The organism is Paenibacillus sp. J5 (assembly GCF_054955055.1).
The window spans coordinates 1-51,897 of record NZ_JBUEDD010000021.1 but is presented as its reverse complement, the minus strand read 5'-3'; the positions used below and the strand labels follow the sequence as shown (position 1 = coordinate 51,897).

25 protein-coding genes are annotated in these 51,897 nt (G+C 56.4%); 4 read left to right on the top strand and 21 right to left on the bottom strand.

All coding sequences use genetic code 11. From position 1 onward, the window contains the following. The 15 genes from ACY1JZ_RS25690 to pdhA form a co-directional block, all read right to left on the bottom strand. Window positions 1-1,413: condensation domain-containing protein (locus ACY1JZ_RS25690; RefSeq protein ID WP_462631593.1), on the bottom strand; the 1,413-nt coding region annotated here is incomplete at its 3' end. Between the two features lie 51 nt (window positions 1,414-1,464). Continuing rightward, a complete protein-coding gene (locus ACY1JZ_RS25685) occupies window positions 1,465-14,019 on the bottom strand; it encodes a non-ribosomal peptide synthetase (protein WP_462631592.1) in 12,555 nt (4,184 codons plus the stop codon). Next, window positions 14,019-28,823, bottom strand: coding sequence for a non-ribosomal peptide synthase/polyketide synthase (locus ACY1JZ_RS25680; protein ID WP_462631591.1), 14,805 nt, complete (start codon window positions 28,821-28,823; stop codon window positions 14,019-14,021). Before ACY1JZ_RS25680 ends, ACY1JZ_RS25685 begins: the two co-directional genes overlap by 1 nt. Window positions 28,824-28,842: 19 nt before the next feature. Next, a complete protein-coding gene (locus tag ACY1JZ_RS25675; RefSeq protein WP_270172496.1) occupies window positions 28,843-30,357 on the bottom strand; it encodes an SDR family NAD(P)-dependent oxidoreductase in 1,515 nt (504 codons plus the stop codon). 2 nt (window positions 30,358-30,359) lie between these two features. Beyond that, window positions 30,360-32,093, bottom strand: a complete 1,734-nt coding sequence (locus ACY1JZ_RS25670; RefSeq protein ID WP_462631589.1) for an HAD-IIIC family phosphatase — start codon at window positions 32,091-32,093, stop codon at window positions 30,360-30,362. Window positions 32,094-32,108: 15 nt separating this feature from the next. Continuing rightward, window positions 32,109-32,351 carry an acyl carrier protein gene (locus tag ACY1JZ_RS25665; protein ID WP_462631588.1) on the bottom strand — a complete coding sequence of 81 codons (243 nt, stop codon included), beginning with the start codon at window positions 32,349-32,351 and terminating at the stop codon, window positions 32,109-32,111. Window positions 32,352-32,375: 24 nt separating this feature from the next. Beyond that, window positions 32,376-34,274, bottom strand: coding sequence for a hypothetical protein (locus tag ACY1JZ_RS25660; RefSeq protein ID WP_462631587.1), 1,899 nt, complete (start codon window positions 34,272-34,274; stop codon window positions 32,376-32,378). A gap of 884 nt (window positions 34,275-35,158) precedes the next feature. Continuing rightward, window positions 35,159-36,646 (bottom strand): glutamate synthase subunit beta, encoded by a 1,488-nt coding sequence (locus tag ACY1JZ_RS25655; protein ID WP_462631595.1) that lies wholly within the window; start codon window positions 36,644-36,646, stop codon window positions 35,159-35,161. Window positions 36,647-36,913: 267 nt separating this feature from the next. Continuing rightward, window positions 36,914-37,402 carry a dihydrofolate reductase gene (locus ACY1JZ_RS25650; RefSeq protein ID WP_462631586.1) on the bottom strand — a complete coding sequence of 163 codons (489 nt, stop codon included), beginning with the start codon at window positions 37,400-37,402 and terminating at the stop codon, window positions 36,914-36,916. A 28-nt stretch (window positions 37,403-37,430) separates the two neighbouring features. After that, the gene (locus ACY1JZ_RS25645; RefSeq protein WP_462631585.1) at window positions 37,431-38,225 is read right to left on the bottom strand and encodes a thymidylate synthase; all 795 of its coding nucleotides are present in this window, start codon (window positions 38,223-38,225) and stop codon (window positions 37,431-37,433) included. Between the two features lie 211 nt (window positions 38,226-38,436). Continuing rightward, window positions 38,437-38,925, bottom strand: a complete 489-nt coding sequence (locus ACY1JZ_RS25640; protein WP_270171327.1) for an acyl-CoA thioesterase — start codon at window positions 38,923-38,925, stop codon at window positions 38,437-38,439. 88 nt (window positions 38,926-39,013) lie between these two features. Next, on the bottom strand, window positions 39,014-40,429 hold the full coding sequence (gene lpdA / locus ACY1JZ_RS25635; protein WP_462631583.1) for a dihydrolipoyl dehydrogenase: 1,416 nt from the start codon (window positions 40,427-40,429) through the stop codon (window positions 39,014-39,016). 4 nt (window positions 40,430-40,433) lie between these two features. Then, window positions 40,434-41,747 carry a dihydrolipoamide acetyltransferase family protein gene (locus tag ACY1JZ_RS25630; RefSeq protein WP_270171331.1) on the bottom strand — a complete coding sequence of 438 codons (1,314 nt, stop codon included), beginning with the start codon at window positions 41,745-41,747 and terminating at the stop codon, window positions 40,434-40,436. Window positions 41,748-41,772: 25 nt separating this feature from the next. After that, complete coding sequence (locus ACY1JZ_RS25625) at window positions 41,773-42,750, bottom strand: alpha-ketoacid dehydrogenase subunit beta (protein ID WP_270171332.1); 978 nt, start codon at window positions 42,748-42,750, stop codon at window positions 41,773-41,775. Window positions 42,751-42,765: 15 nt separating this feature from the next. Then, on the bottom strand, window positions 42,766-43,833 hold the full coding sequence (gene pdhA, locus ACY1JZ_RS25620; protein WP_270171333.1) for a pyruvate dehydrogenase (acetyl-transferring) E1 component subunit alpha: 1,068 nt from the start codon (window positions 43,831-43,833) through the stop codon (window positions 42,766-42,768). Between the two features lie 277 nt (window positions 43,834-44,110). Between pdhA and ACY1JZ_RS25615 the strand changes: the two genes are divergently transcribed. After that, entirely contained in the window at window positions 44,111-44,860 is a 750-nt protein-coding gene (locus tag ACY1JZ_RS25615) for an alpha/beta hydrolase (protein ID WP_462631581.1), read from the top strand. Here the strand turns inward: ACY1JZ_RS25615 and ACY1JZ_RS25610 are convergent. Then, on the bottom strand, window positions 44,841-45,263 hold the full coding sequence (locus ACY1JZ_RS25610) for a low molecular weight protein-tyrosine-phosphatase (protein WP_500862389.1): 423 nt from the start codon (window positions 45,261-45,263) through the stop codon (window positions 44,841-44,843). The genes ACY1JZ_RS25615 and ACY1JZ_RS25610 overlap by 20 nt on opposite strands. 77 nt (window positions 45,264-45,340) lie before the next feature. Next, a complete protein-coding gene (locus tag ACY1JZ_RS25605; RefSeq protein WP_270172498.1) occupies window positions 45,341-45,997 on the bottom strand; it encodes a trimeric intracellular cation channel family protein in 657 nt (218 codons plus the stop codon). Window positions 45,998-46,225: 228 nt separating this feature from the next. Between ACY1JZ_RS25605 and ACY1JZ_RS25600 the strand changes: the two genes are divergently transcribed. Together ACY1JZ_RS25600 and ACY1JZ_RS25595 are read left to right on the top strand one after the other, a co-directional pair. Then, window positions 46,226-47,101 (top strand): metal-dependent hydrolase, encoded by an 876-nt coding sequence (locus tag ACY1JZ_RS25600; protein WP_462631578.1) that lies wholly within the window; start codon window positions 46,226-46,228, stop codon window positions 47,099-47,101. After that, complete coding sequence (locus tag ACY1JZ_RS25595) at window positions 47,101-47,748, top strand: thiamine diphosphokinase (RefSeq protein ID WP_462631576.1); 648 nt, start codon at window positions 47,101-47,103, stop codon at window positions 47,746-47,748. Before ACY1JZ_RS25600 ends, ACY1JZ_RS25595 begins: the two co-directional genes overlap by 1 nt. 193 nt (window positions 47,749-47,941) lie before the next feature. On the opposite strand, the gene ACY1JZ_RS25590 is transcribed toward ACY1JZ_RS25595, so the two are convergent. The 4 genes from ACY1JZ_RS25590 to ACY1JZ_RS25575 all read right to left on the bottom strand — a co-directional run bounded on the left by ACY1JZ_RS25590 (window position 47,942) and on the right by ACY1JZ_RS25575 (window position 51,024). Continuing rightward, window positions 47,942-48,718, bottom strand: coding sequence for an MBL fold metallo-hydrolase (locus ACY1JZ_RS25590; protein WP_462631574.1), 777 nt, complete (start codon window positions 48,716-48,718; stop codon window positions 47,942-47,944). Between the two features lie 16 nt (window positions 48,719-48,734). Further along, window positions 48,735-49,403 carry a GNAT family N-acetyltransferase gene (locus tag ACY1JZ_RS25585; RefSeq protein ID WP_462631572.1) on the bottom strand — a complete coding sequence of 223 codons (669 nt, stop codon included), beginning with the start codon at window positions 49,401-49,403 and terminating at the stop codon, window positions 48,735-48,737. A 75-nt stretch (window positions 49,404-49,478) separates the two neighbouring features. Next, the gene (locus ACY1JZ_RS25580) at window positions 49,479-50,141 is read right to left on the bottom strand and encodes a GNAT family N-acetyltransferase (protein ID WP_462631571.1); all 663 of its coding nucleotides are present in this window, start codon (window positions 50,139-50,141) and stop codon (window positions 49,479-49,481) included. 28 nt (window positions 50,142-50,169) lie between these two features. Continuing rightward, entirely contained in the window at window positions 50,170-51,024 is an 855-nt protein-coding gene (locus ACY1JZ_RS25575) for a carbon-nitrogen hydrolase family protein (protein ID WP_462631569.1), read from the bottom strand. Between the two features lie 176 nt (window positions 51,025-51,200). Here ACY1JZ_RS25575 and ACY1JZ_RS25570 point away from each other — a divergent pair, with 176 nt between their 5' ends. Then, window positions 51,201-51,707: a C40 family peptidase gene (locus ACY1JZ_RS25570; protein WP_270171343.1), complete on the top strand. Its 507-nt coding sequence runs from the start codon at window positions 51,201-51,203 to the stop codon at window positions 51,705-51,707. Window positions 51,708-51,897: the final 190 nt, after the last annotated feature.

Here is a 51,897-nt window from a genome sequence, read left to right as displayed (position 1 = left end):
CCGCCGAATCGCATGGTGGATGCACTCCGGCGTGCCGGACACTGCCGCCTGTTCATTCCATCCCACCGTCAATTGCTCATGCTCCCATTCCGGCAGAATCGTGTAGTCGGCTAGCTTCTTGTCCACCTCGTCCGCTATTTGAAGCAGTAGCGTCTGCATGTGCTCCAGAAGTCTTCGCACCGCTTGCTCTCCGAATCGACCGCCATCATATTGAAGCTTGACGCCCAGCCTCGTGCCCGGCAGCACCGTCACTGTCAGCGGGAAGCTGGTCTGCTCTGTCGCCTGCACCTCGTCCACCGTCACCGTCGTTACGCCACTTGCCAGCGAAGCATCAAACGGATAGCTCTCAAAGGCAACGATACTGTCGAACAGACGGCTGCCTCGCGGCAGCTCACTCCAGTTCTGAATGTGAGAGAGCGGGACGAATTCGTACTCGCGCAGCTCCACCAATCGCGTCTGCAGCTTCTGCAGCCATTGAAGCATGCTGTCGCCAGGCTGCATGCGCACACGAACCGGCAGCGTATTAATAAACATGCCCACTGTCTCCTCCACACCCGTCAGCTCCGGGGGGCGTCCCGAGACGACCGAGCCGAACACCACATCCTCCTCGCCACTGTAACGGCTTAACAGGAACGCCCACGCCCCCTGTACGATGGTGCTGACCGTTAGCCGGTTTCGCTTGGCCTGCTGCGTGAGTGCCGCTGTCTGCTCCGCAGAGAGCGTGAGCTGCTGCTCTGCCTGCTCTCCGCTCTCTTCGCCCCCGGTAGTTTCCAGTCCAAGTACGGTTGGGATTGTGAAGCCCTCCAGCGCACCGCGCCAGAATCGCTCCGCCTGCTGCATGTCCTGCCTGTTCAGCCACACCACATAGTCCTTATAGGAGAAGCATGGTTGAAGCTGAGGGCGCACGCCCTGTGAGCGGGCCTCGTATAGGGCGAAGACATCCTTCAGCACCAGTCCGAGGCTCCATCCGTCAAGCAGCAGGTGATGCGCGGTAAAGACAAGATGCCAGCGATCCTCGCTATGCCGAATCAATGTCACCCGCATGAGCGGAGCCTTATGAAGCACGAAGCCGCGCTGCCTGTCCTCGGCAAGAAATTGCTGAAGACGCTCTGCCTGATTCTGAGAATCGTCAGCCTGCCAATCAAGCTGTGTCAGCGGCAGCTCCACTTGCCGGTGAATGACTTGCAGCGGCTGCTTGAGCTTGGCTGTAGCAAATGAAGCGCGTAGCGCTACATGCCGTTCTACAGCATCGTTCCACGCCTGCTCCATCGCTGCAGCATCAAGCATGCCGCTCAGTCCAAACGCTAGCTGCAGCACGTACACTCCTGATTCCGGCGCATATAAACTATGGAACAACATCCCTTGCTGAGCAGGGGACAAAGGGTAAAAGTCCTCCACATTTTTCACGCTCATATTTACCTTCACCTTTCTGTTGCGGCAGCCTGATGTCTCGCCCAGGCCGGCTTACGCATCCTCGTCCATCTCGTCTAGATCTTCCTCAGCTAGTTCGTCCATATCTTCAAGCGCATCCATAATATGCTCGAGCTCGTCAGCATTCCAGCCAAATTCAGAGACGGCAGCCGCTGCCTCATGCAAGGCCTCACTTCCACGGCACGCATCCAGAATGGAACGCAGTATCGTCATGTAAGCTTCCGCCAGCCGCATAACCGTTGCCGCGTGATGGATGGACGGACAATAGCGCCAATCCATATGCAACTGTCCATCCGTAATGACGCCGCTCACTTCAAGCCACACATTCCGAACATTGTCAGGGGCACTGAGGGAGCCTACCTGTTCCGGCGCGGAGCCGAAGTACGCGGCGGCTGTCCCTTCAAGCTTCAGTTGACCCAGATAGTTAAAGCTGATCTGCGGCTCGGCCTTGAGAGCGGCCCACGAGCCGGAAGACGAATATCGCAGCAAGCCATAACCGATCCCACGCTGCGGAACTTGTCCAAGCTGCTCTCCGATCTGACCCATCACCTGCAGTGGGTCACGGCTGCCGGCAAGGCCGAGACGAACGGGATACATACTGGTAAACCAGCCCACCGTGCGGGAGAGATCAACGTCCGGGAATAGCTCCTCTCTTCCATGCCCCTCCAGAAGCAAGGAGACCTCGGCCTTGCCTGTCCATTGTTCTAGCGCAAGCAGGAGCGGGGATAGCAGAATATCATTCATATGCGCCCCAGTCACGGCAGGCACTTGCTGGATCAGCTCCCGGGTCTCTGTCTCGTCCAGCGCGAGACGAATGGATCGGGCGGCTCCGTTCGTGTTGACCCCATCCAGCAGCTTCGAGTCCGTTGGCTCGTCTACTGGCAGGCTGTCGACCGAAGAACGGCATACCTGTTGCCAATACTCACGCTCGGCATCGAGCGCCCCAGAGGCAGCAAGCTGCTGCAGCCGCTCCGCCCACTCCTTGTAAGAAGTCGTCTTCATCGGCAACTGAAGCGGCTGGCCTGCCATCAGTTGTGAATATGCTGATTGCAGATCATCCAGCAGGATACGCCAGGACACGCCATCCACAACCAGATGGTGAATCGTAATGAGCAGGCGTGCAGGCTCCTCTGCTCCCAGATCGAATAGTCCGGCGCGAAGCAGCGGCCCCTCCTGCAGATCGAGGCTGGCATGCATCTGGTCGATGCAGGCTGCCATTCGCCGCTGCTGCTCCTCTGGAAGCAAGTCAGACCAATCATAGCTGGCGAGCGACGGACCCGCAGAAGGCTCCACGCCCCGTTGCCGCCAGCCCGTCCCATCCTGGCCATATCTCAGGCGCAATGCATCATGATGACGGATCAGCCGATCAATCGCTGCCTCAAGCAGTTCCTTGCGCACAGGCTGGCGTACCGTAAGCAGCACAGCCTGATTCCAGTGATGACGCGCATGCATAGGCTGCTGCAGAAACCATCTCTGGATCGGTGTCAGCGGAACCTCGCCTGTGACGATGCCCTGCTCCGCCCTTACAGGAGCCGTATGCTCCACCCAGTCTGCCAGCTCTTCAATCGTCTGATGCTGGAACATCAGCTTGGCTGTCAGCTTGTAGCCGGACTGCCCCGCCCTAGCTACAACCTGAATGCTCATGATGGAGTCTCCGCCCAGCTCGAAGAAATTGTCGCGGATGCCGACCTGCCGCACGCCCAGCACCTGCTCCCAGATCGCACATAGCGCCTGCTCCAGCTCATTGCGCGGTGACGCATACGTGGCGCCTCCCCCCGGCTGCTCCGGCTCCGGCAGCGCCCTCCGGTCAAGCTTCCCGTTCGCCGTCATCGGCAACTGCTCTAGCTGCATCACCACGCCCGGGATCATGTACTCCGGCAGCCAGGACTTCATGTGACGGCGCAGCCCTTCCTCCAGCTCCTGCCACGGTCTTCCCTCTATCGCTACGATGTACCCTGTCAGACGCGTCTGGCCCGAGTCCTCCGTTCGCGCCGACACACACGCTTCCTTCACTCCGTCATAGCGGGCCATCACCGTCTCGATCTCGCCCAGCTCTACCCGGAAGCCACGGACACTCACCTGGTCATCGATCCGACCCAGATAGTCGATTTCTCCATCCGCCCGGTAGCGGCACAGATCCCCTGTCCGGTACATCCGCTCGTTCCCTGCTCCGCCATACGGATTCGCTACGAATCGCTCCTCCGTCAGCTCGGGACGGCCCCAGTAGCCTCGCGCCAGATTGCTGCCTCCGATGTACAGCTCGCCCGGCACCCCTACAGGCACCAGCTCCATCGCCTCATCCAGAATGTAGCATGTCGTATTGGCGATCGGTCGGCCGATGCTTGGCGCCTCCGCTTGGCCTGCTGCGGGCGGCACCACCGCACAGGTCGCCACCACCGTATTCTCGGTCGGGCCGTAATGGTTCACCAGCGCAAACGGCAGCGCCTGGGCGGGATGGCGATGCAGACGATCGCCTCCTGTCAGCAGCGCACGCAGCGCCACCTTCTCCGGCCACTCCAGCTCCACCATCCGCTCCGCCAGCGGCGTCGGCATGAAGCTCAGCGTGACGCCCGTAGCTGCCAGCCAATCTCTCAGCTCCTCCGGCGATAGCCGCAGCTCCTCCTCCACGATATGCACGCTCGCTCCCGCCGTCACATACGGCCAGATCTCCCATACCGAGGCGTCGAAGGCCGGTCCTGCCAGCAGCGTCGCACGGTCAGACGCGCTCACCTCGTAGGCGGATTGATGCCACCCGATCAGGTTCAGCAGCGAGTGGTGCGACACCTCCACGCCCTTCGGCTGACCCGTCGAGCCTGAGGTATAGATTATATAGGCCAGACTCTCAGGCGTGCCCGCTTGCATCGGCGCGTACTCATTATCGGAGGTGCGGCTGTCATCCCGTCCTTCCTCCAGCCCTTCCTTCAGTCTTTCCTCCAGCCCTTGCATCGCCCGTCCGCCGAGCTCTGCATACTCCTTCGCATCCGCTGTGTCCAGCGACCAGATGGCCGCCCCGGTCAGCTCGCCCAAGCGCCCAGCCAGCTTCGCTTGCGTCAGCACGACCGCGGTCTGCGTATCCAACAGCATATACCGGATGCGCTCCGGCGGGTACGCCGGATCGATCGGCACATACGGGCTGCCCGACTTCAGCACACCCAGCTCGGCAATGATCAGCTCGGCGCTGCGCTCCATGCACACCGCCACCGGCGTCCCCAGCTTCACCCCTGCCCTGCGCAAGCGCTGCGCAAGCTCATTCGCCTGCTCATCCAGCTCCCGGTATGTCACCGTCCGCTCGCCCTGCACGATAGCCGCTGCCTCCGGCGTCTGCTTCGCCTGGCGCTCCACCAGCTCCTGCACGCTCTCTGCTCCTTCGTAGCTGCTCGCCGTCCGGTTCCACTCCTCCACCTGCTGCACCCGCTCTGCTTCGCTCAGCAGTTGCAGATGGCATAGCTGCTGCTCGGAGTGCTCTGTCATCTGCTCCAGCAATACGAGCAGATGCTCCAGCATCCGCTCCATTCTGTCCGAATAGAACAGATCGGTGTTATAGATGAAGGAGGCCAACATGCCCTCGTCCGTCTCCACCATCGTTAAGCTGAGATCGAACTTCGCATGCTCCCATTCAACCTGTACAGGTGAGGTCTGCAGACCCGCCAGTTCAAAGTCGCTCATCTGTCGATTGACAAGGTCAAAGACAACTTGAAATAACGGGGTATGCGACAAGCTGCGCACCGGCTGAACATGATCCACCAATTGCTCAAATGGCAGGTCCTGATGATCGAAGGCGTCCAGCACCGTCTCTCGCGTCTGCTGCAGCATCATTCGCACCGTCATATCCGCTTGAGCATCCGCACGAATGGGCAGCATATTGACGAAGAAGCCGATCAGCTTATCAATCTCAGGATAGCTCCGATTGGCGACAGGCGTGCCGATGCAGAAGCTGTTCTGCCCGGTATACCGGAACAATAATAGCTGAAAGCCCGTCAGCAGTGTCATATACAAGGTGCTGCCTTCCTGACGGCTAAGCTGCTCCAGCTTGTGCAGCAGTGTGGCAGGCAGCGGCTTATAGATTTGTCTGCCAGAGAAGGATTGCACCGCAGGCCGCTGCCGATCTGCAGGCAACTCCAGCACAGGCGGGAGGTTATGGAGCTTGTCTGTCCAGTAGGACAACTGCGCTTCCCGCACACCGTCATTGAGCCAGTTGCGCTGCCACAGCGCATAGTCTGCATATTGAATGGCGAGTTCAGGCAGTTGTACCGGGTCGCCCTTGCAGATGCCCTCATACAAAGCACTCCATTCCTTGACAAGCACACCGATCGACCAGCCATCGGAAATGATGTGGTGCATCGTCAGCAGCAACACATGGTCTTGCGGCGCAAGCCGCAGCAATATAGCCTGCAGCAGCGGCCCGCGGGTCAGATCGAACACCTGCCCTGCCGCCCGCTGTGCGTGCAGTTGTACGGCATCCTGCTGTTCCTGTTCGCCAAGTGAAGCCAGATCAATAATCTGGACGCCTGGCAGTTGTTCGACGTCAATCCGCTGCTCCGGTCGTCCGTCCTGTGCGATGAAGGTCGTTCGCAACGTCTCATGACGCTTCACCAGCTCATCCAGTGCCTGCTCGAATGCATCGGTATCCAGGGAACCCTGCAGACGTACAGCCGTATGAATGTTGTACTGCTCCTTGGCTGTTCCAAGCTGATCGAGGAACCATAACCGCTGCTGGGCGTAGGACAACGGCAAACTCTCGGGACGCTGGCCTGCACCGATTGCAACCGTCTGTCCCTTGTCATGTCTGCGCAGTGCCTCGACTTGTGCGGCGAATGAACCGAAGACCGGTGCTTCAAACAGCAAGCGCAAAGAGAGTTCAATCCGGAATTGCTCCCGCACACGCGAGATCAACTGAATGGCTGACAGCGAATGACCTCCCAGCTCGAAGAAATGATCCTGGGCACCTATGCGCTGAACGCCCAGCACGTCTGCCCATAACAGAGCGAGAAGCTGTTGCAGCGGTGTCGCAAGCTCTGTGTTCTCGGGTGCAGCCGCTTCCTCCGGCTCAGGCAGTGCCTTGCGGTTGACCTTCCCGTTCGCCAGCAGCGGAAGCTGCTCCAATACCACTAGCCCGCTCGGAACCATGTAGTCCGGTAGCAGCCCCTGCGCATACTCGCGCAGTTGCTCCGCCGTGACCTGCCCGGTCGCACTCCCAACCGCGCAGTAGCCGATCAGCCGCTTCTCTCCATTGTCCCCCTGCTCCACCTTCACGAAGGTCTCCTCGACCTGCGCATGGCTCGTCAGCACACGCTCGATCTCGCCCGGCTCGATCCGGTAGCCACGGATTTTCACCTGCTCGTCAAGTCGGCATAGAAACTCCAGCGTGCCGTCCTCCCGATAACGCACCAGATCGCCTGTCCGGTAGCACCGCTCTCCCGGCACGAATGGGCTCGGCACGAATTTCTCCGCTGTCAGCTCCTCCCGGTTCAGATACCCTCTGGCGACACCCGCGCCTCCGACCAGCAGTTCCCCCGCCGCTCCCGGCGGCACCAGCCTCAGTCTGCGGTCCACCACATAGACTGTCGTATTCGCGATCGGACGACCGATCGGCACATTTCCCTCCTGCTCCTCCGTAATCGGATATACTAGCGAGAATGTCGTGTTCTCTGTCGGGCCATAGGCATTCTTCAGCTTCAGCCTCGGGTAACGGCGATACGCCTCGTTCACATGCTGCACCGACAGCGCATCGCCACCAACGAGGAGTGTCTGCAATCCCTCGTATACCCCGTCCTCCTGGCGCAGTAGCTGGTTGAATAACGGAGCTGTCAGAAACATCGTATTGATGCCTTGCTCTTGAATGACTTGTCTGAACTTGCGGCCATCCAGGATCGTCTCCTCATCCGGCATATACAGGCTGCCGCCGTTCAGCAGCGCCCCCCAGATTTCAAAGGTTGAGGCATCAAAGGCGACCGCACCTGCCTGCAAAATACAGGTCTGTTCATCAAATGCGACATAGTCGGTATTTTTCACCAGACGTACAATCTGGCGATGCTCCACCATGACCCCCTTCGGGCGTCCCGTGGAACCGGAGGTATACATGACATACGCCATGTGCTCGGATCGCTCCTCTCGCTGGCTGCCCTGATCTGCAATCGGATGAGGCAGCTCCAGACTGGCAGCGTCCTTTCCTTTCTGCCAACGAGCCTGCGCTTCTGTCGCGCCGACAATTGCGACCGCATCCTCCAGCTCCTCAGCGATCAATAGCGTTCGAGTGGCGCTATTCAGCTCCAGCCTCCGCGCCAGCTCCGCATGTTGAATGAGCAGCAAGCTCGCTCCAGCATCCTCCAGCATCCATTCCATCCGCTCTGCCGGATATTTCGGATCGATCGGCACATAGGCTCCGCCCGCCTTGAGGATCGCCAGTTGGCCAATGACCAGCTCTGGCGAACGCTCGGCGATGATCGGCACCAGCCCTTCCGCGCTTAGCCCCTCCTCGCGCAGACGCCAGGCCAGCCGCTCTGCCGCCTCGTCCAGTTGCCGGTAGGTCCAGCTTCTTCCGTCCGCTCCTCGCAGCGCCGTCGCATCCGGCCTCGCCTCCACTTGCTCTTCGAACAGCTCCGGGATCGTCCGCTCCTGCGGATACGGCACAGAGGTCTGGTTGAGCTGGCGGATCAGCAAATCCCGTTCTTCCTCCGCCAACCACTCCAGATCTGCAACCTTCTTCTCCAGACTGACAGCCATGTCCTCAAGTATCCGGGCCAGCGAGCCGCACATCCGCTGTACCTGATCCGGGTGAAGCTGATCTGGATTATACAGCGCATGAAGATCAAGCTGAGAATGAAGGACAGCAGCAATAGTTAAGGGCAGATTCGGGTTTTCATAAGCACGCACTCCTTCCACAATCAGATTCGCTACACCGCGTTGGGCAGCCGTCTGCGTCGGATAGTTCTCGAACACAATCAAGCTGTCTATTAGTGGCGTTCCTCTTGGCACCTCACTCCAGCCTTGTATTTCCGTTAAGGATGAATGCTCATATTGACGAACCTCATACCACTGACGCTGCAGCTCTGCCAGCCAATCTGCCAGCCTTGCATCCGGCTCTAGCTTGGCTTTGATGGGCAATGTATTGATGAACAGGCCAACCATGGCCTCAGCCCCGTCAACCTCTGCCGGCCTTCCGGCAACCGTAGCTCCGAACAGCACCTCGTCATTACCGCTGTACAAGCTCAGAACCAGTGCCCAGGCGGCCTGCACGATCGTGCCCAGTGTGAGCTGCCCCGCTTGAGCAGCCTGCTGCAGACGACTTGCCGTGCCTGAGGGCAATGATACTGTCCATTCTCCCGTCCGTTGCGACTGCCGATTTGCGCTTGACCGCTCCAGATGGAGGCGTGTCGGCGGAATGTCCTGGAGATATTCTCTCCAGAAGCGCTCAGCCTCCTGCTTGCTCTGTCTTCGCGTCCAGCGGATAAACTCCCGATATGGCCGTGTCTTGCGTCCCATGTAAGGGCGCTGCTGTACCAGCGACTCATATCGCTCCAGCACCTCGCCCCATACAAGCTGCAGGCTCCAGCCATCCAGTAACAAATGATGAAAGCTCCATACCATCCTGAAGCTGGATGGCCCGAATTGGATCATTTTTATCCGCATCAACGGCGGTTTCAGCCAATCGAAGCCTTGTGCCCGATCGCCTGCAAGCATCGCCGCAAGCCGTTCCTCCTGAACAGCCTCCGCAGCGTCGCTCCAGTCCTCCCAGCTTAGCGGCAGCTCGGCTCCACTTATGACGGCCTGATGAGGCTCATCCAGACCCTCCCATACAAACAGCGTGCGGAAAATGTCGTAAGCGTCGATGACCTCCCGCCAGGCCCGCTCATATAGCTGCGGCTGGATGTTCCCACGAAGCGAGAATACAGACTGCTGAAAATAAGCATGTGACTTAGCCTCAAGCAGTGACTCAAACAGCATGCCTGATTGCAAGGAGGATAGCGGGTACAGGTCAATCAGGGCATGACCAGCGAGCGACCCGCCTGGACGGAGCAGCTTATCCAGATGCCGCGGTGCGAGCTGAGCCAGCGGGAAGTCGGAAGGCGTATAGCATATCGTCGGCGTCTGTATTGCCAGGCGAAGCATCGTCTGCAGTTCTTGCTCCAGATGATGAGCGAGTCCAGCTATGGTCTTCTCGCCAAGCAGTTTGTGGCAGTACGTGATATAGATATGCAGTTGCCCGCCAAGCACCATTGCATTGATGTCGAGCAGATGCGGGCGGCGTCCCTCGGCGCTAAGCATCGCTCCGACGGGGCCATCTATCGGCTCGAACAGTTGCGATCCGCCGACGGACTGGTAGATCTGTCCGAGATAGTTAAAGCTGACCTGCGGCTGCGTGCGTTCTGCCAGTGTAGCGTCCCCCATGCCGGAGTTGCTCAGATACCGCAGTACGCCGTAGCCCAGTCCCTTGCCGGGAAGGCTTCGCAACTGCTCCTTCACAGCACGTATGGACTCCAGCGGCGAAGCGGACGCCGTACATGCCAGCCGCACCGGATACATCGTCGTGAACCAGCCTACTGTCCGGGACAGATCGATCTCTTCGCCAAGCTCCTCGCGACCATGGCCTTCAAGATGAAGCAATAGCTCTGAATGTCCTGTCCACTGTCCCATGGCTCGCAGCAGTGCAGCCAGTAATGCCTCCTGCGCCTGAGTTTTCGTTACGGCAGGCAGCTCTGTCAACAATGCCGTAGTATCTGCCGCGGACAGCACCGACTTAAAGACAGAGGAGTGAGCGACTGTATTCCATGTCTCTTCCCCCATTTCTTCGTTGCTCTCGAACCGGGGCTCGAGAGGAAGCTCGATATGTCGACCATCAAGCTGCTTCAGCCAAGCCTCCGCTTCCTCATGGAGCGCATCAGAGTCGGCATATTGCTCCAGCCGCTCCCCCCAGCGTTTATATGAGGTCGTCTTGGATGGGAGCGCGGATGTCCGCTCTTCCTCGGAAGCATTGCACAACATCTCCAGGTCTTCTAACAAAATGTTCCACGAGATACTATCGACAGCCAGATGATGGATCACCATGAATAGCAATGGATCAACAGATGCCCCTCTGTCAATGTAAGCTGCCCGCAGCAATGGCCCCTCCTGCAGATTCAAGCTCGCTTGCAGATCGGCGGTCAATTCCAATGTGGCCTGTTCCTGTCTTGATCCGTGCAGCTCAGATAGGTCGGCATGAACGAGCTGCAGCGGTTCAGGTGGAGCAATATAGGCTTGCGCCTTGACCTCGCTGCTTGCAAACCGCAGCCGCAGCGCATCATGATGGGTCAGCAGAATGCTCAGCGCCTGCTCGATAACAGCGGGGGACAGCCTGCGCTTCATCGACAGCAGCATCGCCTGGTTCCAATGATGCGCCTTGGCAAACTGCTGCTCGAAGAACCAATGCTGGATCGGTGTCAACGGCGTCTCTCCGGTAATGACCGTCTGCTCGGCCTCCACCTGACGCGCGCCTCCAACCTTGCCTGCCAGCTCGCTAATGGTACGATGCTCGAATATAAGTCTCGGCGTCAAGCGCAGACCCTGCTTCGCCGCCTGGGTGGCCACTTGAATGCTGATGATCGAGTCTCCGCCTAGCTCGAAGAAATTGTCGTCAATGCCCACCTGTCCTACGCCAAGCACAGAGCTCCATATGGCGCACAACTTTTCTTCGATTTCATTGCGCGGTGCGGCATAAGCTCCCCGCTCCACCAGCGACCAATCCGGCGCTGGAAGTGCGCGTCTGTCTACCTTCCCGCTAATGGTCAGGGGCAGCATGTCCAGCGCAATGAACAAGGAAGGAATCATATGCTCAGGCAATTCAGCCTTCAGCTCGTCACGCAGTCTGTGCAGCAGCTCCGGGTCACCGGTCTGCTCCGGCACAACGTAGGCTACCAGCCGTTTATCGCCCGAATCGGCGTTTGCAGCCAATACGATGGCCTCGCTGACATCGGGTCGTGCCACCATGACGGCCTCAATCTCACCGGGCTCTATGCGATAGCCGCGAATTTTCACCTGCGCATCCGCACGGCCGACAAACTCGATGATGCCATCCTCCCGCCAGCGAGCCAGATCGCCAGTACGATAACAGCGTTCATCCGCGCGGAACGGACTATCGATGAATCTGTCCGCTGTCAGGTCGTCCCGATTCCAGTAGCCTCTAGCAACGCCATCGCCCCCTACCAGCAGTTCTCCCTTCATGCCCGGAGGCAGCAGCCGCAGCTTCGAATCAACGATATAAGCTGTCGAGTTCGCTATAGGTCGACCAATTGGAATCGCCGATGATTGCTCGTCCGTGAATGTGTACGTTGTAGAGATCGTGGTGTTCTCTGTAGGTCCGTAAGCATTAACAATCGTCAGACCCCGATTCGCTCGCAGCAGCTCGTTCATCAGTGGCACAGACAGCACATCGCCACCCGTCATGAGTGTCTGCAGTTGACCGAAGATCGAGCTGTCCTGCAATACAAGCTGATGGAGCAATGGCGTCGTCACAAACATCGTATTAATGTCATGCTGCGCCATCGTCTGCCTAATTTTCTCACTGTCCAGCAAGGCGTCCTGCTCAAGCAGCACCAGCAGCGAACCATTCAGCAGCGAACCCCACACCTCCAGTGTCGCCGCATCAAATACGGCGGCTCCCGTCTGAAGCAGGCGCGTCTGTTCGTTGAAATTAAAGTAGCCGTTATCCTTAACGAGACGCACAATATTGCGGTGCTCAATCATGACTCCCTTCGGTCGTCCTGTGGAGCCTGATGTATACATCACATAAGCCAAATCCGACGGCTGCCCGGAAGCGGTCGGTGCGGGCACATGTTCAGGCACCATGGACAGCTCGATCAGTTCGTCCATTACGAGCAAGTCCTTGCCCTCTGCAAGCTGGTTTAACCCGGAACGGCTAGCCGCCAGCAGCAGGCTTGCACCACTCTCTTCTACAATCGTAGCGATTCGTTCGGTTGGGTAGCCCGGATCGATTGGAACATAGGCTCCCCCTGCCTTGAGAATAGCCAGCATTCCGATCACCATATACGGAGATCGTTCGACAAGCATCGGCACAGGCTGCTCTCGCGTGACCCCGGCTGCCTGCAGACGGACAGCGACGGTATTCGCCAGACGGTCCAGCTCTCCATACGTCCACTCATGGGCCTGGTTAGCCAGCGCTGGCTTGTCCGGCCCAAGCGATACCTGCTCTGCGAACAGCTCTGGAATGGTGCGCTCGCATGGATAGATCGTCGCTGTATCATTCCAGTTGTCAATGACCCGCCGTTCGTCCTCGTTAATTAACGGCAGCTCTCTGAGTGTCGTTCCCTCTCCTGCCGTGAGCATCGCCTCCAGCATCCTGTGCAGCCGCTCCAGTATCCACCGAATGCGTCCACTGCTGAAGCGACCCGCATCATAGACCGCTCGCAGTTGAACCGTGTTGCCCGGCAGTACAACAAGGGTAAGCGGAAGGTCAGGCTGCTCTACCGCGTCCTGATCCACAGCCTTCAACTGTTCATTAATGGTCCACAGCGCTTTGCCAGGCTGTATATTTTCATAGACGAACAGGCTATCGAATAGCGATGTGCCACGCGGTATCTCGCTCCAGCCCTGAATTGCTGGCAGCGGGCTATATTCGTATTGCCGCAGCTCGGCCTGTTGAGCCTGAAGTCTACGCAGCCATGGCCCTAGAGCCGAATCAGCAGCAACCTGAATCCGCACAGGAAGCGTATTAATGAACAGACCCACCATATGTTCTACGCCCGGCAGGCCGGACGGACGTCCCGATACAGTCGTGCCGAACAGAACGTCCTCCTCCCCGCAGCTCGTGCTGAGCCATATTGCCCAGGCTCCTTGAAACAGTGTGCTCGGTGTGACCCTGCATTTGCGGGCAAACCGGTTAAGCCGCTCCGTCAACTCCGAGGTGAGCTGCAGCGACTGCTGATCGAAGTAGGCCTTGTACGGCTGATCCTTATCCTCCGGTAGCTCGGTCGGTGCGGTGAACTGCTGCAGGTTGTGTCGCCAGAACGTCTCCGCTTGCCCCATATCCTGCTCATCCAACCATTGGCAGTAATCTCCATATGGGCGAACAGCAGGCAAGGAGGGCTGCACTCCTAGCCGATTAGCGTTGTACAGATGGAATAAATCCTGAAGGACGAGCGGAATCGACCAGCCATCCAGAAGCAGATGATGAAACGTCCAGAGGACGCGGCAATTCTGCTCACTCAGGTAGACGAGCGCAACACGCATAAGCGGGGCCGCCTTCAGATCAAACGGGTCATTGCGATCGGCCTCAAGCAGCTCGGCAAATCGTTCTTCCTGCACTGAAGCTTCCACGCTACGCCAATCCAGCTCCGTGATCGGAAGCTGTGAATGAGCATGGACAATCTGATATGGCTCCTCCATGTCCTCCCAGACGAGGGAGGTGCGCAGCACGGGATGGCGCTCCAGCACCTGCTGCCATGCTTCGAGCAACGCTGGCGCATTCAGCTCACCCTGCAAGGTGAAACGGGTCTGTGTAATATAGGCCCGTGATCCTTCATCATACAGACTATGAAAAAACATGCCCTGCTGCATCGGAGACAAGCGATAGATGTCTTCAATGATGACCTCCATTATTTTTGAGACCTCCTGTTATGTTGAGTGACCTGCGACATGATCTTGTCCAGCGTACTCTGACTTAATCGGGTTCGCGCAAAATCCTCAGGGGTATACTCCGAACGTTCCGTATCCTTAGACCCTAAGAGCAATTGCTGCAACGCCTGAATATAGGCGGCGGCAAGCTGCTCGATCGTCGTCCGGTGATGATAGCTGCTGCTGTATGCCCAGGTCAGCCCAAGACGCCCTTCCTTCACAACACCAACAATGTCCAGCAGATGCTGCCGGTCTCCGGCCCCGTAGACAACACCCGGCGATTCACCAGCCGCTTCAAACCATGAAGAGGCAGATAGCATAGGATCGAATTGCCCCAAGTAGTTAAAGCTGACCTCCGGCTCTACCTGATTGCGAAGCCGAGCAATCGTCCGCTCATCATTAGACAGCCAGCGCAGCAGGCCATAACCAATTCCACGCTGTGGAAGCTTGGCCAACTGCTGCCTGATGTGCTTGACCTGATCATGCGCCTGAGCCGATTCAGACCGCAGCAGTGTGACGGGATACATGGAGGTGAACCATCCAACCGTCCGGCTCAGATCAATCACCGCATGCTTGATAATATCTTCGCGCCCATGTCCCTCCAGTGTCACCCGCAATCCGCGCCCGCCTGTCCAATCACAGCATGCGCTCACTAACGCGCACAGCAGCAGATCCATCAGATCGCAGCGGTAAGCGATCGGGGCTTCCCGAAGCAGGCGCGAGGTTTCCTCCTCCGTCAAGAACACGGTGAGCTCCTCCATCGAAGCCAGCGTATTGCCTCCCGCGTCCTGATCAATTGGCAGCGGCACGGCTGCCTGCTCGTCCACATGGAGCCAATAGGTGAGTTCTTCTGAGAGCGCATCGGTCTGCGCGTATGTGACCAGTTGTTCCGACCATGACTTGTAAGAGGTCGTCTTAGGCGGAAGCTGAATGGGCTCTCCTGAGCTAAGCTGCTCCAGCAGCATCTCCAGATCGTCCAGTAATATCCGCCAGGACACGCCGTCTACAGCCAAATGATGAACCGCAAGCAGCAGTCTCCTTCCGCGCTCGGCTCCCAGGTCGAACAGCACCGCAATGCATATCGGGCCTTGCTGCAGATTCAGTGATGCCTGCGCTCTCGTCGCCTCCTGCTCCAGCCATTCCCGTTGATCTGCTGGGCTAAGAGCTGACAGATCGACGCATGATAGCGGAAGGTCCGCCCCGGTTACAGGCGCGAGCTGCTGTATCCAGCCCTCCTCGCCCTCCGTATATCGCAGACGCAACGCATCATGATGACGGGTCAACTGCTGCAGCGCCTGCTCCAGCAGCCCCGTGTCCAGCGACCGCTTCAGATGAAGCAGCATCGCCTGATTCCAGTGATGGCGATCCGCAATATCCTGTTCAAAAAACCAACGTTGGATCGGTGTCAGCGGAACCTCGCCGGTGATGACACCCTGCTCGGTCAACGGGGACAAGCCGCTCCCCGCCGCCTCAGCCAGCTCAGCGATGACAGGATAGTCGAAGATCATCTTGGGCTGGAGATGCACTCCGGCCTGACGCGCCTTAGCTACAACCTGAATGCTCATGATGGAGTCTCCGCCGAGCTCGAAGAAATTGTCGCGGATGCCGACCTGCCGCACGCCCAGCACCTGCTCCCAGATCGCACATAGCGCCTGCTCCAGCTCATTGCGCGGTGGCGCATACGTGGCGCCTCCCCCCGGCTGCTCCGGCTCCGGCAGCGCCCTCCGGTCAAGCTTCCCGTTCGCCGTCATCGGCAACTGCTCTAGCTGCATCACCACGCCCGGGATCATGTACTCCGGCAGCCAGGACTTCATGTGACGGCGCAGCCCTTCCTCCAGCTCCTGCCACGGTTTTCCCTCTATCGCTACGATGTACCCTGTCAGACGCGTCTGGCCCGAGTCCTCCGTTCGCGCCGACACACACGCTTCCTTCACTCCGTCATAGCGGGCCATCACCGTCTCGATCTCGCCCAGCTCTACCCGGAAGCCACGGACACTCACCTGGTCATCGATCCGACCCAGATAGTCGATTTCTCCGTCCGCCCGGTAGCGGCACAGATCCCCTGTCCGGTACATCCGCTCGTTCCCTGCTCCGCCATACGGATTCGCTACGAATCGCTCCTCCGTCAGCTCGGGACGGCCCCAGTAGCCTCGCGCCAGATTGCTGCCTCCGATGTACAGCTCGCCCGGCACCCCTACAGGCACCAGCTCCATCGCCTCATCCAGAATGTAGCATGTCGTATTGGCGATCGGTCGGCCGATGCTTGGCGCCTCCGCTTGGCCTGCTGCGGGCGGCACCACCGCACAGGTCGCCACCACCGTATTCTCGGTCGGGCCGTAATGGTTCACCAGCGCAAACGGCAGCGCCTGGGCGGGATGGCGATGCAGACGATCGCCTCCTGTCAGCAGCGCACGCAGCGCCACCTTCTCCGGCCACTCCAGCTCCACCATCCGCTCCGCCAGCGGCGTCGGCATGAAGCTCAGCGTGACGCCCGTAGCTGCCAGCCAATCTCTCAGCTCCTCCGGCGATAGCCGCAGCTCCTCCTCCACGATATGCACGCTCGCTCCCGCCGTCACATACGGCCAGATCTCCCATACCGAGGCGTCGAAGGCCGGTCCTGCCAGCAGCGTCGCACGGTCAGACGCGCTCACCTCGTAGGCGGATTGATGCCACCCGATCAGGTTCAGCAGCGAGCGGTGCGACACCTCCACGCCCTTCGGCTGACCCGTCGAGCCTGAGGTATAGATTATATAGGCCAGACTCTCAGGCGTGCCCGCTTGCATCGGCGCGTACTCATTATCGGAGGTGCGGCTGTCATCCCGCCCTTCCTCCAGCCCTTCCTTCAGTCTTTCCTCCAGCCCTTGCATCGCCCGTCCGCCGAGCTCTGCATACTCCTTCGCATCCGCTGTGTCCAGCGACCAGATGGCCGCCCCGGTCAGCTCGCCCAAGCGCCCGGCCAGCTTCGCTTGCGTCAGCACGACCGCGGTCTGCGTATCCGACAGCATATACCGGATGCGCTCCGGCGGGTACGCCGGATCGATCGGCACATACGGGCTGCCCGACTTCAGCACACCCAGCTCGGCAATGATCAGCTCGGCGCTGCGCTCCATGCACACCGCCACCGGCGTCCCCGGCTTCACCCCTGCCCTGCGCAGGCGCTGCGCAAGCTCATTCGCCTGCTCATCCAGCTCCCGATACGTCACTGTCCGCTCGCCCTGCACGATAGCCGCTGCCTCCGGCGTCCGCTTCGCCTGGCGCTCCACCAGCTCCTGCACGCTCTCTGCTCCTTCGTAGCTGCTCGCCGTCCGGTTCCACTCCTCCACCTGCTGCACCCGCTCTGCTTCGCTCAGCAGTTGCAGCTCCTTCAGCAGCGTCTCGTCGCTGCTAGTGGCTACATGCTGGAGCAGCGTGCGCACATGTCCCAGCAGCCGCTCCACGGACTGTGAGTCGAACTGATTGCTGGCATACAGCATCCGCAACGATAGCTCATCACCCGGTACGACAGCCAATGTCAGCGGATAGTTCGTCTGCTCGCTCGTCTCCATCGCCTGCAGCCGCAGTCTATCCATCCCTGTCTCCGCTGTGTCGACAGGGTAATTCTCAAAGACAATAATACTGTCAAACAATGGAATTCCATTCGGGAACTCGCTGAGGTTCTGAATTCGTGACAATGGCGTAGATTCGAACATTCGCTGCTCCGCCTGTCCGTCTTGTAGCTGCCATAGCCAGGCAAACAGCCGCTCCTCGCGGTTCACCCGAACACGGACAGGCAATGTATTAATGAACAAGCCGATCATCGATTCAATATCTGGCACATCGGCTGTCCGACCGGATACCGTAGCACCAAACAGCACATCATCCTTCCCGCTGTAACGGTGAAGCACAAGCGACCATATGCCTTGAATGAGCGTATTCAGCGTAAGCTGTCTGCTTCGAGTCGTCTGCAGCAGACGAGCCGTAAGCTCGGCAGCAAGCTCAATTCGCTGTTCGCTATAGCCCTCCTCACCCTCCGGCTGCCTGCGGCTGATCGCTAGTGACGTCGGTGAACGGAAGCCAGTGAGCTGCCGCTGCCAATACGCATCGGCTTGGCTCCTATCTTGCTGCTGCAGCCACTCCACATAATCTCCATAGGCGTGAAGCGGAGCAGCCGGCAAGCTCGATCCCGTATCCAAGCACTCGATCAGCTCGAATAGCTCCTTGAGCAGCAGCGACACACTCCAGCCATCCAGCAGCAAATGGTGAAAGCTCCACACGATTCTGTGCTTCCGCTCACCCGTTGCCAGGAGTGCCACCCGCATGAGCGGAGCCTGCTCCAGCTCGAAGCCCCCCCGCTTATCCTGCTCTACATATTGCCGTAGCCGCTGTTCTTGCTCAGCAGATGGCAGCTTGCGCCAGTCCTCGTAATGGAACGGCAGCTCAGCCTTCCTGTAGACCACCTGATGCGGATGGTCTACGCCCCGCCAAATAAAGGCAGTGCGCAGGATCGCATGACGGGCAACGAGTTGCCTCCACGCCTGCTCGAACAGCGAAGGTACCAGCTCTCCTTCAAGAGAGGCGGTCATATTCTCGAAGTATACGCCCGATTCCGGTGCATGCAGGACATGAAACAGCATGCCATGCTGGGTCGGAGCAAGCGGGTATATATCCTCAATACTCCGGCCATCCGTACCGGCTGCCAGACGATCCAGCTCCTCCTGTGTCATCGCTGCCAGCGGGAAGTCCGAAGGCGTAATGCCGCCCGCCTCGCTCGATAGGCAATGCGCGATCAAGGAGCGCAGCGCCGACATGAATCGCTCAGCCAATTGCTCCATCGTCTCGCGCAGATGCAGATGGCTGCTATACTCCCATACCATCTGCAGCTTGCCCGCCCGCACCATGCCATAGATGTCCAGCACATGACGACGCATACCACCAATGCTCTGATTCAGCTCCACCGAGTCGAACAGATCAGACCCTTCAATCAACTGGTCAAATTGTCCCAAATAGTTGAAGACAATCTCCGCTTCCGGTCGATCCCATGCCATTCCATTCATCTCCGGGTCAGCCGAGAGATAGCGCAAAATGCCATACCCGATCCCGTGCTTGGGCACAGAACGAAGCTGCTCCTTGACGCTTTTAAGTATCGCTCCCGTTTCTGTCGCTTCACCCAGCTCCAGAAATACCGGATAGATCGACGTAAACCACCCGACTGTTCGAGCCAGCTCCAGACCATCCACAAGCTCTTCGCGCCCATGCCCCTCCAGATTCAACAGCAAGGAGCGTTGCCCTGTCCAGCCGGCAACCGATTGTACCAGCGCTGTCAGCAGCACATCATTGATATGCGTCCGGTAAGCCGACGGAACCTCATGCAGCAGCATGCGTGTCTCCTCCGCTGTCAGAGAGCGGCTCACCCGTTCCATTGAGGCATGGCTGTTCTCGCCCAGATCATGATCTGCCGGCAGCGGAGCAGAGGCATAACGCTTCGGATCAAGCCAGTATCCTCTCTCCCTGGCTGCCTCCTCGGTGAGTGCATATGCCGCGAGCCGCTTCGCCCACTCCTGATAGGAGGTCTGCTTCGGCGGCAGGCTGATCGCCTCTTGCCGTTCGATCTGCCTGCATGCCGCCTCCAGATCCTCCAGCAGTACTCGGAGCGAGATGCCATCCGACACCAGATGATGCGCGATGAACGTTAGCGTATCGGCTTGTCCGCTGTCACCATTGCGGAAATAAATGCACCAGACAAGCGGACCATTCGCCAGATCCAGATTGTCCTGCCCTTGTGCTATAGCTGTCTGTCTGGCAGCCGATTGCTCGACAGCGGACAACAGCGACAGATCGATCACCGAGAGCGGAATGATGCTATCGGGCTCGGCATGATGCTGCCGCCAGCCTGTCTCGTCAGACGAGAAACGCAGCCGCAGTCCGTCATGATGAACTAATAGCGCCGACAACGCTTGCCGCAATGTCTCCGGTTCGATCCGCTGTCTGACCTTCAGATGCACCAGTTGGCACCAATCCTTCCAGGCCGTCAGATCGGATTCAAAGAACCATTGTTGAATCGGCGTGAGCGGCACTTCACCCGTGACGATGCCTTGATCACGCTGGGATACACCGCCTGTCTTCTCGGCCACCTTCGCCAGCTCTGCTACCGTCTGATAGCGGAACATCTGCTTAGGCGTCAGCCTCAGACCTGCCAGGCCGGCACGGGACATGATCTGTATACTCAGGATGGAATCTCCACCAAGACCGAAGAATCCGTCATGGATGCCCACTCGCTCCACACCGAGCACCTGCTCCCAGATCGCACATAGAATGCGCTCCTCTTCACTGCTTGGCGCTGTATAATCGCTACGCTGTATGGCCGCAGCTTCCGGCAATGGCAATGCTTTGCGGTCTACCTTGCCGTTCGGGGTCAACGGAAGGTGATCCAGCCTCATATAGATGGACGGAATCATATACTCCGGCAACTGCCCCTGCAGATATACCCGCAATTCATCGGTTAATTGTTCCTTGATACCTTCTACTGCTACATAATATGCAACAAGCTGCTTCGTACCGGTATGATTCTCATGCACCGCAACAACCGCTTCCTGAATATCGTCATGCAAGGATAGCACCGTATCAATCTCCTGTAGCTCGATCCGGTAACCCCGCAGCTTGACCTGATGATCGATCCGCCCCATATATTCGATGACGCCATCCTCGCGATACCTGCACAGATCACCAGTGCGGTACATGCGCTCCTTGCGCTCCCTCGCATACGGGTTAGCGACAAATCGCTCTGCCGTCAGCTCAGGTCGCTCCAGATAGCAGCGAGCGAGCCCTTCGCCAGCAATGTACAGCTCTCCCGGCACGCCGACCGGTACAGGGCGCATCCATTGATCCAATATATAACAGCTTGTACCGGCAATCGGCCTGCCGATCGGGGGGGCCGCCTCGCCCTCGCGCTCAACGAGCCAGCAGGTGGAATAGGTGGTGTCCTCCGAAGGACCGTACAAATTGTACAGGCGCTGAATCGAGCCGGTGGCATAGACCTGACGGGCCAGTGTCAACGGCAACTGCTCACCAGCCAGATTGACGGTCAAGACGGATGCAGGCACGCCGTTCATTCGAATCAGCTCTGCCATGGCTGTAGGCACCGTATTGACGAGCGTCACCTCATTGGCTGCTGGCAGAGTCGGCAGATAGAGCGCATTTTCCGCCATAATGACCGTCCCTCCACAGATCAAAGGCACAAACATCTCGAACACCGACAGATCGAAGCTGATCGAGGTCGAGGCCAGCACGCCTGCCAGCTCCTCGCGGGAGAACTGGCTTCCGCACCATTGCAGGAAGGCCGCTGTATTGCGATGCTCAAGCGCTACGCCCTTGGGTCTTCCAGTCGAGCCCGAGGTGTAGATTATATAGGCGAGATGATGACCGTGCACTTCGCTCTCGACCGGATCATCGATATGCTCCTCAATCAAGGGCCAATCCGCATCTAGCAGCACCAGTTGAGCCGTATTGTCCGGCAGGCGCTCCAGCACAGGCTGCTCGGTCACCAGCACCTGAACGCCGGTATCCTCGATAATGAAAGCCAGCCGTTCTTGCGGATAGGCAGGATCAAGCGGCACATAGGCGCCTCCTGCCTTGAGAATGCCGAGCACACCCACTAGCAGCTCCGTACTGCGCTGGACGCATAAGCCAACGAGCGTCTCCGGCGCTACACCTAGTCCCTGGAGATGGCGGGCAAGCCGGTTAGCCCGGCTATGCAGCTCGCTGTAGCTCAACCGCTCATGGCCATCGATGAGCGCCACAGCGTGCGGCGTGCTTGCCGCCTGGCGATCCATCATCTCGAGGAGCGTCTCGCCGGTTGCCAGTGGGCTGCAAGCAGCTACATTGAAGTCTGTCAGCAGTAGTTGCTCCTCTTGCTGCGTCAACATGGGCAACTGTTGGAGCCGATGCTGCGGCTCGGCGATGGCTATAGCAGACAGCAATTGCTGCAGATGCGCGAGCAGCCGATCCACCGCTACGGTGGTATAACGCCGCTGGTCGTAGACAGCTCGCAGCTCCATCCGCTCTCCTGGAATAATAATGATGGTCAACGGATAAGTCGTCCGCTCCAGGATGTCCGGCTTGCCAGCTTGCAGTCCTGCTGCTTCCAGCGGATCGGATGTCGTGTCAACCGGATAGTTCTCGAATACGAGCAGCGTCTCGAACAACGGCTGCCCGCCTGGCACCTCGCTGCAATCCATCACCATCGGCAACGGGCTGTGAGCATAGGTGAGCCATTCCGCCTGCCGTTCCCGAATTCCCTCCAGCCAGCCTCCAAGCTCGTCCTGCTGCGGGACTCGCATGCGGACAGGCAGCGAATTAATGAACAGGCCAGCCATCGTCTCGACACCTGCCAGCTCTGGCGGACGTACCGATACGGTAGCTCCGAAGAGCACATCCTCCTCACCGCTATAACGGTGCAGGAGCAGCGCCCATGCGGCCTGAATGAGCATATTCATCGTCATCCGGCGGTCGCGTGCCCGATGCTGAAGCCCGCTCGTCAGCTCATCGGAGAGACAGATACGCACCTCGTCATGCTGCTCCTCTGTCATCCGGGAGGGGCCGCCAATATGCAGTGCTGTCGGAGCGGCAAATCCCTGCAAATACTGCCGCCAATAGCCTCTGGCGCTCTCCTCGTCCTGCCCCTGAGTCCACTGAATATAATGGCGATAGGTTCCGCTACCGGAGAGCTCCGGGAGCTTCATTCCGCGCACCAGCGCACCGTAGATGCTGCATAGCTCACGTAGGATCGCAAATACGCTCCAGCCGTCCAGCAACAGATGATGAAAGCTCCATATGAGCTGCCAGCGTTCCTCTTCTCGCTGCACAAGCATCCACCTCATAGGCGGGCGGGTCAGATCAAAACCCCTGCTCCTGTCCGATGAGAGCAGCTCCTCAAGCCGATGTGGCTGCTGCTCCTGAGGCAATTCACGCTGATCGAGCAGTTCCATCGCAAGCTGAACCCGTCGGTGCACAATCTGGTGCGGCTCGCGCAGACCCTCCCAGGCAAAGGAGGTTCGCAGAACGGCATGTCTTGATACGACATGCTCCCAAGCCTGCTGCCAGGCTGAAAGCTGGAGCTTGCCTGTCAGCTCCATAACTGCCTGCTCAAAGTACACCGGAGATTCCGGGGAATACAGCGCATGGAACAGCATGCCCTGTTGCAGCGGAGCGAGCAGGTAGATATCCTCGATCGCTGCATACCCACCAAATCGTTCACTTGCGCTGTTGCTGCATAGGGCATCCAGCTCCTGCTGACGCAGACGCGCTGCGGGGAAATCCGACGGCGTATAGCCGCCCGCCTCTATGGACAGACAATGCGAAATGTACTGCTGAAGATGCATCATGTAGCGATGTGCCAGCCCTTCGATGGCCTGACGGTCATGCAGCGCTTCGCTATACTCCCATGTCAGCTCTAGCTGTCCGCCGAATACCATGCCGTACACATCCAGTTCATAGCGTCTGGTTCCACGTGGACTGCGCGTCTCGCCCGTCCCTCCTTGCATAAGCTGCATATAGGAGGAGTCGGTAAGGATCGCGTCGTATTGCCCCAGATAGTTGAAGCTGATGCGTGGCTCACACTGGCTAGCCAGCGCTTGCTTCCACTTGGCATCCTCTGTCAGGTAACGCAGCAGCCCATAGCCAATCCCACGCTGCGGAATGCCTCGAAGCTGCTCCTTGACTCGCTTGAGCTCGTCACCGGGCTGTCCCTCGTCTCCAAGCTCGAGTCGCACAGGATAGATGGACGTGAACCAGCCAACGGTGCGGGAAATATCCAGCTCCTCGCCCACCTCTTCCCGTCCATGTCCTTCCAGCGCAACATACAGGCTGTCTTCGCCCGTCCAATCGTTCATCGCCTTGGCTAACGCTGTCAGCAGCAGATCATTGATCTGAGTCCGATATGCCTTGGGCGCCTCCTGAAGCAGCTGCCGAGTCTGCTCGGTATCCAGCTTGACGGTGACTCGTCCGACGGAGGCTACCGTGTTCCTCTTGGACGCTGACATCGCCGCCATGGACGAGCCTGCCGCCACCTCCTGCTGAGGCTTCTGCTGTGGCTCGCCAACAGCGAGCCAATAGGCCTGCTCGTGTTCCAATGCCCCAGTGCGCGCCCAGTGCTCCAGATTGAACGCCCAGCTACGGAACGAAGCGCTCTTGGGCGCAAGCTGGATCGGCTGTCCATTCGCCAGTTGATGATAGACCTGCTCCAGATCCTCCAGTAAAATACGCCATGACACGCCATCCACGACCAGATGGTGAATGATCAGCAGCAATTCCTCCCGAGCTTCGTCCAGGCGGAACAGCACAGCCTGCATAAGTCTGCCTTGCGCAAGACTCAAGCTCTCTTGCGCTTGCTCGGTCAGCTGCTGCACAGCACTCTCTTGCCCTGCAGCGTCCAGGGAGCGCAGATCGGCAAGCTGCAAGAGCTGCCCGCAGGCTTCTGAGCTTGCCGGGGCATTGGCCTGCTGCCACCCTGCTTCATCGCGTGTGAAGCACATGCGAAGCGCATCATGATGAGACAGCAAGGCGAGTAGTGCCTGCTCCAGCAGATACGGGTCCATGTGCTGCTTCAAGGACAGCTTCATCGCCATATTCCAGTGATCCAGCTCATGCAGCTCCTGCTCCAGCAGCCAATGCTGCACTGGCGTTAACGGCACCTCACCAGTTATGACACCCTGCTCGGCGATAACTGCCTTGGACGTCTGTGCCACAGTTGCTAGCTCGGCTATGGTCTGATGCTGGAACATGTGCTTCGTCGTCATCATCAGTCCTGCCCCTCTGGCACGCGAGACAATCTGTATGCTCAATATCGAATCTCCGCCCAGCGCAAAGAAATTGTCATGAACGCCTACCGCGCTCACACCCAGGACCTGCTTCCAGATCTCGCTCAGCAGTACCTCCGTCTCCGTCTGTGGAAGAGCCCCTGCTGTGCTGCCAGCAGAGAAGTCGGGGGTGGGGAGCGCGCGATGGTCGATCTTGCCATTAGGCGTCAACGGCAGCTCCTCCAGAGTAATCAGGATCGCTGGAATCATGTAGCCAGGGAGACGATCCTTGAGCCCTTCTCTTACCTGTTGCAGCTCAAGCCCCGAATCAACTGCCACATAACCGACCAGCCGCCGATTCCCTTCGCCATCCTCATGTACGAGAACGATACAGCCCCTGACGCCAGGAGACGATGACAGCGCAGCTTCAATCTCGCCCAGCTCGATTCGGTAGCCTCTAATTTTCACCTGATGGTCCGTTCGTCCTACGAATTCAAGGGATCCGTCTGCCAACTGGCGGCATATATCGCCGGTGCGATACAGTCGCTCTCCCGGACGATACGGGTGCGCCACGAAGCGCTCCTCTGTCAACTGCGTGCGATTCCGATAGCCGCGAGCAAGACCTTTGCCGCCTATGTATAGCTCGCCCCGCACACCGATCGGCACCCGCTGCATCCAGTCATCCAGCACATACACTTCCGTATTATCGATCGGACGACCGATCGTGATCGCCGCTTCCATACCCGGCTGCACCACTCCGCTAGTTGCCACCACCGTCGATTCGGTCGGGCCATAGTGGTTCACGAGTTGAAAAGGAAGCGCTGCGGAAGGTGCAACCCGCAGTCGATCACCGCCTGTCAGCATATAACGCAACGCGGTTCCCGCCGGCCACTCTTCCGCGAGCAGCGCTTCGGCCAGAGGCGTCGGCACAAACGTATGGGTGATCTGGGCGGAAACCAGCCAATTGCACAGGCGCAGGCTGTCCAGCCTCGTCTCCTCATCCACAACATGGAGAGAGGCTCCTGCTGTAAGGTAAGGCCATGTCTCCCATACCGAGGCATCGAATGCAGTTCCGGCAAGCAGCGTGGCCCGGCTGTCATATCCGACTTCATAGGTGCGGCGATGCCAGGATACCAGGTTCAGCAGGCTGCCATGGCGAATTTCTACCCCCTTGGGCTGTCCGGTCGAGCCTGAGGTGTAGATGACATATGCGACATCAGACAGACTGCTCGCTACAGACGGGCTGGTGACCGGATAGGAATCAATTGCAGCTTGGCTGTCCAGGCAGACAGCCTGAGCTTGTCCATCCTGTGGAAGCTGCTCCGCAAGCTGCTCAATCGTTACAACCGTGTGCGCTTCCGCATCCTGCAGCATATAGCTTACCCGCTGGGATGGATAGGCCGGGTCAATCGGCATGTAGGCAGCTCCAGTCTTCAACACGGCAAGCTGGGCAACTGCCAGATCAAGCGAACGGTTCAGATAAATGGCCACAATAGAACTCGAATCCACGCCTCGTGCAAGCAGATAATGGGCTAGTGCATTCGCTCGTTCATTAAGCATCCGGTATGTCATATGCTCTGCCCCACAGGCGACCGCAAGCCCCTCGGGTCTAAGCTGGGCCTCCTCGGAGACAAGCTCATGAACACACCGTCCTAAGACCTCATTCACCCCCGTTCGATTCCATAATGGATACTGCTGCTTCTCCTCTTGGGACAACAATGGCAAATGGCTGATCCGCTCCATACAATCTTGAACCACACCCTGCAGCAGCTCCGCATAATGAGCCTGCATCCGTTCAATCGTGGCTGGATCGTACAGATCCGTATTGTAATCTATATCGACCTGAAGCCCTTGCTCACTCTCGTCAACTGCCATACTCAGGTCAAACTTGGATGTCCCGTTAGACAGCTCCTGGAAGGTCATCTGCAGGCCGCCGACCGTCGGACGGGTGGCAGGCTGCTGCTGGAGCGCGAAGGTAACCTGGAATATTGGCGAAGCAGCCAATGTCCGCTCCGGATTCAAGGCTTCTACCAGTTGTTCAAAGGGCAGGTCCTGGTTAGAGAACGCTTCAACTGCGACCGTTCTCGTCTGCTGGAGTGCCTCCCGGAATGACATCGGAACGCTATAGTCTGCGCGCAAGGCCAGCATGTTGACGAAGTAGCCGATGACTCCTTCCAGCTCCGTCCGCTTCCGATTCGCAACCGGCGAACCCACCACTATGGTTTCCTGTCCCGTATACCGATGCAGCAACACCTGGAAGGCCGTCAGCAACAGCATATACAACGTCACGCCTTCTCTTTGGCACAGCTCATACAATGCTCGGGACAATTCGGCGGGCAGTGCTTGCCGGCTCGAAGCACCGGCAAAGGTCTGTACCGCAGGCCTTGGGCGGTCTGTCGGCAACAGAAGCAACGGCGGTATCCCGTCCAATCGCTTGCGCCAGTATTCCAACTGGGTCGATTGCAGGTGGCTGCCCTCAAGTCTGGAGCGCTGCCATCTCACATAATCTGCGTAACGAATCGGAAGCTCGCTTGACGTTGTCGCCTCCTGGAGGATGTAGGCTCGGTAATGATCTTGCAGCTCCTGCTGGATCACCCGCAATGACCAGCCGTCAGAGATCATATGATGCATCACCAGCAACAAATGGTGCTCCTGCTCATGCAACTGTATAAGCGCTGCCTTGATCGGCGGCTCCGCCTCTAGCCGGAAGGGCCGACGGGACAGCTCCAGCACCATAGAGCGGGCATGCTCTCGCTTCTCCGTGTCCAAGCCTTGAGCCTGATACAGCTCCAGTGGAATCTCCGCTAGCTCAGCGATCCTGGCGACGGCATGCCCCCCATCCAGGTGAAAGGTCGTCCGCAAGCTATCATGACGGCTCGCTATGACATGCAGGCAGTGAACTAAGCCATTAACGGACAGCGGGCCCTCCAGCCTCACAAACAACGTCATATTATAGTTCGGGCTGTCTGGCTCCAACTGCTGGAGAAACCATAGACTCTGCTGTGCATAGGACAGCGGGCCCTCTAGCTGCTCGCCTCTTTGCAGGCTCTCCTCCTTGCGCCCTTCATGAGCAGCGGCCGCTTCTTGCACAACCTCCAGAAAGCTCTGCAGGATCGGCTGCTGAAATAAGGCTTGCAGGCTCAGCTCCGCTCCAAACGCCTCGCGAACTCTGGATAGCAACTGTGTGCCCAGCAGGGAGTTGCCGCCCAGCTCAAAAAAATGACTCCGGATGTCGATTGGCTTGACGGACAGCACCTCCTCCCAGATCAGCGCCATTCGTTCCTCATGCGGCGTGCGAGGCGCCACATAGCTGTCCTCCTGCCTTCTTGCCTGCTGCTTGTGGCGGCGAATCCCCTCCACGATCTGCTGACTCGTGCAGTAGTTCGAGCGAATATCCTCCCAGACTGCGAGCAGATTCGTTCGACTGCGATCAGGGGCGTATAGCCGGTGCAGGTTCACGGGCTGCTGGAGCCTGAGTGTACGCTCATCGCCTGCTCCCGTCACTGCCAGCGTCTGCTCCAGTTCATCGACAGTCAGAACAGCTCCGAAGCCGCCCTCCTCTGGTTTCATTCGCTCGCCGCCTATCTTACGAACAAAGTCAGCAGAAACCCCGTTGCGCTGCGTCTTCCGATAGTGAAGATGAAGCTGCCGGCAGCCGCGTTCTTTGGCAATGGCGATCATTTGCTGCATGACACGAAACTCAACATTTTTGCCAAGCACCTTGCAGCTAATCATATAGGCCTGCACATCCAACACGCCGCCCTGACAGGCGAACAGCAGCGCTCCGGTAATCCCATAATCTCCAAAGCGGTCGCTCACCTCGATCACCCAGCATTCATGGTTGGGCCGATGACGCCATTCCTGCAGTGCCGACTGGTCAAATGTTAGCGCTGTCAGATGAAAATCCGCCGTCCAATTGGCCAGATGCACCACCTTGTCTATTTCCTTATCCGTAACCGCCGGACGAAAATCAACATGCAATTCCATCCGGCTCATAAATTCCAGCAACTGCAAGCCTATTCCTCCTCCCGTATCAGAAGACGCCTTCTAACACCTCATAATCACCTGGGATGGCGGTATCCGCCATCCGCTTGATCAGCGCAGCCGCCATCCGCTCAGGCAGAAGCGATTGGTGGCGCGCCAATGGCAGATTGCTCAATTCAGTCCGCATTCGCGGGGGACGCACGATGAGCAGTCTGGACCTGCACTGCTTCGCTGCCGAGCGAGCCAGGCCTTCAATGGCCGCCTTGGCCGCCGTATAATGCGGATATTCCTGTGCAGCCTCAACCGCGCACGGAGCCGACATCACGGCGCAGCAGCCTCCAGCATCTGCGACCTGCCTCAGCCAGACGGAGAGTGGCGTACCCGCCAGTCGGCAACTGGCGGCAATATAGTTCTCCATCGCGTCCCATTGCTGACTGTGCAGCCCATGAGGCAGTAGACGCAAACCTGCATTGATCACCAGCATGTCCAGCGCCCCGTACTCTACGCGCCATTGCTCCTGCAATTGCTCGCACCAGGCGCGATCCGCGACATCTCCCTTGAACGGGCGGATCGCACCCGCACCAGCAGGGACTTGTTCGACCAGCCTTGCCATCTGCTCATCGCTCTTGCGATAGAGCGCCAGCACAGTTGCGCCTTGCAATGCCAGACCCAGCGCTATAGCCGCGCCTGCTCCACGGCTTGCGCCGGCTACGACCGCCACCTTTCCTGCCAACGTCCTGGAGCGGGGCAGCGCCTGCTCCATACGTTCAACAGTAATCTCCTGTGCAGGCTCACGCACAAACACATACAGTTGTGACTCCGCGATCTGTATGCCTTGCGCACAGAGTACCGCACTTGCCCTCATCCGGTCGAAGCGCGAATCATAGCCGATAACCTCCGTCTCATATTCCAGGGCAGCCTCCTCCACATGGGCGCTATCAGCAAACTGTATCGAAAGCTTGCTGCACAGCGAATGCCTCCCAGGAAGTACCATCCCTGCTGTATAGGTCTGCCACATCAGCGCAGCCACCTGCACAGCGCCTACTCCCTTGGATCGCAAATTCAGTCGCCTCATCCACTTCTCCAGAGCTGAGGGTACGGGCCAGTATGTGCCGCCAGCCCTCATCCCTGCATGCAGATCGGCAGCGCCGAATTCCCTTCCTGTACGCTCCACATCCGGCGGCACAGCAGATGCTCGCTTCGGCTCTAACGGTTCGCCGGGACGGAAGACGGCTGTACCTCGAACAAGCACCTGACTGCCCCATACGATGCGGAATTGGCTCTCCTCCGAGTTATGCCTGAGCATCTGCACTTCGTACTCCACATCTGGAAACAGCGGGTGAATGAATTCGCTCGTCATACTAGACAACGTATAGCCAGGACGGTCTGGCAGTGCAGAGAGTGCAGTCAACTGCTCCATTACACCGTAGGCGATACGCTCTCCATAAGGTGTACGGTGAGCGTAGGACTCATCAGCATGCAATGGACTCCAATCATGACTCGCCAGTGCGAAATCATCCAGGTCGGCGAGGCTATAGCTGAAGAACGCCTGCATCCTATCCACGGTCAAGATACCATCACTTCAGTCATGCGGGCAATATAGGCAGGCCAGCACACTCCTTCAATAACGCCCGCTTCGCCTGCTACTGGACAGCCCATTGTTGCAAAGAAAGCTCTTGCCGGTTCATTCCGCGGATGCTCCTCTACGATGGCCTTCAGACGCATAACACCTTGCTCCGCAGCGCGCTCCAGCAATCCGACGAGCATGGCCTCCTCCACGCCACGTCCCAATGCTCTGCAGCTCAGTACAAAGGTATCCAGCTCGCCCTTGCCGCCCTCCAACTTGGCGATCATAGCGCCCACTGTTCCATAATCTCCATAACGATCGCTGCATTCTGCGAGCAAGACGATATAGCTTGGGTCTTTGACCAGAGCAGCCAGCTCGGCCTCAGTTCTTCTCCTGCAATTGAGATTGAATTGATTGGTTTTGTTTACCAGTTGGGTTAGTCTGGCCATATCGGCCGCTAGCGGGGCGAACGTTCGTACCGCAATATTCAGCCCCGCCCGATACGCCTCCGGCGATACAGGAAGTGCAGACGCAGCCATCTTGCGCTCCTGCTCTTGCTTGTAATAGTCGGCTCGGCCGAGATCCTCTATGGTTGGCGGCAAGCGATCCAGCGCACCTGACGCTTGCACGATGCGAATAGCTGTCGCCGGGTCGGCAGGCATCTGAATGCAGGCCACTTCCGGCAGCGATTGCTGCACCTCGGCAATCTCCATCGGGTTGTCGTCGATGAAGACGATGCTATCGAGTCCTAGGCCAAGCTCCTCAGCGATCTGCCGGATATTCTCTGATTTCGGTTGCCAGTTGATGCGCCAGGCCGCGAGATGCTCTTTTTTCAACCGCATCTCACGTCGCTGTTCAAACACAGCCCATACATCCTGCTCGTTATTTTTGGAGCAGACCGCCAGCAAAACCCCGGAACGGCGTATCTCCAGCAGATAGGATTGGAAAGCTTTGAAGGCTTCACCCTTCCCATTGTCTGCCAGATCCAGACCTTCTACGCCATCCTCTCCAACGACACCGCCCCAGAGCGTATGGTCAGCATCGAGCACCAGCAGCTTGCGGGGAGCGGTGCGGCTCATCAGGACCAGCCGAGCGATCTTGCTGCCGATAGCATGAAAGGCCTCCTCCGTATAGGGAATCCGTGCCAGATATTGCATCCTTTCATTATAGGAATGCGCATAGCCCAGATCACGAATCACTTCCTCCGAGTCGACCACTAGGACACCAAGCTTTCTGGCAAGGCGCCTTCTTAGCGCTTCCCTGACTGCTGTAGATACGGAGAACACGCCGGCAACATTGCTCGCATCTCCAGCGCCTAGCGGGCGCTGCTCCGACACTGCCGGGAGGACGAAGACCAACTGCGCTCCCCATCTTCTGGAAGCCTCCAGTGTCGCATCGGCCAGCTCCAGCGCTTCCTCGATCAAGCCTTCTCCGGATTCGACGGTCAACGGACGAGGCTTGCCGGTCCACAGATCATCCAGGGTAGGCCACACCACGAGTACATCCGGCTGGAAACGGGAGGTGAGGCTATCATCTGTCAAGCATTCCTGGACAATCTGGTTGTACGGGCTGATCAATCCGTCGCTCATGTGTCCTTCCTGCGCCAAAGCAACGCCGAGATACGGCTCTAGCGGATGAATGGTGAACGTAGACAAGTACGCAATCTTCATGCTGGCCGGCTTCTCCGACCGCTTCAAATGCTGCCATTGCATTCGCAATTGAAACAGACTCACATCGTTCCTCCTCCTTTATACCTTCGTTGCCAAATGAACATCCTTGTGCTTCAGAACCGCCTTCAGATCGCCGATCGTCTGAATATGTTGAATTTCCTCGATGGTAAAAGTAACACGATAGGTTTCCTCCACAGCCGCAATCAGATTGATATGAGCAAGGCTGTCCCACTCCATCATATTATCTCTTCCGGAGCTATCGTTCAGTTGCGCAGCATCCACACCGACCGCTGCACCCACTATTTCCTCGCAATTCATCATCTCATCCCCCGTTCATTGATTGATCTACTGTCGTTCAACTGCTACAAAATGTCGACTGTCAAGCGCCCATGCATGGTGTACAAATGACTCCAGTTCAGTCGGATCAGCGGGTATATATACAACCTCCACATCTGCACACGAGAGACGAACCTCCTCACAGAAGGCGGCATTGCTGCCGATATAGACGACTTCATCCAGACGCATCCCTTGCTCATTAGCCATCTGGCGAACAGCAGAAGCAGCAGAGGTTACGCCAGCACGCCATGTTGTGAGATGTTGCAGTCGCAGTAGCATGCTGTCAGCAAGCACTGTGAACGATTGAATCATATCTGTCTCCAAGCATGGGTCGTACAAACCAAGCGCCACACCCTGGTCATGAAGGTCAAGCGCGAGACGCTGCAACTGCTGACGGCCCGCCTCGGCTTGCAGCACATCTCCATCACTGCAGCTTCCTGTCCAGAGCACGTTGTCACATTCCATAACCAGCAGGCGCGAAGGACGCTTGAGCAGCGGGTACAGATACCGCGCCGTCCATGTCCCCAGCACTGCATAATACTCCGATGTATAAGGAACATGCCCCAGTGCATCAGCATACGCATCATTAACTTGACCTACCGGGTATACGGCAGAAATATCTGAATATCGTTGCATATATATCCCTTTAAGCCTATTTATATACTCGGTAATATGGAATTCGAGCATCTCATACCAACCTATGGAATCCCTATCCTGATGTATCTGATCAGACGGAGGCGTTATAAACAGTATGCATGGGGCTAGATTAGACGCCTGATAGGTCGCAAGCGACTGCCATAGTTCCTCCGCATGACTGTGCGCGAGCATCTCCTGCTGCTGGGGGGCTTCGCTCGCCGGATATGGGAATAAATCCTCAAGCCGAAGGTAGATCAGATTGATGCCCTCCTGGTTAAGTGCCAACAAGCTCTGGTCATCAAGCAGTTGCTGGAACACTTGATTATAAGGTGCGAAGCTAATCCTTGATCGGACGCCTAGCTGCTCCATCCAAAAGGATATGGAATCCTCCAGCAAACCGGATGTGAACGTCGAGGCAACTGCAAGCTGCAACTCGTATGGCGCCGCTACCTCAGCCAACTGCACCAAGGGTCGATCCGGCTCTTCTACGTATCGTTCGAGCAAATTGACAAGCTGTGCGGCAATATGCTCGACACGCTCTTGCTCCAGCGAAGCTGCATGAGAGAAGCCAATCTCCATCTCACAGTCGGATAGGATGTAGCCAATATCCAGAAGATGCGGCTCCATGCCGCTAATCGATTCATATAGCTCCCATCGAAGGTGCTCCGTCTGCCAGAAGGCATCAGGGCCTCCTGCCTGCGCGCGGATGCGCATCAGCCGTTGATCTGGCTTGGTATCAGCCGCTGCAATAAGCTCCTTCAATTGCCGCTTGGACTTCTGCCAATCTCTGGCCGCCATTCGCTCCGCTCGCTGACGAAGAGCCATACTACCCAGCGTATCCGTTCCATCGACAGTGGATTGGACATAAGTTGTGCCGAATACTCCGTCCGTCCAGCCAAAATGGTATTGCTGTTGACCGCTATGTCTGTGCAGCACTGCGCTTAGTGCTGCCGTCATCAGTTCATCCATAGCTAACTCGACGGCTTCTGCACGCTTTTGCAGCTTGCGATACAGGAGCGGCTGCAGCATACAGGAGACTCGCCTCGCCTGCTCATCTAAGCCGGATGGCTCCGCCCCAATCTTGGTAGACGGTCGGCTCAACCGAAGAGGCAGCGTATCGGGAATATCTGGCGCGCCGATAACTGGCGAGAATTCCACCGCGCCTGCCTCTTCTTCCTCAATCCATGGAGCAATATCTCCCCAATCGCCGCCAGCGATAGCCTGGATGCCAGTCATTGCGGCAGAGTAATGCAAAATAAGCTCAGAAATCATGCTGTACAGCAATGGGTAGTACGTTATTCTGTCGAGTTGCCATAGGAGTCTATGTTCATGATCTGCGAAATGCAGTAATAGAGGAGTTGTGAGGTCATGGGTAGAAATATTCTTATTGTATTCCTCCAGCTTGCGAAGAATAGGCCATGTTGTGCTTACTGATAGCAATGAGCTCAGCTCGCTCGGAACCTGCCAAATAGCAAGGCGGCCTTCAGGAGGAGCTAGGCCATTCAACCCATAGGTTTGAGCAAGCTTTAGCAGGCCTGACTCCAGCTCTCGTAGCTGAAGCTTGCCGTGCAAGCGAATCTCAATGAGCGAATGTGAAGACTGTATTCCTTGGGGGCCACGGAAAGACTGCCACTGTGTACCCGATGGATTCGATTGTACGTGCCCGTCTTTCCCTTCACGATCCGCTGCAGGTCTGAGGGAGGGAAACGGCGTGTCTTTACTCAGCATAAATTCACTCCTTCATCGTATTACGGGCCATCCATTGATATCGTCCTATCTCCCCTCCGATACAATAAATTTTTGATTTTGAACCCTCTTTTTCAATCTAAATCTTTTTATTCAATAAAATCTATTTTATTACAAATTTCTCAAATTAAGATTACATCAAATTACACAAAATATCAATCTCTATTTCTATTAAATTTTGAAGATTCAATACATTACTTTGTAAATGGCTGGGCCTCCGCACCCATCATAATCTTCCAACACTTCATTCATGTGACATTAGTCACCTATGTCATTCGTTTCCTGTGAAGAATGTCACAGCCTGTCAGATGCACAAAAAAGGCCTTCCCAATGATCAGCAGCCAGATGCTTTACTGGATCATGGGAAAGCCTTATATGTTCTGTTCATCCGTGAGAGAGAAAGGGGCTTATTATGGCAGCACAGTCGAGCCCATCAAGTATTTGTCAACCTCGCGCGCAGCCTCACGGCCTTCGTTGATCGCCCATACGACGAGACTTTGGCCGCGGCGCATATCGCCGGCTGCAAATACTTTATCTACGTTCGTAACATATTTGCCATATCTTGCTCTAACGTTCGACCAGCGATCCTGCTCCAGGCCCAACTGATCGATCAATGTCCGCTCTGGACCTTCAAAGCCGACAGCAATCAATACAAGATCCGCCTGCCATACTTGCTCCGTACCAGGAATGTCCTTGTAGATTTTCCGTCCCGTCTCATCCACAGAGCGTTCGATCTGCACGGTGTGCAATTCCGTGACATTGCCATTATTATCACCGACAAATTTCTTGGTCAAGACAGAGAATGCACGCGGATCAGAACCAAAGAGCGCCTTCGCTTCCTCATGCGCATAGTCGAGCGTGTATACGTTCGGGAACTGCGGCCACGGGTTCTTCGCCATATCGCGCTCCAGCGGCGCCTTCGCATGTGTACCGAACTGAGTAACCGATTTGCAGCCATGACGCAGCGCAGTCGCTACGCAATCCGAGCCGGTGTCGCCGCCGCCAATGACGATGACATGCTTATCCTTCGCAGAGATATAATTGCCATCCTCCAGATTGGAGTCCAGATAGCTCTTGATCGTTCCGTTCAAAAATTCCATCGCCGGATAGATGCCAGACAACTCGCGGCCTTCAATGTGCACCTCGCGAGCTTTGGTCGCGCCGCCGCACAGCACAACAGCATCATAGTCGCTCACCAACTGCTCGGCTGCCACATCCTTGCCAATCTCGGTATTGGTCACGAAGTCAATGCCTTCCGCCTCCATGATGTCAACGCGGCGCTGCACGACATGCTTCTCCAGCTTCATCGTAGGAATGCCGTACACCAACAGTCCGCCGATACGATCCGCCCGCTCGAATACGGTCACTTGATGACCAGCCTTGTTCAACTGCGCCGCACATGCCAGACCAGCGGGGCCAGAGCCAACGACAGCTACTCTCTTGCCTGTGCGCATCTTAGGCGGCTGAGGAACCACCCAGCCCTCTTCAAAGCCCTTCTCGATGATCGCATGCTCTATCGTCTTGATCGTAACCGCATCGCCGATCAGTCCTACTGTACAGGAGCCCTCACATGGTGCCGGACAGACACGACCGGTAAATTCAGGGAAGTTATTCGTCTTATGCAGACGATCCAGCGCTTCCTTCCACAATCCGCGGTAGATCAGATTATTCCATTCGGGGATCAGGTTGTTCACCGGACAGCCGGATGTGCCTCCGGCAAGCTCCATACCTGTATGACAGTAAGGTGTCCCACAGTCCATACAACGGGCACCCTGAGTACGTAGCTGCTCATCCGACATATGCTTGTGAAATTCTTGCCAGTCCTTAACGCGCTCCGCCGGGTCGCGGTCAATTGGCAGCTCGCGTTTATATTCCATAAATCCAGTAGGTGTAGACATGATCGCTTTCCCCCATCCGTTATCTGGTGATTTGTTCTGCTGATGCTTCGGCGCCACAAGGCCGACCGCCATGCGCTTATCCGGGCATTTTCGCTCTGCATACTGAACATGTTAATCACACTATATCTGCAAAGGTTTCTTAATTCAACAGCAAAGATTTGCCTGTAAATTGAGAAGTTGTTATATAACATCCTAGCATTTTAACGATGGCTACACCCATGGATTATCCGTATAATCATTTGCACTATATAACATATTGTTCGCTATTCAGCGACAACGCTCGTAGGTGCAAAAGGAGTAAGAATACGGATTTTCCTCGTTTTCCACCCCTTTCACGGAATCGACTAATTTCCACTCCGCTCCCGAAAATTCGGGGAAGAACGCATCTCCTTCAAATTCGCTCTCGATCTCGGTCAGTACGATCCGGTCAGCGACCGGCAGCAACTGGCGATAGATTTCCTCGCCGCCAATTACATACACATCTCCGCTGCGATGGCGGCTTAACGCCTCTTCCACCGAGTGCGCAATCTCAGCTCCTTCCGGGGCGTAGTCTGTACTTCGAGTCAGCACGATATTAACCCGATTCTTCAGTGGGCGAGCGCCGAAGGACTCGAAGGTCTTGCGTCCCATCAGCACCGGATTCCCGGTCGTCGTCCTGCGGAAAAACGCCATATCCTCCGGCAGCCTCCACGGCAGCTTATTATGATGGCCAATGACCCGATTCTTGCCCATAGCAGCAATCAATATAACAGCCAAGATGACACCTCCTCAAGCCAGCACCCTGCTAGACAGACACAGCCGCCTTAATCGTCGGGTGATGCTGGTAATCTATGATCTCAAAGTCCTCATACGTATAATCAAAAATGGAGGCCGGCTTGCGCTTAATGACCAGTCGTGGCAGCGGATAAGGCTCACGAGTCAGTTGCAGCCGCACCTGTTCAAAATGGTCGTTGTATATATGCACATCTCCACCGGAATAGATGAACTCTCCTGGCTCCAAATCGCATTGCTGTGCAACCATATGCGTCAGCATCGCGTATTGAGCAATATTAAATGGCAAGCCAAGGAAGGTATCCGAGGACCGCATCGTCAGCATGCACGACAGCTTTCCTCCAGCAACATAGAACTGGAACGCATAGTGACAAGGGGGCAGCTTCATATGATCCACTTCCGCCACATTCCAGGCACTGACGAGGTGACGACGGGAGTCGGGATTGCGGCGAATGCTCTCAATCACCTGCGAGATCTGGTCGATCGTTCGTCCATCCTCGCCCTTCCAGGCACGCCACTGTGATCCATATACCGGCCCCAGATCGCCATGCTCATCGGCCCATTCATTCCAGATGCGTACCCCATGCTCCTGCAAATAACGGACATTCGTATCGCCGCTCAAAAACCACAGCAGCTCGTGAATGACCGACTTGAGATGAATACGCTTGGTCGTTACGAGCGGAAAGCCCTTGGACAGATCAAAGCGCAACTGGCGACCAAAGACAGAACGTGTTCCAGTGCCTGTGCGATCCTCCTTGTCCGTACCATTCTCCATAATATCCTGCAATAATTCCAAGTACGCCTTCATATGCACCTCACCCTAACTGTACGAATTCAATCTATACCCCTATCATACCATGCCTGCTGCTTGTTGTGCCTCCTGATTCCGCACAAACCAAAACGCATTGCTAGCGGCTCCCAGGTGAGTGATTCGCCCTTACACGAGCGCAAGCCATTATAGCTGAACCATCCGCAGTCACCGCATCCACACTGTAGCAGCAGGCCACAGAACAGGGCGATCAGGAGGGACTGCGCCGCTGCGCACGCCGCTGCTTCCGCAGCTCATAACGCCCAGGAGCGCCGCTATGCAGACGCTTCTCCTCCTCCGTCTGCGGCACGGCCTGCGGGACGCGCTCCGGCTTGCCCGCGTCATCCAGCGCGACAAAGGTCAAGAACGCCGTCACTGTCAGCCGCCGCTCGCCCGTGAGCGGATTCTCGGAATGGACATTAACGACAACCTCCATCGAGCTGTTGTGCGTCCAGGTCACGTAAGCCACCAGCTCGATTACCTCGCCCAGCCGGATGGGCGCCACAAAGTCAAGACTGTCGCTGGATGCGGTCACAACCGCTCTGCGGGCATGGCGCATACTGGCAATCGCTGCGATCTTATCGATGTACTCCATCACCTTGCCGCCGAACATCGTGCCATGATGATTCGTATCTGACGGGAAGATCAACTGTGTCATCACTGTTCGCGATGCGTGGCATGGCTTGCTGTCCAGTTCCATTCCGATACCCCCTAAAGTGGAAACAAGGAGGTCCCTGACCGCTACTGCGACCAAGGCCCTCCTGTTATGTTTTGCGTATAATGCCGCTTTATTTTACAATCGTGTGAATCGGATGACCAAGAGCAACCTCAGCGGCTTCCATCGCAATCTCGCCAAGCGTAGGGTGAGCATGGATGGTCAGCGCGATGTCCTCTACTGTAGCGCCCATCTCGATCGCCAGACCAAGCTCAGCGATCAGGTTGGATGCCTCAATGCCAGCGATTTGCGCGCCTAGCACAAGACCATTGTCCGCATCGGATACGATTTTCACGAAGCCCTCTGTTGCATTGAGCGACAACGCACGTCCATTGATACCGAACGGGAAGCGTCCAACCTTCACATTATGGCCTTTGTCCTTCGCCTCTTGCTCGCTGTAGCCCACGCTTGCGCACTCTGGATCGGAGAAGACAACCAGCGGGATACATTTGTAGTCCACCTTGCTAGGCAGCCCAGCGATCGCTTCGGCAGCAACCTTCGCCTCATAGGAAGCTTTGTGCGCCAGTGCAGGGCCAGCTACGATGTCGCCAATCGCATAAATATGCGGGATGCTGGTACGGCATTGGTCGTCGACCTCGATCAGACCGCGGTCGGTCATCTTGAGGTTGATCAGATCCAGCCCCAGCTCTCCATCCGTGTTCGGACGGCGGCCAACGGTGACCAGCAGATAGTCTGCTGTAATCTGTTTGTCTTCGCCATTGACGGTATAGGTTACGGTAACCTCGTTATCCGTCTGCTCTGCGCTCTTGGCTTGAGCGCCTGTTACGATCTCGACGCCTTGCGCCTTCAGCTTCTTCGCAACCAGCTTGGACATCTCCGTGTCGAAGCCTGGCAGAATCGAGCTTGTGCCTTCGATAACAGTCACTTGAGCGCCAAACTTGGAGTACATCTGTCCAAGCTCGATGCCGATATAGCCGCCGCCAATAACGACAAGGCTCTTAGGCACTTCCGGCAGCGACAGGGCGCCTGTCGAGGACACGATGCGTCCGCCGAATGGGAAAGCCTTCAGCTCGATCGGACGGGAGCCTGTAGCGATGATGCAGTTCTTGAAGCGATAGCGCGGCGCTTCCTGGTCGTTGAAGACGCGGGCTTCATTTTCATTGATGAACATTACTTCACCATTGAAATATTGCACCTTGTTGCCTTTCAGCAGGGAAGCAACACCGCCGGTCAGCTTTTTGACTACGCCGTTCTTGAACTCTTGCACTTTGCCGAAATCAACCGTTACGTTCTCAGCCTTGATGCCGAGAGCTTCCCCATGGGAAGCCGCCTCGTATTGATGCGCTGCAGAGATAAGCGCCTTGGAAGGAATACAGCCGACGTTCAAGCATACGCCGCCCACATATTCCTTATCAACGATCAGGACAGATTGTCCGAGCTGGGATGCGCGGATTGCAGCCGTATAGCCGCCAGGACCGGCACCAATTACCAATGTGTCAATATCTAATGAAGCGTCTCCTACTACCATACCCCTACACCTCCATTACAAGCAGCTCAGGGTCAGCGAGCAACTGCTTGATGTAGTTCATAAAGTTTTGAGCCGTAGCTCCATCGATCAGACGATGGTCAAAGCTTAAGGAAAGAGCCATTACAGGTGCTGCTACGATCGCGCCGTCCTTCACAACCGCCTTCTCCGAGATGCGGCCTGTGCCGAGAATCGCGACCTCAGGGAAGTTGATGACCGGTGTAAAGAACATGCCGCCAGCCGAACCAATATTGGTGATGGTCATCGTGCTGCCCTTCAGTTCATGAGGGGCAAGCTTGCCATCGCGACCGCGTGTAGCCAGATCCTTGATTTCGCTGCCGATCATCCAGATGCTCTTACGGTCAGCATTCTCGACAACTGGAACGATCAGACCATTGTCCGTATCTGCCGCAATCCCAATGTTGTAGTATTTGCGCAGTACGATCTCCTGATTCGCTTCATCCAGCGTAGCATTCATGATTGGGAATTCGCGCAGCGCCGCAACCAGCGCCTTCACGATGAATGGCAAGTAAGTGAGCTTAACGCCCTTCTTCTCCGCCAATGCCTTCGACTTGGAACGCAGCTCAACCAGCTTCGTCACGTCTACCTCGTCCATCAGCGTTACGTGAGGAGCAGTGTAGACCGACTTGGACATTGCGCCAGCGATGATCTTGCGGATGCCCTTGAATGGCAGACGCTCTTCTGGACGATCGCCAGCTTGCACAGCAACCGGAGCAGGCTTCGCAGCTCCTGCTTCCTTCGCCGCTACAGTTGCATTGTCAGCGGCTGCTGCTGGAGCAGCACTACCGCCAGCGGCCAGATGGTCAACATCCTCGCGGGTAATGCGATTGTTCTTGCCTGAGCCAGTTACGCCAGACAACTGAACGCCCTTCTCGCGAGCATACTTGCGAACGCTCGGAGTAGCCAGCACCAATCCGCCCTCTGCCGGAGCTTCTGCTGCTACCGGAGCGGCTGGAGCGGCCGGAGCCGCAGGTGCTGCTGCCTTCTCCTCTGCCTTAGGAGCTGCTGGAGCAGGCGCTGCCTCCTCATGTGCAGGTGCTGCCTGCTCAGGCACATCGCCCTCTGCATCGATGATGGCAACCACTTCGCCAACATGGCATACTTGGCCATCCTTGACCAGCACCTCTTGCACCTTGCCGTTTACCGGGCAAGGAACTTCGACGATTGCCTTGTCGTTCTGCACTTCCATAATGATATCTTCGTCTGTTACAGTATCTCCCGGCTTGATGTGCACTTTAATAATTTCGCCTTCGTGCAAACCTTCGCCCAGCTCTGGAAAACGATACTCAAATTTGGCCACCTTCGGTTCCCTCCTTACGAATCAATTAAAACTCAAGCACTTTCTTCACGTTAGCAATGATGCGAGCCGGAGATGGGAGCCATGCGTCTTCGATTTGGGCAAACGGATATACTGTATCCGGTCCAGCCACACGAAGCACCGGCGCCTCCAGGTGCAGAATCGCCTTCTCGTTAATTTGGGCAATAATCTCAGCGGCCGCGCCAGACGTTTTCTGTGCTTCCTGTACGACGATCGCACGGTTGGTCTTCTGAATCGAAGCCACGATCGTATCGATATCCAGCGGAAGCAGCGTGCGCAGGTCGATGACCTCAGCCTTAATGCCTTCCTTCTCCAGCTCATCTGCCGCCTTGACAGCAGAATGAACCATCATGCCGTATGCGATAATCGTTACATCGCTGCCTTCACGAACGACATTTGCCTTGCCGATCGGCACTGTATAGTCATCCTCCGGCACTTCAGCGCGGAAGGCGTGATACAAGTTCAGATGCTCCATGAAGAAGACCGGATCATTGTCGCGGATCGCAGAGATCAGCAGCCCCTTCGCATCATATGGATTGGATGGTACGATAACTTTAATGCCCGGTGTCTGAATCGCCAAGCCTTCCAGCGAATCGGTATGCAATTCAGCCGCTTTTACCCCGCCGCCAAATGGCGTTCTGAATACAATCGGGGAATTATAGCGTCCGCCAGAGCGGTAACGCATGCGCGCCGCCTGAATGAACATCTGGTCCAGCGCTTCATAGATAAAGCCTACGAATTGAATCTCTGCAACCGGGCGAAAGCCTTGGGTTCCCATCCCTACAGCCAGACCGGCAATTGCCGACTCCGCCAGTGGCGTGTCAAACACGCGATCCTCGCCAAACTCAGCCTGCAGCCCTTCTGTCGCGCGGAACACGCCGCCAACCTTGCCAACATCTTCACCGAATACGAGCACATTCGGGTCTTTTCTCAGCTCCACGCGCATCGCGTCGCGGATCGCTTCTTTCATATTCATTTGAGCCATGATGACGGTTCCCCCTTATTCAAAATCGGCTTTTTGCTCTTCCAAATGCTGCGGTGTCGTCTCGAACATCGAATCAATCAGTCCGGCAATCGTCATTTTCTCTGTTTGCTCGGCTTTCTTGATGTGTTCATTGACAGTCGCCTTCGCCTCTTCCTTCACACGCGCGGTCTCTTCCTCGGACCAGAGGCCTTTTGCTTCCAAAAACTTGCCGAAACGAACAAGCGGGTCCTTCAAAGCCCATTCAGCCTCTTCATCCTTTGTACGATACTTGGTTGTATCGTCTGCCATGGAGTGAGGACGGAAACGGTACGTCAAAATTTCGATCAGTGTCGCGCCTTCGCCGTTGCGTCCACGCTCGGCTGCTTCAGACACTGCTTTGTATACAGCCAGTACGTCCATACCGTCTACCTGCACGCCCTTGATGCCTGCGGCAATCGCCTTGTGCGCGATCGATGGCGCAGCCGTCTGCTTGGCGAAAGGCGTTGTGATGGCATAGCCGTTATTTTGTACAGCGTAAATGACAGGAAGCTTGAATACACCAGCAAAGTTAAGCCCCTCGTAGAAATCGCCCTCGGAGGAACCGCCGTCCCCTGTGTACGTAATAGCGACACGCTTCTCGCCGCGCTTCTTGAACGCCATGCCGAGGCCAGTCGCATGCAAAATCTGTGCGCCGATAATAATCTGCGGCATCAGCACATTGACATCTTCCGGAATCTGTCCGCCATGCTGATGTCCACGGGAGTACAGGAATGCCTGGTACAGCGGCAGGCCATGCCATACGAGCTGAGGCATGTCGCGGTAGCCCGGACAAACATAGTCTTCTTTATTCAAAGCATATTCACTGCCCACCATCGACGCTTCCTGACCGGATACCGGCGCATAGAAGCCAAGGCGGCCTTGACGACCCAGGTTTACGGCACGCTCGTCCCAGGTGCGGGTAAATACCATGCGGTACATGATTTCTTTCAACTGCTCATCGCTGAGATCAGGCATTGCGTCTGGATTAATAATTTCCCCTTCAGGAGACAGAATAGAAAGCGGTGTAACCGGCTCTGTCTGAACCTCGTAAGGAAGCTTGGTCATGAACGTTCACCCCAATAAAGATATTTGAATATCAGATGTAGCTGTTATAGAATTATTATAAACCTGTTTAACTGAAATGGTCAAAAGAAATATCGAAAAAATCGTTATTTTATCTTATTTTTTCGTTCTAGCGATCCATTTTTGTTTGTAATACAGCAGCGTATCAACATATGGTACAGATTGATACAATAGCCGGAAAAACGCTGTCATTATGCCGTTTCCTCCCTATTGTTTACCCTGTTTTGCTGTAAACCATTCAAGCAAAGGAGAAAAGAATATGACCTCACCGCAATATTTGAAGCGCACAATTGTAAAGGAAACTGTAGTGTCCCGCTACCTGCCGGAGGGCTCGCGCGAGCTGCGCGTGTACCTGCCTCCCGGTTATAATGAAATTATTAGCTACCCCGTCATCTACTGCCAGGATGGCGAGGATTTTTTCAACTTTGGCCGCATTGCCACACTTGCCAACAAGCTCATCCTTGAAGCGGATATGGAGCCCATCATTATCGTGGGCGTTGATGTGGACAAATCGAAACGAACAGCCGAGTATGCACCGGATGGCGACCGCCATGCCAGCTATATTCGCTTCTTCGTTGAAGAGATGATTCCTTATGTAGCCTCTCGCTATACCGTCCGCGATGAACCCGGACAGGTTATTTTGGCCGGCGACTCGCTTGGCGCCACGGTTTCGCTCCATATCGCACTCGCTTACCCCGGCCGGTTTACGAAGCTGATTTCCTTCTCCGGCGCTTATTTCCCTGTCTCGCGGGAACTGACACGTCAGCATCCAGAGTCTCTTGAATGGCTGAAGCTGTTCATGACTGTCGGGCTGCAGGAGACCGCATTCGAGACGACAGACCGCGGCGTCTATGATTTTGTGGCGCTGAACCGCGACATGAAGGCCGTCCTAGAGAGCAAGGGCGCGGGCTTGACCTATATAGAGCGCGATGGCCTGCACCAATGGGGCTACTGGCAAAAGCAAGTGCCTGAGGCGCTGGAGTGGGCCTTCAATTCAACGGCTCTCTAATTAGAGCCAGCAGCTTGCGGCAGCCCGCCTCCACCATCTCGTACACCTCTTCAAAATTGCCTGTATAATAGGGGTCCGGCACATCGGCAATGCCGCGCTGCGGCAGCAGATCCATGAACTTCATCGTCTTGGCTCGCGTACTGCCCTGCGGAAGCCATTGCCGGATGTCCTGCTCATTTTGACTGTCCATGCAAATGATATAATCAAATTCGGCATAATCCTCGCTGCGCACCTGGCGAGCCTTCATGCCTTCATATCCGATGCCGTAACCCTCCAGCAGCCTTCTGGTGCCCTCATGAGGCGGCTTGCCGATATGCCAGTCGCCTGTGCCCGCAGAGTCGATCTCAACTAGCTCCTCCAGCCCTTGCTGCTTCACCATATGACGAAGCACCGCCTCCGCCATCGGTGAGCGGCATATATTGCCCAGGCATACGAACAGCACCCGTTGCTTGGTGCCGATGGTTTCATTCACTTGCGTTGTCACTTCTGTTCATCTCCTGTCATCTGTTGGGACTTCTGCTTTGCCGCGGCAGCCAGCTTGAGCGAACGGCGCGGCAGCTTCCATCTGTAATGGACGGATAGCATACGGAAAATGATAATGAGTACGAACAAACCGAGCAGCTCCAGCGGAGTCTGCGCCCAGCCAAGGCCGATAATTACCCCGCCTACCATTGCCCAGACGGCATAAATCTCGTCGCGCAATACGAGCGGCTTGCGTCCAGCGAGCAGATCACGGATCATCCCGCCTCCAATGCCTGTCAGCACCGCTGCGACAATGACTGCGCTCACCGGCACCTTCATCGTAGTAGCCGCAAGCGCCCCCTGAATGGCGAAGGCGGACAGACCGATCGCATCGAAGAAGGCTTCGCTCCTCTGCCAGCGCTGAATCCAGTCAACCGGCAGCAAGAAAGCAACCAGAACCGAGATGATCGCCGTCTTCAAGAATAGCCCCTGGCTCCATAGCGTCGTAATCGGCATGCCAATCAGCATGTTGCGCACAACCCCGCCTCCGAATGCCGTCACCAGACCGAGTACAAAGACGCCCAGAATATCATACTCCTCTTCCATGGCTACTATCGCTCCGCTGACCGCAAATGCGATCGTGCCGATAATACTGAACCAGCTAAAAATATCCAAATCCACGACCGAAATCCCCCGTCTTCCTCTGCAACATGAACGCGTGTTGTCGCAACATGTCTGTTAATGTCTTTTCTCATTGTAGCGGTGCCACATCATTCGTGCAAGCGCCCCTGCAATGCGGGGATTGGAATTTGTTGCTGGGGCGGCTACAATAGAATCGGTACAGCATGCGTGCTGTGCCGCTTACTTGCGCGCCGACTACTATGACTGCAAAGGAATGAAGGCATGAACAAGAAGGGACATCTATCGTTGGCGCTGGCTGCCGGTTCCATGGCTGTATACACTAGCCCCTCCTATTCATTAACAGATTGGAGTCAAGGCTGGGCAGCTATACTGCTCGTCGCTTGCGCTGGCATCGGCGGGCTTGCGCCTGATCTCGATCACAAGACAAGCACTGCCAGCAAGACCATTCAATTCTCGGCTCGCAATCGGCGCACGCTGCGCACCATCTCCAGCTCCTGCTTCGCCGCCGGCCTTGTACTGACGATGCTTTGGCTGCTTAGCCGTTATGATCTGATCGCCTGGGAGAGCTGGCTGCCCTCAGGATGGCAGTCCTACGCCCTCCTGGCCGTACAGGGCGGCCCGTTCCTCATCGCAGGCGGCGTGCTGTTCCTGGCGATGACACGTCTGCGCACGCTGATTCTGCTTGGCGCAGGCACGGCTCTGCTCATTGCAGCCTATCTGAACCATTGGCACTGGATCGCCTCGTTCGCTGGCATCGCGCTCCTTGTGCTGCCATTAGTCAAGCATCGCGGCATCATCCATACACCTGAGTTTGCTTTGGCAATGACACTCGGGCTGTTGTCGTTCGCCGCGCAGCAGAGCGAGCCGGTTCAGGCCGCGGCAACCGGCTTCATCCTCGGCTGGTGGACTCATCTGGCTGGTGATTGCTTCGGCAGCGAGGGCATTCATCTTCTCCTAATTCCCAAGCTGCGCATCGCGCTTCACCTGTTCGCCAACGGCGGCGCAACGGAGCGGCTTGTTGTGGCGATCTGCACGCTAGCGACAACGATCATCTGGTTTGCACTTCTACTCGCGGCTCCTGATGGGATGACGCTGTTCGCACAATTTACAACCTTTCAAGAAATGAGGAAACAGTGATGGCTTATCTACCACATACGGTCGTTATCGTAACCGGAGGACATCTAGGTGAATGGGCCTTAGCCTATATCGATGCCAATAGTTATATCATCGGCGCTGATCGCGGCGCCCTGTTCCTCGTACAGCACGGCATTCGCCCCGATCTGGCCGTTGGTGATTTCGATTCAGTCAGCCCTCAGGAGCTGGAGCAGATCCAATCGGTCAGCAAGCAGTTGCTGCGTTGTGATGCCTTTGACAAAAATTATACCGACACCGAGCTTGCCTTCATCAAAGCGCTGGAACGCCATCCTGAGCGCATCATCATCGCAGGCGCGCTCGGCACCCGCTTTGACCACTCTCTCGCCAATGTTCAATTGCTGGCGCAAGCGGAGCATCACGGAGTTGTGGCGGTTATCGCTGACGAGCATAATGAGGTTCGGCTCGTGACGAGGAGCATCACGGTTGAGCGCGGGCGGTTCAGTATGGTGTCTCTGCTGCCGCTGAGTGCCGAGGTGACAGGCATTCATCTGCAAGGATTTGTCTATCCTCTGCACAATGCTACACTCGCCATAGGCCAATCACTCGGCATCAGCAATGTGCTGGATCACGAGAGCGGGACGATCACGATCGACTCTGGCAGCTTGCTCGTTATTCACTGTAACGGATAACCGACGAGCTGCCCCGCAGCGATTCGACAAAGTATACGAATTGTATCCCTAATTTAACAACAGGGTACCCCCCGCGGCCAGAATGGTCTGCTCCTCCCCTTGCAGACAGTAAACATCGATGCCGATTACAGTCAAGTGGAACATACCAGCGCGCGTCATGGTACCCTGTTGTATGCGTAACAATGGATCAGAACTAGAAGGAGAAGGTCATGCCTGTCTTGGCGAACATGGCATGCTCAGGCAGGGAATAATCCCTCCCCACATCTATATCATGGGACAGATGCGTGAAAATAACCGACTCCGGCTGAACAATCTTCATCAATTCCAGCGCTTCGGTCACATCATAGACAGACCTGGTTTCGGGCGGGAACGGCTCCTTGAAGAAGCTCGTGCCCAGAATCAGCAAATTTAAATCATACAGCGGCTTTATTTGTTCCTCGGACAATCCGATAGCATCTGAGCAGTATGCCCAGGCAATGCCCGTCTCCTCATGATCAAAACGGAAGGCATACGAGTAGCCGTTCTTCCCATGATTGACCCTCCAGCATGTCACCTTCCACATGCCGATCTGAATCCCTTCATCCATCGGCAGAAAGTCAATGGATTGATGAAGCCAGGGGAATCTTCCCTGGATCTCATCAATAACAATCTGCGGAGCGTACAATTGCCCAGATTCGCCTAGCCATCTGCAGGCATCGGCCCATTCCACCAAGCCCCCGATATGGTCAAAATGAGCATGGGTAATCAATACCCGATGAATGCTGCGCAGCCCGGCAAGCTCCATCTGCCTGCCGAAGTCAGGGCCGCAATCAATGAGCGTATCCCCGCTTCGCTTGTCGCATATATGCAGGGAGGAGCGCAAGCGGCGATTACCGCCCCTGCTCCTGGCCTCCTGGCATACACCGCATTCACAATAAATTCTGGGCACGCCCATCGCGTCCCCCGTCCCCAAAAACGTAAGTCTTGTCATGGACGACAGCCATCCTTTACAGCGGCATCAGCGCTATTTCGTTATGAGTTTTGATTTCGTTCATCATGTCGAGCCAAGCCTGCGGCTTGTTCGGCAACGCAGCATAGTATTCGTCAAGAAAACGATAGACCAGCTCAGCCGGGATAGAGGCTCTCTCCTCATCAGCAGGCAAGAAGCAGAGGTTCAGCCCTTCGACCGCTTCGCCCTTATGATCCCAAGACGGATGCACATAGTCGATGTCAAGCCTGCGGTATCCGATATGCGACAGCACCTCGCGTCTGACATAGGGGTTCATCGGTGTCACACCGCCAAAGCTATGCTCGACTTGATACGGATCGTAGATTTCTGCAAACATTCCGATCGGCTCGCTGCCAGCTTCGGCAGCGATGCGCGCAATATCGCGCTCTCGATGCTTCATCAAGAAACGGCCGATCCCTAGACCAGGCTTGCCGATAATGGTAAAATCGGTCATGGCTGTCCGATAATGAGGGTAGTAGCGGTATTCTGTCGCCCCCACGACCTCCTCGCCTTCAATAGCCACATACACATAGATTGCCGGGTCTTGAATCGGCTCCTCCCACAGACTGTATTCCAGCACCTCCTCAGGCGGGAACACCTCCTGCATCAGCCGGTGCATCTTGGCGAAATACGGATCGGTTATCGATGTAATTCGGTAATAGTTCATCGTTGCTCTTCCTCTCTATCTATATCTGCTTTCAAATGACAACTTAGACTCCTGCAGCTCATCACGCCGCGTCGCTCACTTAACGAACGGGTTTCTCCATTCCATCAGCACCCCGTAATTGCAGGATTCCTCATCCTCCAGGTAATGATCGGCAACACCTACAGGGATGCGGCCGCAGCGCAAGAGAAACGTAATGACAGGGTCCTTCCACACACCCGCTACAACCTGCTGTACATATTGCTCTGCGGTCGCCTCATGCGCATGCCGATGGTAGCCAGGCATTCGACCGCCTCCAAGCAGACGGTGGCACTTCAAGTGAACGACGACCTCATACATGGTCTGCATCAGCCATTTGCCAATCCCGGCCTTGCGGAATGAGGGGATAACGCAAATATCCACAACGTACAACGTCTCGCCACCCGGCTCATGATTGCGAATATAGCCTTGATCTGTTATATCCGCCCATGAATGTGTACCCTTCAATTGATCGTTGCCCACACGCAGCGCGGTCATGGAGCCGATCAGCCGTCCGTTCGCCTCCGCGCACAGCGCCCCCTCTGGAAAGCAGCGCACATGCTCCCGCAATTGCTCCGGCTGCCACCATAGCTCGGAGGGGAAGGGCGGCGGAAAGCTCTCCTGTTGAATCGCAATCATCTGCTCGATGTCCTGTTCTGTATAGTTGCGGATAACGACCGGCACAGGCCGATCATCCACAAATACATAAAGCTCCTTCCTCATCTCGCCTTCCTCCTCAGGGACGCTCGCTCTACCAATCTGGATACAGGTCCGTTCTCCGGTCGCGCCATGTCGTTACGGAGCCGCTCTGGCGAACCTTCTCCAGCAGCGACAGGTCAAGATCCCCTACAACCAGCATATCAAAATTGATCTCTCCAGCCGCTACGATCCCAGCCGGCGGAAACGGAATATCATTAGGTGAAATGATCGCCGCCTGGCCGTAATTCGCCCTCATGAAATCAACCTTGCGCAGCGAGCCTACTGTTCCCGTCGTCACAATATAGATCTGATTCTCGACGGCCCGGGCATGACAGCAATAGCGGACTCTGTAGAAGCCATGCCGATCATCTGTACACGATGGGCAGAATACGACATCGGCTCCTTTGGCTCTGGCCATGCGCACAATCTCTGGAAACTCGATATCATAGCAGGTCAGCATGGAGATGGTGCCGTAACGGGTCTGGAATACCTCCAGACCGTCTCCAGGCGTCATCGACCATTCCTCCACCTCCGTCGGCGTCATATGCAGCTTCGCCTGCGTATCCACCCGCCCGTCCGGGTGGAAGAGGAAGGCCGTGTTGCGCAAGCCGGCATCAGCCTGGACAACATGGGTTCCTCCAATTATGTATACATCATGCTGCTGAGCCAATTGGGTGAACAGCTCCGTATATGCCTCTGTGAACTCAGGCAGCCGCTCGATTGGCAATGCCTCCTGAGTGCTGTCTCCAATAGACAATAGCTGAGTTGTCATGAACTCGGGAAACAAAATAAATTGAACGCCGTATTCCATCGCATTCTTCACATAATGGGTCACCTGATGCGAAAATTCGGCAAAGGATGATATGTCCTTTAGTTCATATTGTACAGCCGCTACGCGATAAGTCATATAAATCTCCTCTCATCCTTCATTAAAAAAATCTCATTAAATTCTCATAATACAGCTCAAACCGTTGGCAGCACAGTCTATTCCTTCTCTTTGTTATAATTTAGGCTGCTCGATATTTGATATAGTACTACCAAGACTTAAGAACTACAACCATTATTTCGGGAGGATGTTCAATCATGCTCAAGACTCAATTTACCCGTATTATGATTCGCACCGGATTATGTGTGACCCTGCTAGGCACCGCGGCTGCTCTCGCCGGACAATATCCGGCAGCACATGCTGCTGCAGAGACTTCCACATCTATATCGAGCCGTGTGATTTCACTAGGTGAGAAATTCCTTGGCGTGAAATACGAATTTGGCGCGCCTTCAGGCAGCACCATAACGTTCGATTGCTCCTCCTTTACCCAATATGTATTTGGCAAATTCGGTATTTCTCTGCCCCGCATCTCGAAAGACCAAGCCGAGGAGGGCTATGCCGTCAGCAAATCGAATCTGAAAAAGGGCGATCTGGTCTTCTTCTCTGTTCCATCGCGGACAGGCAGCTCGATCGGCCATGTTGCCATCTACGCCGGCAACAATCAAATTCTGCATACGTATGGGGAAGGCGGCGTTACGTATTCGGATCTCGATGCTCCTTACTGGAAGGATAACTACATCACCGCACGGCGGGTGCTCCAATAACACTTGATTCGGCTCCGCCCGCTGCTTGCGGATGTACACCGTCGCCCGGCGCAGCGCCATGCGAGGAGCCTCGCTGCACGCACCCTCCTCGTATCGATCGAGTAGGAGGGGGCGCCTAGCCCCCGTCCTCTCACACCACCGTACATGCGGGTCCGCATACGGCGGTTCCAAAAGGTTAACAAAGCTCCAA

Excerpts from the sequence above, each read along its gene's own strand:
- ACY1JZ_RS25685 (WP_462631592.1), bottom strand. The coding sequence starts at position 14,019 with ATGGAGGTCATCATTGAAGACATCTATCGCTTGTCTCCGATGCAGCAG.
- ACY1JZ_RS25665 (WP_462631588.1), bottom strand. The coding sequence starts at position 32,351 with ATGATGAATTGCGAGGAAATAGTGGGTGCAGCGGTCGGTGTGGATGCT.
- ACY1JZ_RS25660 (WP_462631587.1), bottom strand. The coding sequence starts at position 34,274 with ATGATTTCTGAGCTTATTTTGCATTACTCTGCCGCAATGACTGGCATC.
- ACY1JZ_RS25655 (WP_462631595.1), bottom strand. The coding sequence starts at position 36,646 with ATGTCTACACCTACTGGATTTATGGAATATAAACGCGAGCTGCCAATT.
- ACY1JZ_RS25645 (WP_462631585.1), bottom strand. The coding sequence starts at position 38,225 with ATGAAGGCGTACTTGGAATTATTGCAGGATATTATGGAGAATGGTACG.
- ACY1JZ_RS25640 (WP_270171327.1), bottom strand. The coding sequence starts at position 38,925 with ATGGAACTGGACAGCAAGCCATGCCACGCATCGCGAACAGTGATGACA.
- lpdA (WP_462631583.1), bottom strand. The coding sequence starts at position 40,429 with ATGGTAGTAGGAGACGCTTCATTAGATATTGACACATTGGTAATTGGT.
- ACY1JZ_RS25625 (WP_270171332.1), bottom strand. The coding sequence starts at position 42,750 with ATGGCTCAAATGAATATGAAAGAAGCGATCCGCGACGCGATGCGCGTG.
- pdhA (WP_270171333.1), bottom strand. The coding sequence starts at position 43,833 with ATGACCAAGCTTCCTTACGAGGTTCAGACAGAGCCGGTTACACCGCTT.
- ACY1JZ_RS25615 (WP_462631581.1), top strand. The coding sequence starts at position 44,111 with ATGACCTCACCGCAATATTTGAAGCGCACAATTGTAAAGGAAACTGTA.
- ACY1JZ_RS25610 (WP_500862389.1), bottom strand. The coding sequence starts at position 45,263 with ATGGCGGAGGCGGTGCTTCGTCATATGGTGAAGCAGCAAGGGCTGGAG.
- ACY1JZ_RS25600 (WP_462631578.1), top strand. The coding sequence starts at position 46,226 with ATGAACAAGAAGGGACATCTATCGTTGGCGCTGGCTGCCGGTTCCATG.
- ACY1JZ_RS25595 (WP_462631576.1), top strand. The coding sequence starts at position 47,101 with ATGGCTTATCTACCACATACGGTCGTTATCGTAACCGGAGGACATCTA.
- ACY1JZ_RS25590 (WP_462631574.1), bottom strand. The coding sequence starts at position 48,718 with ATGACAAGACTTACGTTTTTGGGGACGGGGGACGCGATGGGCGTGCCC.
- ACY1JZ_RS25585 (WP_462631572.1), bottom strand. The coding sequence starts at position 49,403 with ATGAACTATTACCGAATTACATCGATAACCGATCCGTATTTCGCCAAG.
- ACY1JZ_RS25580 (WP_462631571.1), bottom strand. The coding sequence starts at position 50,141 with ATGAGGAAGGAGCTTTATGTATTTGTGGATGATCGGCCTGTGCCGGTC.
- ACY1JZ_RS25575 (WP_462631569.1), bottom strand. The coding sequence starts at position 51,024 with ATGACTTATCGCGTAGCGGCTGTACAATATGAACTAAAGGACATATCA.
- ACY1JZ_RS25570 (WP_270171343.1), top strand. The coding sequence starts at position 51,201 with ATGCTCAAGACTCAATTTACCCGTATTATGATTCGCACCGGATTATGT.